The following is a 55,301-nucleotide window of genomic DNA, read 5'->3' as shown; positions in this document are numbered from 1 at the left end:
GGCGGCTCAGGGTGTGCAGCCGGCCGAGCAGCCAGCCCTCGAACACGCCGAAGGCGAAGGCGGCGGCGAGCGGGCCGTACTTGGCGAGGGCGGGACCGGCGAGGAGCGAGAGCCCGTCGAGCTCGGGGGCCGGGCCGGAAGCCGGTGCGGACGCGGGGGCCGGGGCGCCGACGGGTGCGACCGCCGTACCCCCCGCCCCGTCCTCGGCAGCCAGCAGCCCGCCCAGATTCCGCGCGAACTGCTCCAGAATCCGGTCCGACACCGTACCGATGGCGCCCTTGCCGAACTGGGCGAGCTTGCCCCGGATGATCAGGTCCGTCGACAGCTCCAGCCGCGCGCCTTCCGGGGCCTCGGCCACCGTCAGTGTCACCTCCGCCTCCGCATCGCCCCTGCCGTGCGTATCGGCGCCGCGGGCCTGCACCCGCAGCCGCCGCCTTCCGGCATCGGCCTCCAGGAAGCGGACGCTGCCGGCGTAGGCGGCGGTGATCGGGCCGACCCGGACCGTCACCCTGCCCTGCCAGGAGTCGCCGTCCCGGCCGTCCAGCGACGCGCCCGGCATACAGGACGCCACCCGCCGGACGTCGTTCATCAGGGCGAACACCTCGTCCGGGGTGGCGTTCACCGGAACCGTGTGGGTGAGCTGCATCCTCATCGCTCCTTGGCGGCGCGCCGGGCCGTGGCGCAGCCGTCGATCGCCTCGACGATGGACTGGTAGCCGGTGCACCGGCACAGATTGGCCGCCACGACCTCGCGGATCTCCTCCTTGGTCGCGTCCGGCCGCTCGGCGAGAAACCCCTCGGCGAGCATCAGGAATCCGGGCGTGCAAAAGCCGCACTGAAGGCCGTGGTGTTCGGTGAACGCCCTTTGCAGATCGGACAGCCGGCGTTCCTCCGGCCCACCGCCGGCGTCCTCGGCCAGCGATTCGACGGTACGGATCCGGGCGCCCTCCGCCTGCGCCGCGAACATCAGGCAGGCCCGTACCGGACGGTCGTCGACCAGGACCGTGCAGGCCCCGCAGATGCCGTGTTCGCAGCCGACGTGGGTACCGGTCAGCCGCAGATCGTGGCGGAGCACGTCGACGAGGGTGCGGCGCGATTCGGTGATCACCTCGTGCTGTTCGCCGTTCACATCGAGTGTCATCAGCTGGAGGTCCCGCTGCGTCACGGGGTCGGTCATGAGAGGCGCTCCCTGGGCTTCAAGGCGGTATGCACCGCTTCCGGGGTGATCGGGGTGTCGTCGAGCTCGGTGCCGGTGGGACGCAGCGCGTCGTTGACGGCGTTCAGTACGGCCGCGGGGGCGCCGATCGTGCCGCCCTCGCCCGCGCCCTTCGCGCCGGTCCCGGTGAACGCGCAGGGCGTCTCGAGATGGCGGATCGTCACGTCCGGGATCTCCTGGGCGGTGGGCACCTTGTAGTCCATGAAGCTGGTGGCCGACGGCTCGCCCTGCGCGTCGTAGGTCACCCGCTCGAAGAGCGCGCCCGCGATGCCCTGGGCGATGCCGCCCCGGCACTGGCCCTCCACGACCTGGGGGTTGATGGCCACCCCGCAGTCCTCGACGCAGACATAGCGCAGGATCTCCACCTGGCCGGTGCCCTCGTGGAGTTCGACGACGACGCCGTGGGTGGCGTTGGAGAACGTCCCGTCGTTGAAGACGTCGAAGGTGGCGGTCGCGGTGAGCCCCGGCTCCAGGCCCTTGGGCAGCAGATGCGCCTGGAGATAGGCGAGGTCGGCCAGCTCCGGGTAGCTGAGCGCCACCGAGGGTGCGTCGCGGCGGCGTACCTCGCCCCGCCCCAGCTCGGTCTCCTCCCACGGGATGTCCCAGCGGGCCGCGGCCAGCCGCCGCAGCTTCTCGCCGAGCTTGCCCGCGGCCAGCCGTACGGCGCTGCCGCCGACCGTGATCGACCGGCTGGCGAAGGTGCCCCATCCGTAGGTGATGCGGTCCGTATCGCCCTGATGGAGCCGCACCTTGCCGATGTCCAGGCCGAGTTCGTCGGCGACGATCTGCGCCATGGTCGTCTCGTGGCTCTGGCCGTGGCTCATGGTGCCGGTGGTGACGGTCACCGCGCCGCTGGTGTCCATCCGGACCTCGGAGATGTCGAAGCCCGGCACCACCTCCATCTTGCGCTGCGCGAAGGCGGCCGAGCCGTAACCGGTGCGCTCGCTGAAGCAGGCGTAGCCGATGCCGAGATGGCGCCCCTCGGCCGCCGCGGCCGCCCGGCGCTCGTACCAGCCCTCGTCGAGCAGGGTGCGCTCGCACAGATTCAGCGACTCCAGGTAGGAGCCCGGGTCGTAGGTGATGCCGTTGACGCCGGTGTAAGGGAATGTGGTGATGACATTACGGCGGCGGATCTCCACCGCATCCAGGCTCAGCTCTCGGGCCGCGCGCTCGAAGAGCCGCTCCACGACCATCACGTACTGCGGCCGGCTGACGCCCCGGTACGGCGCGGTGGGCGCCTTGTTGGTGGTCACCGCCCGGCCGCGCACCCGGTAGGCGGGGACCGTGTAGACGCCCGGCATCTCGGCGGACGCCATCAGCGGCTCGATGCCGGCGGTGAACGGATAGCAGGAGTAGGCGCCCATGTCGCACACCACTTCCGCGTCCAGGCCCAGGATCCTGCCGTCGGAGGAGAACGCCGCGCGGACGTCGTAGCGCTGCTCGCGGGCGAGGAAGGACGCGGTGAGCGCGTCCTTGCGGTCCTCGATCCACTTCACCGGCCTGCCCAGGCGTCGTGCGGCCGCCGCGGCGGCGATCTCCTCCCGGCCCACCACGCACTTCAGGCCGAACCCGCCGCCCATGTCCGGTACCTGCACGCGCACCGCGCGCTCGTCCAGCCGCAGACAGCGTGCCGCCACCGTCCGTACCTGGTGCGGGACCTGGGTGCAGGTCTGCATCACCAGCTGCTCCTCGCGGTCGTCCCAGTGGGCCACCACGCCCCGCGTCTCCAGCGGCAGCGCGTTCTGCCGGCCGGTGCGGGTACGGACCCGGACGACGCAGTCGGCGGCGGCGAAGATCTCGTCGATGCCGTCGGTGGCGAAGAGCGAGACATCGACGAGGGTGTTGCGCGGCGCCTCGTCGTGCACCAGCGGCGCCCCGTCCGCCAGCGCCGTTTCCTCGCTGGTCACCGGCGGGCGCACGGCACAGCTGACCCGCGCCGCCTCCAGACCGTCCTCGGCGGCATAGGCATCGCGGGCGATGACGATCGCGATCGGCTCGCCGACGTAGCGGACCCGGTCGCGGGCCAGTACCGGCATCGCGGTGGGCACGAACTCCACGCGTGGGCGCCCCAGTTGGGCGGTGATGTCGCCGAGGTCGAGGTCCTCGGCGGTGAAGGCGGCGATCACGCCCGGCACGGAGCGTACGGCCGTGAGGTCGACGGCGGTGAGCACGCCGTGCGCGACGGTGCTCCGTACGAACTGGGCGTGCAGCATGCCCGGCAGCGCGATGTCGTCGACGAACCGGCCGCGCCCGGTCAGCAGCCGGGGATCCTCGCGGCGCGCCACGGAGCGTCCGATCAGCGGACCGCGCTCCTCCATCGGTGGCTTCATCGGTTCCTCGCCTCCTCGCAGGCCCGCCGGACCAGCGTTCTGACCAGGTCTTGCCGGTACGACGCGGACCCGTTGGCGTCGTCCGGAGGATCGACCGCGGCGGCCGCCGCCTCGGCACAGTCGGCGAACGATCCGCCCCCGGCCAGCACCTCCGACGCCTGCGGAACCCGGACCGGCACCGGCGCCACCCCGCCCAGCGCCACCCGGCCGCCCCGGACCGCCCCTCCCTCGACGTCCAGATCGACCGCGGCCGACACGATCGCGAAGTCGCCCCGGCGCTCGGCGAATTCGGTGAGCGCGGCATACGGCGCGGGCCGCGGGAAGACGATCTCGATCAGGATCTCGTCGGGGTCGAGGGCGCTGAGGTACGGACCGAGGAAGAAGTCGGCGGCCGGGATACGGCGCTCACCGCGCGGGCCCCGGGCCACGACCTCGGCGTCCAGCGCGACCGCCAGCAGACACCATTCGGCGGTGGCGTCGGCATGGGCGATGCTGCCGCCGACCGTGCCCCGGGTGCGGATCGGCAGATGGCCGATCCAGCCCATCGCCGCACGCAGCACGGCGAAGCCCGCGCTCAGCCGCGCGTCCGGCGCCGTCTCCACGGTGTGATGCGTGGTGAGCGCGCCGATGTGCAGGGCGCCGTCCGGGCCGGTGCTCAGATGGTCGAGGGCGCGCAGCCCGCCGATGTCGACCAGGTGCCGCGGCCGGGCCAGCCGGAAGTTCATCATCGCGACGAGGCTCTGGCCGCCGGCGATGACCTTGGCGTCGGCGCCGAGCTCGGCCAGCAGCGCCGCGGCGCCCTCGACATCGCGGGCCCGGTGGTAGCGGAACGGGGCGGGTTTCATGGGGCTCCCGTCGTACGGGCGGACGGACGTACCGACGGGGCGGGGTGCGGCAGCGGCGGCGCTTCCGCCGGAGCGGCGCTCTCCTCGTCCAGCGCCCGCCCCTTCGTCTCCGGTGCCGCGACCGCCATCCAGCCCACCGCCAGCACCACGGCCAGCCCCAGCACCCCGAACGTGAGCGGCAGCCCCAGCACCGGCCACATCACCGTGCCGAACAACAGCGGCGCGAACCCGGTGAGCGCCCGGCTGACCGACGAGGCCCAGCCGAAGCCACTGGCCCGCAGCCGCGTCGGGTACAGCTCGGCCACGTACGCATACAGCGCGGGGATGGCCAGCTGCATCAGAAAGCCGAAGGCGCCGATGGCCACGACGGATCCGGTGGGCATCTTCATCACCAGGGCGAACACCACCAGCGCGACGGAGGCGAGCGGTGCCGTGACACCGATCAGCCATTTGCGCCCGATCAGATCCACCAGCGCCGTGGAGACCAGCACCCCGACGATCCCGACGCCGCTCATCACGGTGGTGCCCATGAACGCCGCCGTATCGGCCAGGCCCTGCTCCTTGAGGATGGACGGCATCCAGCTGAGCGCCGCGTAGTAGACGAGCATGACGGTGACGAACAGCAGCCAGGCGGCAGAGGTGATGCGGGGGCTGAACGACCAGATGCGGCCCAGCTGTTCGGTGACCGCGCGCGGGCCCCGGGACCGTACGGCGGCCTCCGGCGCCGGAATCACATAGGGCTCCGGCGCCGCACCCGTACGGGCCACCAGGTCGTCGATGACCGCCCGCGCCTCCGCCTCCCGGCCCTTCTTCGTGAGATAGACCGGCGACTCGGGTACGCCGCGGCGCACCCAGAACAACAGCAGCGCCGGCAGGCTCATCACCGCGAGCATCCACCGCCAGCCGTCCTCCAGCGTCACCATCGCCGTCGACACCAGACCGCACAGCGTCACCCCGACCGGCCACCACACGTCCAGCGCGGTCAGCACCCGACCCCGGTACTTGCGCGGCGAGAACTCGCCGACCAGGGCGTAGTCGACGGGGATGCAGCCGCCCAGCCCCACACCGGCCAGGAACCGCAGCCCCAGGAAGACGGGATACGTCGGCGCGCACGCACCCAGCACCGAGAACACCGCGAAGATCAGCAGCGTGACGCCGAAGGCCTTTTTCCGGCCGATCCGGTCCGCGACCGCGCCCCAGGCCACCGCGCCGACGGCCATCCCCACCAGGTTCGCGGTGGCGACCAGCCCCCGGTCGGCGAGCGAGAGGCGGAAGTGCTCGCCCAGCAGCGGCATCAGAAAGCCGTTCAGGGCGATGTCGTACGCGTCGAAGAGGTAGCCGAGGCCACCGATGAGGAAAATTCTGCCTTGGACGCCCCATTTCCAGGGGAGGTCCTGAACGATCTGATCGCCGGTTTTCACAGCGCCTGATTTCATGGGAACTCCACGGCTCAGCGGGCGAACTGGTAGGAGAACGCGCCCAGATCGGGGTCATTGAGGGGCGTGCCGCGCCACAGCCAGTCGTAGGACAGGTCGGACTCGCCGTCGAAGCGCCGCAGTTTCTCGTCCCGGGCCCGCTGCTCGGGACCGTCGGGGAAGTGGTAGAAGGTCTTGTTCTGCAGGGAGGCGTCCTGCACCATCCCGGCGTGCTTGGCCCGCCGGTCGACGTAACGGCGCAGCGCGACCTCGATGTCCGCGGCGCACACCGACCCCAGCTCCTCGGCCAGCACCGCCGCGTCCTCCATCGCCTGCGAGGCGCCCTGTGCCTGGTAGGGGAGCATGGCGTGGCAGGCGTCGCCGAGCAGCGCGACCCGCCCGTCCATCCACACCGGGTCGCGCCGCCGGTGATGGAGCGCGAAGCAGCTGACGTTCTCCTTGGCCTTCGACAGCATCGCCGGCACCCGGTCGTCCCAGCCGGGGAACGCGTCCACCAGGTCCTGCGCGGTCGAGGTCACGGTCCACTTCTCGGCGACCTCGTCGGTGCAGGGCACACACGCCACGACGTTCAGATACTCGCCGCCGCGGATCATGTAGTGCACCAGGTGCCGTTCCGGCCCGTACCAGATGGTGCTCTGGAAGCGGTCGACCAGCCAGCGCGTCGCCGGGTCGGCGGCGATCAGATCGCCGGGGATCAGCGCCCGGAACGCCATCTCGCCGGAGAACAGCAGGGTGTCCGGCGCGCCCATCAGCTCGCGCACCCGTGAGCGGACCCCGTCGGCCCCGATCAGCACGTCGCAGGAGAAGCGCCGCCCGTCGTCGGTGACGGCCGCCGGGCGCTCGGGGCGGGTGCGGTCCAGCGCGACCACCCGGCTCGCGGTGTGCATCTCGACGACCGGGCCGGGGCCCGCCGGGTCCAGACAGGCCTCCATGATCACGCGGTGCAGATCGGCCCGGTGGTAGTGCCAGTACGGGGCGTTGAACCGGTCCTTGCAGAACTGGCCGAGTGGGGTGAGCCCGATGACGCTGCCGTCCTTCCAGCGCCGCCTGACCTGGTCGAGGGGCTCGGTGTGGATCGCCTCGAGCTGCCGCCGCAGTCCGAGCCCGAGCAGCACCCGGCTGGCGTTCGGCGCGGTCTGGATCCCCGCCCCGACCTCGCCCAGCCGGTCCGCCTGCTCCAGCACGGTGACCCGCAGGCCGCGCTGGCGCAGCGCCAGCGCGGCGGTCAGACCGCCCAGGCCGCCGCCGGCGATGGTGACTTCGTACGACTGGCTGGACACCACTCTTCCTCCAGAAGATTGTGAAAAGCGGGGTGGTCGCCGACCGTTGGCCGGTGGCGGTCGGGTCGTCACAGATCGTCGGCAAGCTGTCCGTCCGTGACGACGTCCACGCCGTCGACCGACACCGAACAGCCGCGCATCGCGATATCGAGGTGCGCGTACGACTCGCGGCCCAGCACCGGATGCGGGCCCGTCGACCACAGGAAATTGCCCGCGAAGGCCCGGGCGTCCATGCCCATCAGCTCGTCCTTGCCGTACAGGGCGGTGGCGAACCAGTCGGCGCTGCGCATCAGCCCCCAGCCCATGTGGGAGAGGCTGCGCGCCCAGGTGTCCTGCGAGTCCTCGAAGAAGGTGGTGAGCAGATCGGCCTCGGCGCCGCCGCTGACCTTCTCGATGTGCCCGCCCGCGATCTGGAGGGTCACCGGCTCGCGCACATACTCCTTGAACGGCAGCAGGATGTCGCCCGGCGCGAGCACGATCTGTCCGTCGGAGACCTCCGGCCAGCACAGCACCATGGTGCTCGGCCAGTGGTCCCAGCGGCCCGGGTCGTCGGCGAAGCCGCACTGGAACTCCGGCTCGGAGCCGCTGAGTTGGACGGTCAGATCGGTCCCGGCGGCGGAGCTGACCCGCATCACCGACGACCGCTGGAGCAGCTCGACGCCGCGCACCACCTCGTCCTTGTCCGATTCCTTGGGGAGGTTGCGGATGAGGACCTCGGGGGCGTCGCAGACGAAGATGATGCGGGTGCCCGCCCGCAGGATCTCCTGCTGGACCGGCGCGTGGATGAAGCCCTCACGCGTCAGATCGACCACCAGATCCGCGGATTTGAGCAGGTCCTGGGCGGTGGTGTCGTGCAGTACGGAGGTCAGGCCGGGACCGGCGCCCGTGTGCGTACTGGGCATCGGCGCCGGGGTGCCGCCGGGCACCGTGGCCGCGATGACATGCGCGCCGCACGCCTTGGCCGCGCCGAAGGCGGCCGCGACATAGTCGCCGCGGCTGTCCGGCTCGGCGAGGACGACGACATGCTCGTCCTCGCGCAGCTTGCACAGCCGGAGCTGGCGGGTGAACGCGTCGAGCAGATCGACGGCGGAAAGATCGAACACGGTGACCTCCAAGGAGGTGTGGGCGGGCTCGGTGAGAGGGTCGCGAAAGGCGGGGGAACGGACCGGCCGCGCGTCGCGGGGACGCACCGCGCAGCCGACGGCGATAGGCCTGCGGACATGCTCTGATCTGCGGTGATGCCCCCGATGCGGAGCACCTGACGGAGATAATCCGAACACGTACTATCTCGGCTTGGCAAGAGGGGCGCGGCGAGTTCCTGCTCCCGGTGGCCGCCGTTCCCTCGATGGGGCGCCGCACGGCAGCGGGCCCCGTTCCCGTACGCGCCGTGCGGCGTTACGGGAACGGGGCCCTGGGGCGCGTCCTACGCGCTCGCCCCTGGAGCGGTCACCGAGCGGCCGGTGGCCTCCGGGCCGTACGGGCGTCCGCGGGGACGTCCGCAGGGCAGGGGGACACCGGCCGGTGCGGTTCGGTGGAGCGTGTCACTTGGGGGGCAGGATGTCTCCGCCGCCCATGCTGCTCTCCTGCTCGGTCTGGCTCTGCAGCTTGCGCGCCTTCTCCTGCAGGCGCTGCCGCTCCTTGGGGTCCTTGGCCTGGTCGGCGGCCTCGGTCAGCTGCTGGGCCTTCTCGCGCATCTGCTGGAGGCGCTCATGTGCTTCGTCCTTGGCGCCCATGATCACTCCTTCGTCGGTAGCGGAATGTCGCCTTACCTCAGCCAACCAGGCTCCGCGACTCCCGGCACCTCGAAGGGTGGCCCTTGGTGACCGGTCCGTCACCCGTCCGCGGACCACCCTCGGCGGCGGGCGAGTTCGGCGCATGCGTCGAGGAAACGGGGGACGGCCGGATGCGGGTGATCCGCCCGCCAGACGGCATCGAGGCGGAGGCCGGGCCGGGGCTCCGCCAGGGGCACCAGCGTGATGCCGCGCGGGAGCTGGTGGGCGAGCGACGCCACCACGAGATTGACCCCGCGCCCGGCGGCGATACCCGCCCAGGCGTTGGAGCCCGAGGCGGTGTCGTCCAGCGCCGGCTCGAAGCCCGCGCCCCGGCAGGCGCCGACCACGGCGTCGTAGTAGCCGGGCGCCATCTCGCGCGGCCACAGCTGGAATGTTTCGTCCCGGAGCCGCACCGGATCCACGGCGGGCAGCCCGGCGAGCGGATGACCGTCGGAGACCGCGAGCATCAACTCCTCGTGCCGGACGGTCCGTTGATCGATGCCCTTCGGATACCCGGTACTCGGCGCGAGGGCGACATCGCACCGCTCCTCCCGCAGCGTCCGGCAGACGTCCGCGGCGAAGATCTCCCGGGTCTCCACCTTCAGCCGCGGAAACTCCTCCGCGAGCAGCGCGGTCAGCGCCGGGAGCGTCTCGTACACCGCGCTGACCGTATAGGCCACCCGCAACCGCCCCACCTCCCCGGCCGCCACGGCCCGCGCATGCTGCGCCGCGCGCCCCGATGAGGCGAGGATCCGCTTGCAGTCGGCCACATACGCCGCACCGGCCGGGGTCAGCTCGACCCGCCGCGAGGTCCGCTCCAACAGCCTGACGCCCAGGGTGTCTTCGAGCGCCTTGACCTGCTGGCTGAGTGCCTGCTGGGCGACGTACACATCCTCCGCGGCGCGAGTGAAACTGCGCCGCTCGGCGACCGCCACGAAGTACCGCATCTGCCGCAGCTCGGGTTCCATACGGCCGCATCGTACGGTCGCCCGGCCGCTCCCGTCGACAACCTGGGCTTGTCGATCGACAACAAGCTGCGCTTGTTGATCAGCGGGGCCGCTCGTAGCGTGGCGGTGGCTGAAAACGCCCGCACAACGCGAGCGTTCGAAGACGTCCGCAACGACTCGGACGCCGCTTCGGCTCTTCAACTGACCCTGGGGGACTGATGATTCTGGTGACGGGTGCGACCGGCACCGTCGGGAGACCGCTGGTGCGCGCACTGCGCGAGCGCGGCGCGACGGTCCGTGCGCTGGTACGTGACGCGGGCAGCGTGCCCGCCGAGTGGGACGACGGCGTGGAAGCGGTGGTCGCGGACCTGAACGACGCCGGGTCGCTGCTCCCGGCCGTGGACGGCGTCGACGCCGTCCACCTCCTCACACCGGTCGACCCGGGCGCCGCCGGGCAAGCACGCAATGTCATCGACGCCGCGGCGAAGACCGGCCGGCCCCGGGTCGTCCTGCAGGCGGCGATCGGCGTGGGGCGGCGCACCAGCCCGGTGCGGTTCTTCGCGGCACACGCCGCGGGTTTCGCCCAGGTCAACGCCGCCGGCCTGCCCTGGACGGTGCTCGCCCCCAACGGCTTCCAGCAGAACTTCCTGGGCCTGGCCGCCTCCCTGCGCGCGGGGATCCTGGCGCTGCCCGCGGGCGATGCCGCCGTCTCGTACGTGGACGCCCGCGATGTCGCCGCGGCCGCCGCCGAGGTGCTCACCACCGAGGGCCACGAGGGCGCGCTCCACGAGCTGACCGGCCCGGAAGCCCTGACGCATGAAGAGATCGCCGGGCTGATCGGCGCGGTACTCGGCCGCGAGGTCGTCTACCGCGCCCGCACTCCCGATCGGGCCCGCACCGCCCTGCTCGACACCGGCCTCGACGAGTGGCGGGCGAGCGGGCTCGTCGAGCTCTACGGCATGTACGCGGCGGGCGAGGCGGCCGCGGTCACCGACGGCATCCCCCGCCTGCTCGGCCGCCCGGCCCGTTCCCTCGCCGCCTTTCTCACCGAACACGCCCCGGCACTGCGCGCCACGCCGACCACTTCCCAGGAGCGCCCCGCATGACCGTCGAGTACATCCGCTACCGCATCGCCGACCCGGAGCGGCGCGCCGCCTTCGAGAAGGCCTACACCGCCGCCGCCGAACAACTCGACGCGGCACCGCAGTGTCTGGGCTACGACCTGGCGCACGGCGTCGAGGAGCCGGACCGCTACATCCTCCGCATCGAATGGACCTCGCTCGAGGACCACCTCCAGGGCTTCCGCGGCGGCCCGCTCTTCGGCCCGTTCCTGGTCTCCGTGCGGCCGTACATCGACGACATCGAGGAGATGAAGCACTACGCGCGCACCGCGGTGGCGTCCGCACCACGGGCCGCGACGCTGTACGAGGCCGTCGGCGGCGCCCCCGCCCTGCACCGGCTCAGCGACACCTTCTACGAGGCGGTCCTCGCCGACCCCGTCCTCGCCCCCGTCTTCGCCCGGTTCACCCCCGAACACCGCGACCACGTCGCCGTCTGGCTCGCCGAGGTCTTCGGCGGACCGGCGCACTTCACCGCCGACCTCGGCGGCCATCAAGGCCTGCTGCGCGGCCACTTGGGCCTCGCCATCACCGACGAGCAGCGCTCCCGCTGGCTGGAACTGATGTCCCGGGCCGTGGACAAGGAGCTGCCGCCCGATCCGGCGCTGCGGCGGCGCGTCATGGAGTACTTCGACTGGGGCACGCGTATCGCCCAGGACATCTCCCGGCGGCCGGCCGGCACCGATCTGGGCGACCCCGGACCGACGCCGCGGTGGGGATGGGAGAAGGACGGCGCGGGGAGCAACGGGGCGTGACGGCCCGCGGCGGCCGGAAGAGCACCCTCCGGCCGCCGCCGCGCACAACCGCCGGACCGGGGGCGGCTCGCGGGCGTAGGGTCGGATTCCGTGACCGTGAACCCGTTCTTCCAGCCGAGTGAACTGCCCTACGAGTTGCCGCCGTTCGCGCGGATCCGGCACGAGCACTATCTGCCGGCCTTCGCACGCGGAATGTCCGAGCAGCTGGCCGAGGTGGGGGCGATCGGCGCCTGCACCGACCCCGTCACCTTCGAGAACACCGTCGAGGCGCTGGAGCGCAGCGGCGCGGTGCTGGGCCGGGTGCACCGGGTGTTCTTCAACAAGACGGCCTCGGACACCGACGACGCCCTCCAGGCGGTGGAGGCGGAGATCGCGCCCCGGCTGGCCGCCCACGAGGACGCGCTGCTGCTCGATCCCGCCCTGTTCGCGCGGCTGGACGCGCTCCACGGGCAACGGCACCACATCGGCCTGGACGCCGAACAGGTGAGGGTGCTGGAACGGCACCACACCGCCCGGGTCCGGGCGGGGGCCCGGCTCGGCCCGGAGCAGCAGCGCCGGCTGCGCGAGCTGAACGCCGAGATCGCCGTACGGTGCGCCGCATTCCGGCGGAACCTGCGCGCGGCCACCGCCGACGCGGCGCTGGTACTGGACCGCGCCGAACAGCTGGCGGGCCTGCCCGAGGACGAGATCGCGGCCGCCGCGGAGCACGCCAAGGCCCTCGGACACGACGGCGAGTTCGTCCTCGGCATGAAGAACTTCACCCAGCAGACGCAGCTCGGTTCGCTCGACGACCCGGCGCTGCGCGAGCGCCTGCTCGCCGCCTCGCTCGGCCGGGGCGGCGACACCAACGGCCCGCTCGCCGTCACCCTCGCCACGCTGCGGGCCGAACGCGCCGCCCTGCTCGGCCACCCGAGCCACGCCGCCTGGCAGGTCGCCGATCAGACCGCCGGCACCACCGACGCGGTCGAACGCCTCTTCCGGCGTCTCATCCCCCCTGCCGTCGCCAATGCCGAGCGCGAAGCCGCGGCGCTGGCCGAGGCGGCGGGCGTCGCCGAGATCGGCCCGGCCGACTGGCAGTACTACGCGGAGCGGATACGCAAGGAGCGGTGCGGTCTCGATGCGGCGGCGCTGCGCCCGTACCTGGAGCTGGAGAGCGTGCTGCGGGACGGCGTCTTCCACGCGGCCGGGCTGGTCTACGGGATCACCTTCACCGAACGCCCCGACCTGGTGGCCTACCATCCGGACGCCCGCGTCTTCGAGGTGCACGAGGCCGACGGCAGCCCGATCGGCCTGTACATCGGCGACTTCCACGCCCGTGCCTCCAAGCGCGGCGGCGCCTGGGAGAAGGAACTGGTGCTCCAGTCGCACCTGCTGGGCCAGCGGCCCGTGGTGGTCAACAACCTGAACATCGCCAAGCCCCCGGCGGGCGAGCCGGTCCTGCTGACCTGGCGCGAGGTCAACACGCTCTTCCACGAGTTCGGGCACGCGCTGCACGGCCTGCTCTCCGATGTGCGGTATCCGCTGCTGTCCGGCACCCAAGTACCGCGTGACTTCGTGGAGTTCCCCTCCCAGGTCAATGAGATGTGGGCCGACTGGCCCGAGGTGCTGGCCCATTACGCCAGGCACCACCTCACCGGTGAGCCCATGCCGCCCGAACTGCCGGACCGGCTGCGCGAGGCGGAGGACTTCGGCGTCGGCTTCCGGATGGTGGAGCACCTGGCCGCGGCCGTGCTCGACTGGGCCTGGCACACCCTCCCCGCCGACGGGGACCTGCCGGACGCGGCCGGCGCCGAGGCGTTCGAGGCCGCCGCGCTGGAGCGTTACGGACTTGCCCTGGCCACCATCCCGCCGCGCTACCGCACCGGCTACTTCGCGCACATCTTCGGCGGCAGCTACGCGGCCGGATACTACGGCTACCGCTGGGCCGAGGTGCTGGACGCGGACACCGTGCGGTGGTTCCGCGAGAACGGCAAGACCGTGCGCGAGAGCGGTGAGATCTTCCGCCGGGAGCTGCTCGGCAAGGGCGGCGCCGTCGATTCCATGGCGGCGTTCCGCGCGGTGGTCGGACGGGACCCGGAGGTCGGACCGCTGCTGGACCGGCACGGCCTGGCGACCGGCTGACCCACCGCGCCCTGCCGGTGCGTCGCTACCGCACGCGTTCCGGCGGCGCTTCCTCTTCCGGTTCGTCGGGCAGTTTCACATCGCTCACCGCGATGTTCACTTCCACGACCTCGAATCCGGTCATCCGCTCCACGGCGGAAATCACGGTTTCCCGTACGGCGTCGGCGACTTCGGGCACGATTTCGCCGTACTCGACGATGATGTCCAGGTCGACCGCCGCCTGTTTCTCGCCGACCTCGACCTTGACGCCGTGGATGGTCGTGGTCGGACCCCCTGGGACGCGCTTGCGCAGGGCCCCGACGGACCGGGAGATTCCGCTGCCCAGCGCATGGACACCGGGTACGTCCTCGGCGGCCAGGTAGGCGATTTTCGCCACCACACCGTCCGCGATGGTCGTCTTTCCGCGCTCCCGGGCGGGAGTGGCCCGCCGGGCGGCCCCGGGACCGCGCTCGTTGGTGTCGGTCATTGCGCATCACCCCTTTGCTCCATTGGGAGCAAGACTTCGTCCACCTCTTCACGCTAGGGCGTCCGGGGGAATCCCGCCTCTGCGGACCGGATACCCGCTGTCATGGCGTATACGGAGCAACTCCTGGTCCTTTTCCGGGACCAGGATGGAGACATCGACCCCGGCGTCCTCGCCGAGATCCCGCAGCGCCATCACACACGCCACCTGGATGCTGCGGTGCTCGTCCGTCACATGCCGGATGAGCAGCTCGACGGCGCCGGGGTCGTCCTCGGCGGCGAGTCGGGTCAGCCCCTCGACGGCGGTGGTTCTGATGGTGATTTCCTCACCGACGGTGGAATAGGGATGCGCGAATTCGGGGGTGCGTTCCGGCGGTATGGGGGTGGTCAATATGGTCTCGAATACGTCCGTCGCGGAAGTCATACGGAGATCTGTCAACAATTGGACGATGCCCCAGCGGTCGGGATAGGCGAACTCCGGCAAGGTCTCCCAGCCGCGTCGCAGCACCGCGGTGACGTCCTCGGCGGGGTATCCGTTCAGCTCGTCGAGCGCCTGCTGATACCCCTCCGCGGCGTATTCGTCCATGTCGTTCATGGCGCCCACGGCACGCATGGCGTCGGTTACCGCCGCGCCGAGGCCGCCGGACTCGGCGGCGAAACTCCATTGCTGTCCGTATTCCATGGCCATGAAGTTGCCGTCCCTTCGAGCGGAGGTGTTCGAGAAGGGGTGGGGGAACTGGCGCGGCCAGTAATGCCGGAACTGGGGTGTCTTTCCACAGACTCCACCCGTCGGCACATTTCCCTCCATGCTTGGCGCCCGCGTCGGTATCCGCAACCGCACGCGGCTCCCGTTCGCCGAAATTCCCCTCACACCCGGCCGTGGGACTTCTGCGCACGCCGCGACAGCGAGTCAATGACCACGGCGATGAGCAGCACACCACCGGTGATCATGAACTGGACGGCCGTCTGGATGCCCATGAGGGCCACGCCGGAGGCGATCGACTGGATGACCAGGACGCCGAGGAGGGCGGACCAGGTCCGGCCCCGGCCGCCGAACATGCTGGTGCCGCCGATGACCGCCGCGGCGATGGCGTCCATCAGGAGGTTTCCCGAGCCCGAGGACTGGCTGGCGGAGGTGACGCGGGAGGCCAGGAACAGGCCGCCGATCGCGGCCATCGTCCCGGAGATCATGAACACCGAGATCCGCACCAGGCCGACATTGAGACCGGTCCGGCGGGCGGCCTCGACGCTGCCCCCGAGGGCGAAGATCATCCGCCCGTACGGCGTGCGGCGGAGGACGTAGTCGAGGCCCACGAGGAAGATCAGGAAGATCAGCAGGGCCAGCGGCAGGCCCTGGAACTGGTTGAGGACATAGGCCGCGGCGAGCGCGACGGCGGCGAGGACGGCCGTCCGCAGGAGGGTCTCGCGCAGCGGGCGGGAGGGGATGCCGGCGGCCCGGCGGCGCATGGTGTCCCGGTACGAGGCGAGGAAGTACCCGGCGGTGCCGAGCGCGGCCAGGCCGTACGCGGCGGCGACATCGGTGAAGTAGTGGCCGGTCAGCATGGCGACCAGGCCCTTGTCGTCGAGGTTGATGGTGCCGCTGGTGCCCAGGATGTAGAGCATCAGGCCGTTCCAGCCCAGCAGGCCCGCAAGGGTGACCACGAAGGCGGGCACCCCGACCTTGGCGAAGAAGAATCCCTGTACGGCTCCGATGGCCGTACCCGCCAGCACCGCCAGGAGCACCGCGAGACCCTCGCCCATGCCCTGGTTCACGTTCAGCACCGCGAACGCGGCCGCCGCGAGGCCGCTCACCGAGCCGACCGAGAGATCGATCTCGCCGAGCAGCAGCACGAAGACGATGCCGATCGCGATCAGGCCGGTGCCGACGATGTCCACGCTGAGGTTGGACAGATTGCGCGGGGAGAGGAAGTTCCTGTTGAGGCTTTCGAAGATCAGCCACACGACGACGAGGCCGAGAACGACGGGGACCGAGCCGAGTTCGCCGCTGCGGAAGCGGCGGGCGAACGACGCGAGGGCCCCCTGTATGCCGTGCTCGGGCGGTCCGCCCCGGCGCCGTCGGGCGGCGGGGGACGGCCTCCCCGCCCCATGGCCGTCGGCGCCCCGGTCTCCCGTGGCGGACGGCTTGTGCTTTCTGAGCGTCCAGGTGCGGCTCACGGCTCCACCTCCCACCCGGGGGTCTTACGGCGGGTGACGGCGTTGTCCGTGGCCCCGGTGATGGAGGAGATGATCTGTTCGTGAGAGGTGCTGGTGACGTCGAAGAACCCGTTGTTCCGGCCCAGTCGCAGCACGGCGACCCAGTCCGCGACGGCCTTGACATCGCCCATGTTGTGGCTGACCAGGAGCACCCCGAGGCCGCGTTCGCGCAGCTTGTCGACCAGATCGAGGACCTGGGCGGTCTGCTCGATGCCCAGCGCCGCCGTGGGCTCGTCGAGCAGGACCATGCGGGGCTCGCCCAGGAGCGAGCGGGAGATCGCCACGGTCTGCCGCTGGCCGCCGGAGAGGGAGGCGACGGGCAGGCGCACATCGGGCATCCGGATGGCGAGCGTGTCGAGCAGGTCCAGGGTGAGGCGCTCCATCTCCACCTCGTCGAGGACACCGGCCCGGTGGATCTCGCGGCCGAGGAAGAGATTGCCGACGACGTCGAGGTTGTCGCACAGCGCGAGGTCCTGGTAGACGGTCGCGATGCCCATGTGCCGGGCGTCGTGCGGCCGGGCGATCTGGACCGTACGGCCCTCCCACGCGATGACGCCCTCGTCGGCCGGGTCGACGCCGGCGATCACCTTGACCAGCGTGGACTTTCCCGCGCCGTTGTCGCCCACCAGCGCGACGACCTGTCCGGCGTGGACGTCCAGTTCGACGTCCGCGAGCGCCTGCACGGCGCCGAACCGTTTGAAGATCCCGCGCAGGGAGAGCAGCGGCGGTGCGGACATGGGTACCCGCCTTACCTGATGAGTCCGGCCTTGGTGCAGGCGGCCGCGAAATCGGGGGTGCAGATCTGATCGACCGTGTACATGCCGTCCTTGACGACGGTGCTCTTGATGTTGTGGACGGTCACCGCGATCGGGGTGAGTAGCACGGTCGGGATGCCGCGGGTCGTGGCGCTGTCGACCGTGCGCGTGGCGATCTTGTCGAGCGGTTTGCCGTGCACCAGGGCGACCGCCATTTCGGCCGCGGCGGCGGCCTCGGGGGCGAACGGCTTGTAGACGGTCATGTACTGCTCGCCGGTGACGATGCGCTGCAGGGCGGAGAGTTCGGCGTCCTGGCCGGTGACCGGCGGCAGCGGATCCATCTTGGCGGCCCGCATGGCGGCGATGATGCCGGAGGCGAGACCGTCGTTGGCGGAGTAGACGCCGTCGATGTTCTCGGCACCGAGCGCCGAGATGGCGCCGGACATATTGATATTGGCGTTCTCCGGCCGCCACCCGGCGGTCTCGTACGCCTTGCCGATCTTCACCTTCCCCTTGAGGACGGCCAGCGCGCCCTTCTGGAACCAGGCGGAATTGGGGTCCGACGCGGCGCCGTTCATCATGACGATCTGGCCGCCGTGCGCCTTGTCACCCATCGCCTTGAGCAGCCCCTCGCCCTGGAGCCGGCCGACCTGGTCGCCGTCGAAGGAGACATAACCCGAGACCGGCCCCTCGGCGAGGCGGTCGTAGGCGACGGTCGGGATGCCCGCCCGGTGGGCGTCCTCGACGGAGGAGCGCATCGACTTGGAGTCGACGGCGTCCAGGATCATCACCTTGACCCGCTTGGTGATCATCGCGTCCACCTGTTGCTGCTGAGTGGCCACATCGTGCTGCGCGCTGGCGAACTGCACCCGGCAGGCGGGGCACAGCTGATGGATCTTCCGCTCGATCAGGGGCTTGTCGAACTGCTGCATACGGGAGGTGTAGTCGGGGAGCAGCAGGGCGATCTGCGCACCGCCGCCCGGGGCGGGCCCGCCGGACCTGCCCACCTCCCGGGCGTTCCCGCAGGCGCCCGCCCCGACGGCCAGGCACAGCCCGGCCAGGACGACGGCGGCCTTGTGCGGGAGAGCAGTCACCTCAGCGGACCTCCTCCGCGTCGCCGCAGCCCAGCCGCTCGCGCGGCGACAGCGCGAGTTCGCTCCACACCTGCTTGCCGCCGCTGAGCGGCACCGAGCCCCAGGACGCCGACATCGCCTCGACGAGCAGCAGACCGCGGCCGCCGGTCGACTCCCAGTCCACGCTCACCGGCTTGACGGGCGTCCGCGGCGAGGCGTCGTTCACCGCGATCCGCAGCCGGTCCCCGGCCAGCGTCAGATCCAGCCGCACCTCGCCCTGCGTATGCGCGATGGCATTGGTGACCAGCTCGGACACCACCAGCAGGGCCACGTCCAACTCCTCCGTCACCCGCCACGTGCGCAGCGTGCGCGCGGTGAAGCGACGCGCGTGCATGACGGCGTCGGGGAGCCGCCAGACGGTCCAGCGGGCCCGGGTCGGACGGCTGCGCATCCCGTCGTAGCGCAGGACCAGCACCGCCACATCGTCGTCGCGCCGCTTGGCGCTGCCGATCAGCTCCTCGGCCACCCGCCCGGCATCGGCCGGGTCCGCCGCGCCGAGCGCCTCGCGCGCCTTGCGCAGCCCGTCCTCCAGGCGGAGGCTCGCCGACTCGGCCAGACCGTCGGTGAGCAGGGCCAGTACGGTGCCGGGGGCCAGCCCGACCTCGGTCAGCGGGAACTCGCCGTCCGCGATCACGCCCAGCGGCGGGCCGCCCTCGACGCGCATCTCCTCGGTGCTGCCGTCGGGGTACCGCAGCAGCGGCGGAAGGTGCCCGGCCCGTACGAACCAGGCGATGCCCTCCTCCATGTCCAGATCGACATAGCAGCAGGTGGCGAACAGGTCCGTCTCCATGCCGACGAGCAGGCGGTTGGTGTGGGCGACCACCACATCGGGCGGGTGGCCCTCCACCGCGTAGGCCCTGATGGCCGTGCGCATCTGGCCCATGATCGTCGCGGCTCCGGCGCTGTGCCCCTGCACATCGCCGATGACGAGCGCGACATGACCGTCGGAGAGCGGGATGACGTCGTACCAGTCGCCGCCCACGTCGAGTCCCACGGTCGCGGGCAGATAGCGGGCGGCGGCCACTCCGCCGGCCAGCTTCGGCAGTTTGCGGGGCAGCAGGCTGCGCTGGAGCATCGTGGTCAGCTCGTGCCGGGCATCCAGCGCATGCGCACGGACCAGGGCCTGCCCCGCCAGAGCGGCGGTCGCGGTCAGCAGCGACCGCTCCTCGGGCCCGAACCGGTGCTCCTCGTCCCAGCCGACCAGGCACACCCCGACCATCCGGCCGTCCGCGGGGAGCGGCAGCACGGCGAGGCCGCCGGGGGCGACGCCTTCCAGGCCGGGTTCGAGCGGGGCCCCCGGCGGCCACAGGGCCACCTGACCGGCCCGTAGCGCGGCCTCCAGGGTGGGCAGCTGGTGGCACGAGGCATCGGGCCATTCGGAACGCCACTCCGAGCGCCACGCCGAGGGCCAGGCGTCGGGATCCGGGGGATCGAGGTCGGTCACCACGAACCGGTCCGCCTCCAGTTCGGCGACCGCCACCCGGGCGGCACCCAGCGGCGCCCGCAGGGCCGCGGCGACCACCCGGCTGACGTCCCGCGTGGTCGTCGTCCCGGCCAGCGAGGCGGACAGCCGCTGCACGATGGCGACCTCGTCGGCCGTGGGCCGCAGATACGCGGCGTCGGCGACCACGCCCAGCATCCGGTCCGGCGTGCCGTCGGCGGCGGCCCGCACCCGGCAGCGCAGGCTCAGCCAGCGCAGTTCGCCGTTCGGCCGGCGGATCCGGAACGACAGAAGCTGGCTCGCGGCGGACACCCGGTCCGGCTCCACCATCGCCATCAGCGCGGGCACATCGTCCGGGACGGTTCGCGCCAGCAGCGTCTCCACCCGCCCGTCGAACTCCTGCGGCGCGATGCCGAACAGCTCCAGCACCTGCGCGTCCGCGTCCATCCGCCCGGTGCCCAGCCCCAGGATGAAGGCGCCGCCCCGGAGCGCGTCCAGCCCCGGCCCCAGCAGCGCCCGCCCCTGCGGCCGCCGCTCCACCGCGCCCCCGGCCCGCCCGATGACCCGCGCCGCCACCGCCTCCAGCCCCGTCGTCACCTGGTCGGCATGCAGCTCCAGCAGACTGCGCCGGTCGGCACCGAAGGCGTCCGCGCCCTTGTCGACGACCACCAGGCAGCCCAGCCGGTCGGTGTCGTCGCCCAGCGGCAGCACGCCCACCGAAGCGTTGGCCGCGCCCTCGTCCGGCCCCAGCCACTGCGGAAGCCCCGTCCGGAAGGCCGTGGCGACCGGGGAGTCGCCGGACCGCGCATAGCGCACCGGCAGCCCGGAGGGGACGCCGGAGCCTCCGACCGCCTCGGCCAGCTGAAGATCGCCGTCCCCTTCGGCCGGCACGTAGACGGCGGTCAGCTCAGCGCCGGAAGAGCCAAGGACCCGCGCGGTCACTGCCTGCACCGCCTCCGTACGCGGGAAGCCGTCGTCGTAAGCCACGGTCGCCGTATCCGCCCTCGGGGCCGGGGCATCCACCCCGGCCCCACCTCATCGGACATTTCGCCATTTATCGCCTCTCCTCCATGGTGCGGCATCCGGGGAGAGGGGAGCGAGTCGAGACGGCGGCCGACGGGAGCCGACGGCAGCGGTACGGGCGGAAGGCCCACCCCTCCGGAACGGTGGCGCGCTCCGCCGGGCCGGTGCGGCCGCGGACCGGAGGAGGGGCCCGCCGAGCTCGGCGCGCCGCCACCGGCGGTCCGCCGCCCAGGCCCTCGCCGAGGCCCGTACCCACCGGCACCTACCGCGGCGGGCGGAGGCGGGGGCGCCCCTCCGCGGTCGGCGGCCGAAGTACCCACCCCGGTAAAGGAGTTCGGGCAGGAAAACCGCGACCGGCGTCGGCTCCCCGGCTCAGCCGGGCACCAGTACGGCGGCCCCTTGTACCCGGTCGGCCGCCAGATCGGCGAGCGCCTCCGGAGCGCGGCTCAACGGATAGGGACTGACCGTGACCCGGATACCGATCCGCGCCGCCGTCTCCAGGAACTCCCGCCCGTCCTGCCGGGTATTGGAGGTCACGCTGCGCAGATTGCGCTCGTAGAAGAGGTGGCGCTGGTAGCTGAGCGCGGGGACATCGGTGAGGTGAATGCCGGCGATGGCGAGGGTGCCCGACCGGTCCAGCGCTTCCAGGGCCACCGGTACGAGGTCGCCGACCGGCGCGAAGAGAATCGCCGAGTCGAGCGGTTCGGGCGGGCGGTCGTAGGCGTCGGCGGCCGAGGACGCGCCCAGAGCGAGGGCGAGTTCACGCGCCTGTGCCGACCGCGTCAGGACGTGGACGGTCGCTCCCTCGGCCAGCGCGACCTGCGCGGCCAGATGCGCCGAAGCCCCGAACCCGTAGATCCCCAGCCGCCCGCCGGACGGCAGCGCGCTGCGGCGCAGCGCCCGGTAGCCGATGATCCCGGCACACAGCAGCGGCGCCAGCTGCGCGGCGCTCCGGTCGTCCGGGAGCGGATAGGCGTAGTCCGCGGGAACGACGGCCACCTCCGCGAACCCGCCGTCCGCGTCCCAGCCGGTGTACCGGGACGCCGGGCAGAGATTCTCGCGGCCCGCCCGGCAGTACGCGCAGACGCCGTCCGTCCCCCGCAGCCAGGCCCCACCGGCCCGGTCACCGACCCCGAAGCGGGTCACCCCCGCGCCGACCGCGACCACCCGCCCGACGATCTCGTGCCCGGGCACGGTCGACGGTCGGTGTGGCGCCAGGTCCCCTTCCGCCAGGTGAAGATCCGTACGGCACACTCCGCACGCCTCCACCCGCAGCAGCAGCTCCCCGGGTCCTGCCCCGGGCACGTCACGCCGCACAGCCGCCAAGGGCCCGGACGCCACCGGGCCGGGTCGCTCGACGACCCAGCCGGACAGTACGTCCGGGACGTCCGGACCGGAACCCGGCGCCATGCCTCCAGCGTCGCGCCACCCGACGATGCGGGCAAACGGTGGCCTTTCGGGGCGCGCGGGGGCACCGCCTCGGCGGCATCAAAGATCCGCCTCCTCGCCGATGTACAACCCGGCGAACGCCCGCGCCGCGGACGGCGATCCCAGCAGCCGACGCAGCCTGGCCGAGGCCGTGCCCGCCCGGAAGCGGTCGCCCGAGGAGGCACCGTGCAGCACGTCCGACAGCCACTGCGAGAACTCCAGGTACTGCCACACGCGCCGCAGGCACGCCGCCGAGTAGCCGGCGAGGCCGCCGTCGTCACCCTGGTAATGCGCGATCAGCGCATCGGCGAGCAGCAGCGCATCGTTGATCGCGAGGTTCATGCCCTTCGCGGCGATCGGCGCGACGAGGTGCGCCGAGTCCCCCGCCAGGTAGAGGCGGCCGTGGGCCATCGGTTCCACCACGTAGTTGTGCATGGCCAGGACCACCTTCTCGGCGAGCGGTCCTTCCGTCAGCGGCCGGGCGCCCGTGGCGGCGAGGCGGGTGTGCAGCGCGTCCCATACCCGCGCATGCGACCAGTTCTCGGCGCTTTCGCCGGGCGCGACCTGAAGGTAATAGCGGGTGACCTCGGGGCTGCGGGCCATATGGGCGCCGAGCCCGCTCTCGTGGATGCCGAAGACCACCCCGTCCGCGGACGGCGGCGCCTCGGCGAGCAGGGCGAGCCAGGCGACGCCGTGGTCGTACCGCGTCATCGCGATCCGGTCGGCGGGTATCGCCGCCCGGCTCACCCCCCGCGCGCCGTCGCAGCCCGCGATGAAGTCGCAGTCGATCAGGTGCCGCGCGCCGGTGACCGGATCGGCGTAGGTCACCGCGGGCCGGTCGCCCGCCACGTCGTGCAGTCGCACATCCTGTACGCCGAACCGGACATCGCCGCCCTGTGCGTCCGCATAGGACGCGACGAGATCGGTGACCAGCAGCGGCTGCGGATAGACGAAATGGCGGCTCCCCGACAGCTCCGCCGTCCGCAGCACCTGCCGTTCCCCGTCGAACCGGAACTCGAACTCCGCCTGGGTCTCGGCCCGTTCCAGCAGCCGGTCGGCGAGTCCGTGCCGGTCCAGCGCCCGCACCGCCCACTCCTCCATGAAGCCGGCGCGCGGCCGCCGCTCGATGAAATCCCTGCTCTCCGCCTCCAGTACCACGCAGTCGACCCCGGCGCCGCGCAGCAGATTCGCCAGGGTGAGCCCGGCGGGACCGGCGCCGATGATCGCGACGCAGGTGCGGGTGAGGGCAGGGGAGGGCGACGACACGTCGAGGGTTTCCCTTCGAACCGGGGACGAAGATCGTACGCAGTATGGCGGTTGACGCGGGCGGCCCGTCCCGGACCCCCGCAGACGCCCGCGGTACACGAAACCGGCATGCCGACGCGAGCACGCCAAGCAGGTTGCGTACCCTGACCTGGCCGTCTCGTCGATGGCCACGAGCTTTCGTCGTACGACAGGAGTACCCGCATGACCGCCCCCGCCCCCGCTGGTCCGGCATCCAGCGCCTCGGTACGTCATCGCCTGCGGGCGTGGATGCTGGAAGGCCTGGCCGATATGGCCAAGCATCAGCAGGGCGCACACCCCCAGCCGGAGCCCACGCACAAGGGGCAACGGTGGTGGCGGGTGATGTGCCTGACGGGCGTGGACTACTTCTCCACCCTCGGATATCAGCCAGGCATCGCGGCCCTCGCGGCGGGCCTGCTGTCGCCGATTGCCACCATCGTCCTGGTCATCGTGACCCTCGCCGGCGCGCTGCCGGTCTACCGGCGGGTGGCCGAGGAGAGCCCGCGCGGCGAGGGGTCGATCGCGATGCTGGAGCGGCTGCTGTCGTTCTGGAAGGGCAAGCTGTTCGTTCTGACCCTGCTGGGCTTCGCCGCCACCGACTTCCTGATCACCATCACCCTGTCGGCGGCCGACGCCTCCACCCACCTGGTGGAGAACCCGCACGTCAACAGCGTCCTGCACAACCAGCAGCTGGTCGTCACCCTGATCCTGGTCGCCCTGCTCGGTGCGGTGTTCCTCAAGGGCTTCCTGGAGGCGATCGGGGTGGCGGTCGTCCTGGTGGGGCTCTACCTCGCGCTGAATGTGGCCGTGGTCGTCGTCGGACTGTGGCATGTGGCCACCGCGCCGCATGTCGTCACCGACTGGTCGCACGCACTGACCACCGAACACGGCAGCCCGGTGGCGATGGTGGGGGTGGCCCTGCTGGTCTTCCCGAAACTCGCGCTGGGACTGTCCGGCTTCGAGACCGGCGTCGCGGTCATGCCGCATGTCGAAGGCGACGAACAGGACACCGAAGAGCGCCCCAGCGGCCGGATCCGCGGAACGAAGAAGCTGCTCACCACCGCCGCCGTGATCATGAGCGTCTTCCTGATCATCACCAGCTTCGTCACGACCCTGCTCATCCCGGAGGACGCCTTCAAGTCCGGCGGGGAGGCCAACGGCCGTGCCCTGGCCTATCTGGCCCACGAGTACCTGGGCTCCGCCTTCGGCACCGTCTACGACGTCTCCACCATCGCCATCCTCTGGTTCGCCGGCGCCTCCGCCATGGCCGGGCTGCTCAACCTGATGCCCCGCTATCTGCCCCGCTACGGCATGGCGCCCCACTGGGCCCGCGCGGTCCGGCCGATGGTCCTGGTCTTCACCCTGGTCGCGTTCCTGGTGACCTGGATCTTCAACGCCGATGTCGACGCCCAGGGCGGCGCCTACGCCACCGGCGTCCTGGTCCTGATCAGCTCCGCCGCGATCGCCGTGACCATTGCCGCCCGGCGCGCCCGTCAGCGGGGCTGGACCATCGGCTTCGCCGTGATCTCCCTGGTCTTCCTCTACACCACCGTGGTCAACGTCATCGAGCGGCCGGACGGTGTGAAGATCGGCGCCTGCTTCATCGCCGGCATCATCCTGCTGTCGTTCCTCTCCCGCGTCGCCCGCGCCTTCGAGCTCCGGGTGACCAGTGTGGTCCTCGACGACGCCGCCGAGCGCTTCATCCACGACGCCGCCCAGCGCGGCATCCGCTTCATCGCGAACGAGCCCGACCAGCGCGACGTGGCCGAATACCGCGACAAGCTCCAGCAGATCCGTACCGACAACGACATCCCGACGGCGGAGGACGTCATCTTCGTCGAGGTCACGGTCGGCGACCCGTCCGAATTCGAGAGCGAGCTACGGGTCCGCGGCGAGCTGCTGCACGGCCGCTACCGCGTGCTCTGCCTCGACAGCTCCACCATCTCCAACGCCCTGGCCGCCCTGCTCCTGCACGTCCGCGACACCACCGGACAGCGGCCGCACATCTACTTCGAGTGGACCGAGGGCAACCCCTTCGCCCAGTTCCTCCGCTTCTTCCTCTTCGGCCAGGGCGAGGTCGCCCCGGTCACCCGCGAGGTCCTGCGCGAGGCCGAACCCGACCGGGACCGCCGGCCCCGCGTCCACGTCGGCTGAGCGACTACCCTCCGAGGCCGTTACGCGCCCGTAGCTCACCGATGTACGCGTCGACCTGCCCACGGTCGTAACCCCGCCGCGTCAACGCGAACGCGGGCGGATCCGTCGGCGGCTCGGCCCCGGACAGCCGCTCGACGTAGGCGTCGACCTGTCCGCGGTCGTAGCCGCGCCGCACTATGGAGAAGCCGAACTCGTGCCCCGGGCCCGGGGCGTTGCGCGAGGAAAACATCCGGTCGTCCCCTCCCTTTCACGTCGTACCGGGGTGAAAGCTACTCCTGCGCACGATGCGGAGTGGCGGGAACCCCGGGAGGGCCGCGAGGAGTTGATACGGCGTGCAGGAACGTCTGGGCAGGATCGCCGCCAAGCTCGCCCTCGTCGCCGGGCTGCCGGGCCGGGCCCACTCCTTCGGAGAGGAGGCGCACCGCTTCCGGCTCGGCCCGCCGCTGCCGGAGTCCCGGGTGACGGAGTTCGAGACCGAGCACGGCATCCGGCTCCCGGAGGGCTACCGGAGCTTCCTCACCACGGTCGGCCATGCGGGCGCCGGCCCGCACTACGGCCTGGTGCCACTGGAGGACTGGGACCTCGCCGTCCTCGACGCCGTCCGGCCCGGCCATCTGCGCGAGCCCTTCCCCCTCTCGCCCTTCGACCCCGCACCGGGCCCGGACTGGTACGACGCCCTGGACGACGAGGACGCCGAGCCCTACCCCGGCGCCCTCACCCTCACCCACCGGGGCTGCAGCCACTACACCCTCCTCGTCGTCTCCGGCCCGGCCCGCGGACGCCTCGTCAATGCCGACCTCGACATGCGGCCGCCCCACTTCTGCCACGACACCGACTTCCTCGGCTGGTACGAGAGATGGCTGGACGAGACCGCCGCCGGGATGGGCACGGCCGGATTCGACCTCTCCCTGCCGTACGGCGAGCCCGAGCTGGCGTCCGTACTCCGCGACGCGGCGGACGCCCATCAACGGCGAGCGGCCGCCTGGACCTTGGGCCGCTACCCGGCACTCGCACCGGCCAGCAGGTCCCTGCTCCGGGCCGCCGCGCTCGGTGACGCCGCCGACGAGGTCCGCCGGGCCGCCGTCATCGCGCTGGGCCGCCGCCCGGTACCCGACGACGAAAGCGCGCTCACCCGCGCGCTGGCGGACGCCTCCGCCGGCACCCGGGCCGCCGCGCTGCGTGCCCTGGCCCGCCGCGGCGGCGCCTGGCACGCCCGGGGCCGCGCCCTGCTGTCCGACACCTGCCCGGAAGTCCGCAGGCTGGCCGTCCGCACCCTCGAAGAGTCCGGCGTGATCACCGCGGAGGACCTCATACCGCTGCTGACCGACCCCGACCGCTCGGTCCGGGACGCCGCCGCCGCGACACTGCAAGGGCCGGCCCGGAAGTGATCGATCGGCTCCGCCCGGCGGCGCCCGACTCCGGTCGCTTCCGCTGTCCGCCCGGAGCACCCTGGAGACGTAACCCGTTAGCCGTGAACTGAGCTGTGAGGTGTCCCATGAGCACGCTCGAAGAGCACATAGACATCGGCGCCCCCCTCGACCTGGCATGGGATGCCCTGCACCAGGTCGAGAGCTATCCAAAGTTCGTGGACGGCGTCCGCGAAGCCCATTTGGAGGGCGAGCGGACGCATCTCGGACTCGATGCGGGCGGCCGGTCCCAGGAGCTGGAGCTGGAGATCAGCGACCGCAAGACGGAAAAGGTGATCACCTGGCAGACCACGACCGGCCCTGACCTGGCGGGCACGGTCTCGCTGCTACCGATCGACCGCGAGCACACCCGCGTCCAGGCGCGGTTCGAGTACGACCCGGGCACCATCAAGGAAGATTTCGGCGGGCCGAAGGGGTTTGCCCAGGCCGCCGCGATCGAACGCGGGCTGCGGGGCGATCTCCAGCAGTTCAAGGAGATGGTGGAACACAAGCGGTGATGTGCGTGCGGCGGTGAGGGCGAACCAGTGGACGGTGGCCAGTTCGGCGGCCGGCGAGCGGGCAAGGGGAGGGGACGAGGCGATGCGGGGCGTCACGGCCCGGCAGGCGCCTCGTCCGTAACGGCCACCAGCGCGGGCCGCAGCAGCCGGCCGCCGACCCGGTAGCCCTGCCGGAGGACCGCCCCGCAGGTGGCGCGCTCGACCCGGCCGGCGGGGGCGTCGGGAGGGAGGTCGGCGGGTGTGTAGGTGAGGGCCTCGTGCAGGCTGGGGTCGAAGGGGGCGCCCGGCGTGCCGAAGGACTCCAGGCCCAGTGCCGCCAGTTCGGTCTCCAGCGCCTCGGCAACGCGCCGGAAGCCGCCGGTCAGCTCGCCCTGCTCGGCGGCCTCGGCGACGGCATCGAGCACGGGCACCAAGCGGCCCAGCACATTGGCCACGGCGATCTCGCCGACCGCCCGGCGATCACGGTGGACCCGCTTGCGGTAGTTGTCGTACTCGGCCTTCAGCCGTTGCAGATCGGCCGTGCGCTCGCGCAGTTCGGCGCGGAGCGCGGCCTCCGGCGACTCCGGCTGCGCGGCGGGGGCGTGGCCGGACGGCGTGCCGCGGTCCGGACCGGCGGTCCCCGACCCATGGACGGTGCGGGACGGGAGCACGGCGGCGCCGCCGTCCGGGTGATCGCGGACGATCGCCAGCGGCGGGTGGGGGAGGCCCCGGACGTTGGTCGGGCGGTTCATCGCGCGCTGCCCTCCTGCTTGTCGTCGTCGACGATCTCGGCGTCCACCACGTCGTCGGCGTCGGTCTGGCCCTGCTCGCCGGCCGGGGCACCCTCGGCGCCACCGGCGGCCTGCGCGGCCTGGGCGTCGGCGTACATGGCCTGGCCCAGCTTCTGCGAGACGGCCGCGACCTTCTCGGTGGCGGTGCGGATCTCGGCCGTGTCCTCGCCCTTGAGCTTCTCCTTCAGCTCACTGACGGCTTCCTCGACCTCGGTCTTCACCTCGGCGGGGACCTTGTCCTCGTTGTCCTTGAGGAACTTCTCCGTCTGGTAGACGAGCTGCTCGCCCTGGTTACGGGACTCGGCGGCCTCACGCCGCCGGCGGTCCTCCTCGGCGTGCTTCTCGGCCTCGCGGACCATCCGGTCGATGTCGTCCTTCGGCAGCGAGGAGCCGCCGGTGACGGTCATCTTCTGCTCCTTGCCCGTGCCCAGGTCCTTGGCCGTGACGTGCATGATGCCGTTGGCGTCGATGTCGAAGGACACCTCGATCTGCGGGAGGCCACGCGGGGCCGGCGGCAGACCGGTCAGCTCGAACATCCCGAGCTTCTTGTTGTACGCCGCGATCTCGCGCTCGCCCTGGAACACCTGGATCTGCACGGACGGCTGGTTGTCCTCGGCCGTCGTGAAGATCTCCGACCGCTTGGTCGGGATCGTGGTGTTGCGCTCGATGAGCTTGGTCATGATGCCGCCCTTGGTCTCGATACCGAGAGACAGCGGGGTGACGTCCAGCAGCAGGACGTCCTTGACCTCGCCCTTGAGGACACCGGCCTGGAGGGTGGCACCGATGGCGACGACCTCGTCCGGGTTGACGCCCTTGTGCGGGTCCTTGCCGGTCAGCTCCCTGACCAGCTCGGTCACCGCGGGCATCCGGGTCGAGCCACCGACCAGAATCACATCGTTGATGGCGGAGAGCTCGATCCCCGCATCCTTGACCGCGTTGTGGAACGGAGCCTTGCAGCGCTCGAGCAGGTCGGCGGTCAGCCGCTCGAACTGCGCGCGCGTCAGCTTTTCGTCCATGTGCAGCGGCCCGTCCGGCGACGCACTCAGATACGGCAGATTGATGGTGGTCTCGGTCGCCGCCGACAGCTCGATCTTCGCCTTCTCGGCGGCCTCCCGCAGCCGCTGGGTGGCCATCTTGTCCTGCTTCAGATCAATGCCGTACGCGTTCTTGAACTGACTGGCCAGATGGTCGACGATCCGCTGGTCCCAGTCGTCCCCACCGAGGTGGGTGTCGCCGTTGGTGGCCTTCACCTCGACGACGCCGTCGCCGATCTCCAGCAGCGAGACGTCGAAGGTGCCGCCACCCAGGTCGAAGACCAGGATCGTCTGGTCGTTCTCCTTGTCCAGGCCGTACGCCAGCGCCGCGGCGGTCGGCTCATTGACGATCCGCAGTACCTTCAGTCCCGCGATCTCGCCCGCCTCCTTGGTGGCGGTGCGCTGCGCGTCGTTGAAGTAGGCCGGGACGGTGACCACGGCATCCGTGACGTCCTCGCCCAGGTACTGCTCGGCGTCGCGCTTGAGCTTCTGCAGCACCCGCGCGGAGATCTCCTGCGCGGTGTAGCGCTTGCCGTCGATGTCGCCGCTCTCCGGGAAACGCCACTGCGTATCGCCCATATGCCGTTTGACCGACCGCGCGGTGCGCTCCACGTTGGTCACGGCCTGCCGCTTGGCGATCTCGCCGACCAGCACATCGCCGCCCTTGGCGAACCCGACCACCGACGGAGTGGTCCGGGCCCCCTCGGCATTGGTGATCACGGTGGGCTCACCGCCCTCCATCACGCTGACCACCGAGTTCGTCGTACCGAGGTCAATACCGACTGCGCGTGCCATGGTCCTCTCCTCACCTTGCGGCCCGCCCGCTCCCGAAGCGGTCGCCGACGCGGCGCAGCGATGGCTGCGCCGTACGGTCCGCTGAACAGGCACCCTCACCCGCTGGTACGGAGAGCAAGCCACCTACACCATCTGCATAAATCGTGCCCACACACCTGTCAGGATGCACCGATTTTGTGGCAAATGGACCGTATGGCTACCGGCTGCCGGGTCGTGTCATCGCCCGCTCGCCCACCGGTAGAGGTGTTCCGGCCGCCCGGTGTCCCCGTATTTGAGGGTCAGGGTGATGTGGCCGCTGCGTTCGAGATGCTTGAGGTAGCGCTGGGCGGTGGAACGGCTGACGCCGGCGCGTTCGGCGACCTCGTGGGCGGAGAGCGGGCGCCCGGCCTGGTCCAGGACGTGCCGGACCAGGTCGACGGTCGCCGACGAGTGGCCCTTGGGGAGCTCGGCGTGCGGGGAGTCGGCGGTACGGAAAGCGCCGAAGATCCGGTCCACCTGTTCCTGCCCGGCCTCGCCGCGCCCGCCGACGCCCGCGACGGTCCGGCGCAGCGCGGCATAGCCCTCGAGCTTGCCGCGCAGTCCGGAGAAGCCGAACGGCTTGACGAGATACTGCAGCGCGCCGCAGCGCATCGCGTCCTGGACGGTGGTCACATCGCGGGCCGCCGTCACCATGATCACGTCGGCGTGGTGGCCGAGCTGGCGCAGCCGCCGCACCAGGGCCAGACCGGTCTCGTCCGGCAGATAGTGGTCGAGCAGCACCAGGTCGACGGGGGTGCGCTCCAGCGTCGCCAGCGCCTGGGCGGCGGTGTGCGCACGACCGACGACGCGGAAGCCGGGGACCTGGGACACATAGGCGGCGTTGATCTCGGCGACGTGGAAGTCGTCGTCCACGACGAGGACGTCGATCATGGTGTCCCTCCCTCGGCCCTCGCCGGTTTGCCGGCTGCCATGGGCCGGACGCCGGGGCCTCCTGGCGTATCGGCGGCGCCCGCTTCCCGGGCCAGCGCCTCGGGCAGTACGACGGTGAAGACCGCCCCGCCGCCCGCGCGGGCGGTCACCCGCGCCATCCCGCCGTACCGCTCGGCGAGCCGGCGCACCAGCGCCAGGCCGATGCCCCGGCCGCGATGGGCGGCCGCCGCCGGGGCGAGCTTGGTGGACCAGCCCTCGGTGAAGATGTCGCCGCGCAGCGCGGGCGGCACGCCGGGCCCGGTGTCCGACACCCGCAGCACCGCCGTGCTGCCTTCGGCGCGCAGCTCCACCTCCACGAACGGTTCGGCCCGGCGGCGCTCGGCGGTGGCGTCCAGCGCGTTGTCGAGGAGATTGCCCAGTACGGTTACCAGGTCGCGCGGGTCGACCACCGCATCGGGCAGCAGCGTCGCGGCCGACACCCGTAGCGACACCCCGCGTTCGGCCGCGATGGCCGCCTTGCCGACGAGCAGCGCGGACAGCAGCGGATCGTGCACCCGCTCGGCGATCTGCTCCGCGGACGCCCGGTGGGCGCTGGCCACCTCGGCGACGAACTCCACCGCCTTCTCGTGCCGGCCCAGTTCCAGCAGCCCACGCAGCGTGTGCAGCTGGTTGGCGTGTTCGTGGTCCTGGGCGCGCAGTGCGTCCAACAGCCCCTGGGTGCCGTCCAGTTCACGGCCGAGCAGCTCCAGCTCGGTACGGTCGCGAAGCGTCACCACCGCCCCTCCGTCCCGCGTCGCCACCCGGTTGGCGATCAGCACCCGCCCGCCGCTGACGGCCAGCAGATCCGCCCCGGCCACCCGCCCGGTCAGCACATCCGTCGTCCGGCCCGGCGGCAGCACCTCGCCCGGCGCCCGCCCCGCCGCCGACGCGTCCAGACCGAGCAGCCGCCCGGCCTCGTCGTTGATCAGCCGGATCCGCCCGTGCCGGTCACAGGCCACCACACCCTCGCGGATGCCGTGCAGCATCGCCTCCCGCTCGTCCAGCAGCGCGGAGATATCGGCGAACGCGACGCCGTGCGTACGGCGCCGCAGCCGGCGGGAGGCGACGAACGCGGCCAGCACACCGGCGGCCAGCGCCGCGCCCGCGTACCGCAGCAGCCCGGGGATGATGCCGAGCAGCCGCCCCCGGACGCTGTCGTAGGCGATCCCGACCGATACGGCGCCCACGATCCGGCCGCCGCCGTTGCGCAACGGCACCTTGGCGCGGGCCGACCGCCCCAGCGTGCCGGTGTCGATCCCCCGCACCTCCTGCCCGGCAAGGGTCCGGCTCGGATCGGTGGACACATGCCTGCCGATCTCGGCGGCATTGGTGTGCGACCAGCGCACCCCGCGGGTGTCCATCACCACGATGTACAGCGCGCCCGTCGCCGTACGGATCCGCTCCGCCGCCGCCTGCACCGGCCCGCGCGCATCCGGCCTGGTGACGACCAGCTGCCGCGCCAGATCCGGATCCGCCGCCGCGGTCTGGGCGATCGACAGCGCCCGCCGCATCGCCTGGTCGTCGAGCTCCGAGCCGAGCGGGGCGAGAAACAGACCGGTGGCGAGCACCATGACGCCCGTGGTGATGGCCACCTGCGCGGTCAGGACCTGCGCGAAGACCCGCCGGGGCCAGTGGATCCGCATCCCCGCCACCCCCTTGCCTTCCCCGTCGCCCCTGTGTCCCGGCCCGCCGCCCCGCCGCGGAACGGACTCGTCCGATTGACGTCGCGATGAGCGAACCGTAAGCGGAGGGGTGAGCGCCTGCCCACCCCTCGGTAACGCTTCCGTCGTTCTAAGGGCTGTTCCGTAATGTCTGGTGGATCAGCGCACGGCGTCAGATGCTCTCCGCTTCGCTCCGTCTCGGCTCTTCATTCGTCCCCCGGAAGCCGAGCTGCATCGCAAGGCGGAGGGACGTCCGGATACTGGGCGTATCCGGATGTTCCGACAACGCGGCGTGGGGGTACCTCCCAGCGTTAGCTGGGGGAGTGCCGTAGCTGTCGTCGTGCGCCCGCCAGGCATTACGGGACAGCCCTTAGCGTGAGCAAAACGAGCACAACAGGTACTGCGCGCAGAAAGGCGGCTTGCGCCCACAAGGCTGCCGCGGTGGCCCGGGTCGCTCCTAGCCTCCCGGCCATGAGCAGCCACCCCAGTCCCGCGATCGAACTGCGGGGAACGAGCAAGACCTTCCGGACCCCGTCCGGCGCACTGCACATCGCCGTCCGGGATCTCGACCTGGTCGTCGAACGCGGCGAATTCGTCGCCGTGGTCGGGCCCACCGGATGCGGCAAATCCACCACGCTGACGCTGATCAGCGGGCTGGAAGAGCCCACGGACGGCGACGTCCTGGTCGCCGGCGAGCCGGTCCGCGGCATCGGCGACAAGATCGGCTTCGTCTTCCAGCAGGACGCGGTCTTCCCCTGGCGCACCGTCCTGTCGAACGTGATGGCCGGCCCCCGGTTCCGCGGCGTACCGAAGCCCGAGGCGAAGGAGCGGGCCCGCGAATGGCTCGCCAGGGTCGGGCTGGCCTCCTTCGAGGACCGCTATCCCCACCAGCTCTCCGGCGGCCAGCGCAAACGCGTCGCCCTCGCCGCGACCTTCGTCAGCGACCCCGAACTGCTGCTCATGGACGAGCCGTTCTCCGCCCTGGACGTCCAGACCCGCGCCCTGATGTCGGACGAACTCCTCGACCTGTGGTCGGGCACCGGCGCCTCCGTCGTCTTCGTGACGCACGACCTGGAGGAGTCCATCGCCCTCGCCGACAAAGTGGTGGTGATGACGGCCGGTCCTGCGACCGTCAAGGAAGTCTTCGCCATCGACCTGCCGCGCCCCCGCCGGGTCGAATCGGTACGTCTGGAGCCGCGGTTCATCGAGATCTACCGGGAGATCTGGTCCTCGCTCGGCGAAGAGGTACGCCTCACCCGCGAGAGGGGCGCCGCCCATGCCGCCTGAGACCGTGGCCCTGGCCAAGTCCGCCGCCGAGGCCGACCCACCGGACCGTACCCAGGCCAGGGCGCGCGCCGCCCGCAAGCACAGACTCCTGGTCCACGGCACCCGGGTGCTGCTCCTGATCGGCCTGATCGGACTCTGGGAGGGGCTGGCCCGAGCCGCCGTCATCGACCCCTTCAACTTCTCGATGCCCTCGAAGATCTGGGAACAGATGAGCCAGTGGGCGCTGCACGGCACCCCGCAGGGCTCGTTGTGGGAGCAGATCTGGTACACGCTCTACGAGGCGCTGCTCGGCTGGGTCATCGGCGTGATCGGCGGCGTGGTGCTGGGCATCGCGCTCGGCCGGATCCGCTTCCTCGCCGATGTGCTCGGCCCGTACATCAAGGTGCTCAACGCCCTGCCGCGGATCGTGCTGGCCCCCATCTTCCTCATCTGGTTCGGCCTCGGCCCGGCCTCCAAGGTCGCCTCCGCCGTCGTACTCGTCTTCTTCCCGGTCTTCTTCAACGCCTTCCAGGGCGCCCGGGAGGTCGACCGCAACCTGGTCGCCAACTCCCGCATCCTGGGCGCCAGCAACCGCCAGGTCACCCTCCAGGTCGTGATCCCCTCCGCCACCTCCTGGATCTTCACCAGCCTGCACGTCAGCTTCGGCTTCGCGCTGATCGGCGCGATCGTCGGCGAGTACATCGGCGCGACCAAGGGCCTGGGCCTGCTGGTCTCCGCCTCGCAGGGCACCTTCAACGCGGCCGGCGTCTACGCGGCCATGGCGATCCTCGCCGTCGTCGCCCTGCTCGCCGAGGGACTGCTGGCCTTCCTCGAACGGCGGCTCTTCCGCTGGAAGCCGGCCGACACCTCCACCGACCGCTGAACCACCCCAGCCCCCTTTCCTCAAGGACGTGATCATGCGCACCCCACTCAAGCTGTCGGCCGCCGCCCTCGCCCTGGCCACCCTCACCGCCTGCGGCGGCTCCCCGGCCGGCGGTTCGGACGCCAAGGACGGCAGCATCAAGATCATGGTGGGCGGCCTCGACAAGGTCATCTACCTGCCCGCGAGACTCACCCAGCAGCTCGGCTACTTCAAGGCCGAAGGCCTGGACGTCACCCTGCTCACCGAACCGGCCGGCGTACAGGCGACCACCTCCCTCGTCTCCGGCGATGTGCAGGGCGTCGTCGGCTTCTACGACCACACCCTCGATCTTCAGGTCAAGGGCAAGCAGGTGGAGTCGGTGGTCCAGCTCGCCCACGCCCCCGGCGAGGTCGAGGTGGTGTCGAACAAGGCGGCGGGCGACCTCACGTCCCCCAAGGACTTCAAGGGCAAGAAGCTCGGCGTCACCGGCCTCGGCTCGTCCACCGACTTCCTGACGAAATACCTCGCGGTGAAGAACGGCGTACCGACCAATGAGTTCACGCCGGTGGCGGTCGGCGCGGGCCAGACCTTCATCTCCGCCCTCCAACAGGGCTCGATCCAGGGCGGAATGACGACCGACCCGACGGTCGCGCAGATCGTGAACAAGAAACTCGGCAAGGTGCTCATCGACATGCGCACCCCCGAAGGCTCCCGGCGGGCGCTCGGCGGCCCGTACCCCTCCTCCAGCCTCTACATGAACACCGACTGGGTGAACGGCCACAAGGAGACGGTCCAGAAGCTGGCCAACGCCTTTGTGAAGACCCTCAAGTGGATGTCCACCCACACCGCCGAGCAGATCGCCGCGAAGATGCCGTCCGACTACGCCCAGGGCGGCAAGCGGCTCTACGCCCAGGCGATCAAGGACACCCTGCCGATGTTCACCAAGGACGGCGTGATGCCGGCCGACGGCCCGGCCACCGTCGAACGCGTCCTCAAGGCCTTCAACCCCAACCTGAAGAACGCCTCGGTGGACTTGACGAAGACCTACACCACGGAGTTCGTCAAGAAGCAGGGCTGAGCGGGCCCGACCCGGGCTGACTCGGGCGGCGGACGGTGACGCATCGCGCGCCCGTCCGCCGTCCGCCGCCCGCCGACCGCCGTCTCCGCGCTCAGTGGCCGAGCGGTTCGACGGAGGGGGCCGCGAGCGGATCCGTGGGCAGGCCGAGAGCCATGCTGCCGACATGGATCAACCGGTCCCGGTACGGAGCCAGGAACGGCGCCGTCACGGGCGTCTCCATCATGCCGACCAGGCAGGACGCCAGCCCGAGATCGGTCGCGGCCAGGCTCATCGTCTGCATCAGGCACCCGGTGTCGCGGTAGATCAGGCTGAGCGCCATGCCCTCGTACTTCCAGCTGGTGCGTCCGGTGCAGGACGCGAGATAGAGCCCGGCCGGGGGCGGGGCGTCCATGAGCGCGAGATCGGTGACGGTTCGCTGCAGCAGGGCCGCAACGCCATCGGTCCAGGGGCAGAGCCGGTGCAGCGTGTGGTGGAACGGGTCGTAGTGGTAGGCCCCGGCCGCCAGCCCCGCCACCTCGCGGGCCAGCAGATAGACCTCGAGACTGTGCCGCCCGCCCCCGGAGGGCGCCGGGCGCTGGGTCTGCTCGTACGCGCGCGGCGGGAGGTGACCGCGTACCCGGACGGTGCGGTCCAGGAACGCACCGATGAGCGGCAGTGGCACCGGTGCCGGGGCGAAGGCGCGGACGCTGCGGCGCTCGGCCAGAACCTGGGCCAGCGGGCGGCTGGGGGCGTCGTGGCCGTCGGGAAGCGCGATGGCGTCCTCGGCCTCGGGGTGGTGCAAGCGGGCGGGCGGCGGTGTGCCGCGCCGGGCATGGGGAACGGGGCCCTTCCCGGCCTGTGCGTGCACGGCGAGTTCGTACGGCGTCCACCCGTCGCCGCCGGGCCCGTTCTCCGCTCCGCCGCCGTCATCCGCTCCGCCGCCGTCGTCCGGTGCGCCGCGCCGCACGATCCCGGCCGCGGCCAGCCGTTCCAGGATCTTGTGCACGTCGTCGGCGTGATCGGCCCCGTCCCAACGATCGTGCAGCTCATCGGCCGTCTGCGGACGGTCGAGCTGATGGAGGAGCCCCACGAGCGCGGGCTTGGCGGAGAATTTCCGCCACCGGCGGCAGTCCACGAGAACGGGGCCGCCGCCCTCTCCCCACTCCAGCAGCAGGTCGGGGTTGCGTCGGTAGAGGTCCGGATGGTCGTCCATGCCGTGGCCGCCGCCTCTCATCGGATCGGTGTGGTCAAAGAAAGGGTCCAAAGGAGGGAGCCAAAGGAAGAGACCGGAGGAAGGGGGTCAAAGGAAGGGGGTCAAAGGAAGGGCAGCGGAAGGGGGTTGAGATCGTCCTCGGTGAGCGGGGTGGCGCGCACGCCCATGTCGACCGGGGCCCGGAGAACGCGGGGGCCGCCGCGCCGGTGGAAGTCGCTGCGCAGGGTGAGCGGGCACAGGCCCGGAATCACGGTCCTGACCACCGAGACGCCGCATTCCGCCACGTCAATGGGGGTGATGTCGACGGTGACGGTCTCGTATCCGCGCGCGGCCAGCCGTCGTACCGCCTCCGCGACCTCGTCCTGGAGCGCGGCGGCCGGCCTGGTGGCAGGCATCGGGCGCAGCGGGCCGTCGTTCCAGAAGGCGAGGTGGTGCTGACGTTCGGGGGCGCAGTAATAGAGGCAGAACTCGCTGAGACTGCTCAACGCGGCGTCCTCCGCCGGGATTTCCTCCTTCTCGAGCCAGATCCCGGCGCCGGTGCGGCACAGACACGCCTCCTCCAGTGCGCCGAGGAGCGCGGCATGCGGGTCGAGGTCGGCGCGGGCGGCGTGGATGACGACGGGCCGCTCGGCGGTGCCCTCGGCGAAGCGGACGGCGACGGCCGGGATGCCCAGGTCGGTCGTCAGGTCCTTGCAGCTGACCGTCGCACCCTCGGCGGTGATGCGGTCGACGATCCGCCGGGCCGGGCCGTCCGGGAGGGCGGCGAGATCGAGGGTGGGCAGCGTGAGCCGGTTCTCCCAGAAGACGATCGTCGAGTCGCGCTCGACGATTTCCATCAGCCCGCCGAGCACGGCGTGGTGATAGCTGCCGCCGGCGGCCAGCCCGGTGGAGATCGGGTCGAACCACGGCTTGTGCGCACGCGGAAAGCGGTACGGCAGGTAGACCGCACAGGCCGGTACGTACCGAGTGCGGCCGGAGGTCAGCGACCGGCCCGCCACCCAGTCGATCTCCACCTCGGGATCGAAGGGGGAGTACCGGGTCTGCTCGGCGTACTCCTTCGTGGAGCCCAGCGGCAGTTCCCGGGGATCGACCGCGGCGTCCCCGAGATCGGCGTACGTGGCGCGCACCAACTGGCCCGCGTCGTACACCCCGGCCGCGTACCGCTCCATGGTCTCGCCCACCGCGCAGACCCGGGCCACGGTCGGATCGCTCTTGACCGCGCCCCCACGCGCCTCGGCCGCCACCGGGGAGAACCAGGTCGTCGTGGTCATCCCGGCGGTGCGCGCATAGGTGGTCCCGCCCGCACCGCTGTCGCCCTCGTCCACCCGCAGCTCCAACACCAGCCCGGTCAGCGGATCGACCGCGCCCCGCATGAGTTCCCAACTCGCCCGCGCATCGACCGTGCTCACCTCGGCGCGCTTGGGCGCGGTGGCGGCGTGCGCGCAGGCCGGGCAGTTGGGCGTGTGGAACAGGGTGTGGCGGGTGCGCTCCAGCGAGGCATGATCGATCTCGGTCAGGACCGAGGTCTCCGGACGGCGCCCCGGGCCGAGAACGGTGAGGACTTCGTGCGCGAGGACCCCCGCGGCGATGGCGGTGGTGGGCCATGCCTCGCTCTCGGCCGCGCCCAGCAGCATGTCCAGCGGCAGGTCGGCCACCGGCTGCCAGGTGTGGTTGGCGCGGAAACGCCGCACGAGACAGACCGGGCAGGCCGTACGGGGCGGGTCGAGGGTGGCGTGGAGCAGCCGCGTCGGCGTGCTCAGATACGTCACCAGGGGAGTGGCGCCCTCGAGCACGCTGCCCGTCCAGCGTTGGAGTTCGTCCTCCGGCAGCCCCAGCGGCAGTACGACAGCGTGCGCGACGGCAGCCTGCTCGCCGGCCACCACTTGGGTCCCCGCCCGGGTCAGCAGGGCCGCGATCTCGGTACGCAGCGGCCCTTCCCCGGCCACGGCAACCGTGAGCCCGCTCCGCTGGTGCCCCTCGCCGTAGAGCGGGTGCGGCCGCTGCCCGTCCCCGGGATGGACCAGATCGCGGGCGCGCAGCCCCTTGACCACGCGCTCCGGCACGGCGTCGAGCGCGACCAGCCCGTTCCCTCCCCTGTCGGTGGCCGGCAACCGGGCCGGGACACGAAGGGTGCCCGTACTCGCGCACACATAGAGATGCTCGCCGCGCGTGACGAGCCGTACGTCACGCCGGGGAGTCAGCGGAGCAGAGCGGGCGGTGGCCGACGGGTCCGGGCTGGTATCCAATTCATTCCGCCTTCGCAGAGCAGTGGCCGGTCGCAGAAATCATGCGAAAGAATCAATTCACAAAGGCCGTGCAGAAAGTCCGTTGAGAAAAGCCGTTCGGAAAAGCCGTACGCGAATGCTGTGCGCAAAGGTCGTGTACAAGGCCCCTACGCAAAGCCCGTTCGGAAGAATTCGATCAGACAACGACGGAAGTGCCTCCCGGCCAGGACGACCGAGCCGGGAGGCAACCGATGTCGCTACTCGGCCGGTTCGGCGTCGTACTCGGTGACAAAACAGAGACAGCTGTGACCCGCGAAAGCCGTTTCCGCCTCCGAAACCGACATCTCCTCGAACAGCTCTTCCTCTTCGAACATGGCGGTGCCCCTTCCTCTTCCATGAACTGTCGCTACCGACGTGCGCCGTTCACACCGAACTCCGGAACGGCGCCTTGGTCCATTTCGGGGGACACGGACATTCCGCGTCAAGGAATGCAGGGGGAATGGCCGGATCGATGATTAATCCTACGAATTCGCGTGCCGTGCCGGATGGCCTGAAGTGTATGGGGCGTGGGCTGCGGCCTATTCCGTTCGCCTGTGCGTGCGGCCGCCGACCCGCGCGCATTCCCTGTGCGCCCGGAGGGAGGAACTATCGGTGTTTCAGGTGCCCTTGTTTTGCCGTGTGTCCTGTGGGGTGTTCCTGCGCGTACCGGAACTTCCTTCTCCGCGGAGGGGGCCGGGTGAAATTCGGCCGCGCCGTGCCTCGTGTTTCTCGGGATTGCCGGGTGCTCGGTCAGCGGACCGGGCTCCTGGTGCGCGGCCGAAAAGTAGGTGGCCATCCGCGCGTGCGCGGCATCCGCCGTAGGCGCGATCGGCGAAATCTTTACCGGTCCGCATCCTCGCGGCCGGCGCCCCGGAAGCCGCTCTCCGCCAAGACGATCTTGCGTTTGACCGGCGGCAGGTGGTTCATGGCGCGCAGCGCCGTGCGCATGCCCATCCGGGCCAGTCCGCCGAGCGGAGCTTCCTTGTGCAGAACCGAGTTGCCGTCCATCTGCGCACGTGACGCGATGACCGCGTCCCAGGCGTACGACGTCATCGTGGTCTCGTACTCATGGACGGCATCGAGCAGCGGCTGAGTGCCTTGGTGGACGCCGATCAGCTTGCGGGCGAGCAGGCGCGCATCGCGCAGGGCGGTGTTGGCGCCCACCCCGCGGCCCGGCGTCATCGTATGGATGGCGTCGCCGATGAGCGTGACGTTACTGGTCTCCCACGGGTCGACGGGTTCGGCGGTACGGATCACCAGGGGGAAGCTGCTGCCCGGGTCGCCGAGCGCGAAGATCCGCCGGAAGTCGGGGTGCCACGAGGCCGTTTTGTCCAGCACCAATTGCTGGATTTCCGCTCCCCGCATCCGAGGGACGTCGTCCGGCAGCCACTTCTCGGACGCGGCGAAACCCCACATGATGTAGTCGCGGCTGTTGTCGTAGAGCATCCCCGGCCAGGCACAGAGGGCCTCGGCGTCGGTGCTGCCGACGCCCCGCTTCGGCCTGCCCGCTTCGTCCCACGGGAAGCGCATGACGTGCAGGATGCACAGGAAGCCTTTGGGCCCGTGCGCCATCGTGACGCCGTCGCGAACCCGCCGCGGCAGCAAGGCGGCGGTCTCGTCGGTGAGCGGGGTCTTGCCGGTGATCCCGATCAGCCCGGTGTCGACCAGTTTGGCGTGCGGCAGATATTGCCCGCGTACGCGCGAGTTCGCCCCGTCGGCGGCAACGAGAAGGTCTCCGGTGACCGAGTCGCCGTCCGCGAAATGCGCCGTGACCTTTCCGTCCGCACCTCGCTCGTAGCGCGTGAACTCCTTGTCGAAGCGGACGATGTCCTCGATGCCGGTGAGCAGCAGCTGTTGCAATGTCATACGGCTCACCGACTCGTCCCGGTCCTCCTCGGCCGGCTGGTCCCTTTCCTTCAGCAACTCCGGACCGGCAGAGAACAGAAACGTCTTCCGGTGCGTCATCTGGTAGCCGTAAAGGGGCCGTTGGGCACAGGTGCGAGAAAGGTGTGGTACGGCTCGGGAGGCAAATTGGAGCGCAGGGCGCGCTTGCCGTCGGCGTCGATCCCGACCCGGTAGCCCTGCAGTCCGTCGCGCCGGGTGCGGTCGCGCTCGTACACCGTGACACGGATACCGGCGCGTCTGAGGCCTTGTGCCAGACACAGACCACCGGTGCCGGCGCCGATAATGACGATATGTAAGGCTCTGGCGTGCATAGGGGTCTCCCTCTCCCGATAGCGAACTACTTCGCGGTGGTGGGCGGCGTGGCGGTCAAGGCGGCCAGCGACTCGTTGGACCACGCGATCTTTCCGGAGCGCAGGTCCTCGATGACCGACTCCACCCACGCCAGCTCGGCCGCGGTGGTCTCCCGCAGGCATTCCAGCTCCAGTGTGAACAGCCGGCCCCATTCGGCCGCCGCCGCGATCTGCGCCGCGAGCCTGGCCAGATCCGTGGCCAGCTTTTCCTGCCGATGCGCCAACTGGGCGGCGACGTCGTGGGGTTCGAGGAGCGGTACGAACGCCATCGCGGCGAGGAACTCCGGGTACTCGCGGGTCGGCGAGGCCAGCGCGTCGAGCATCCACTCCCGCCAGACCTTGCTGCCCTCGTCGGTGAGGGCGTACAGGGTCCGCTCGGGACGGTTGTCCTCGCGGCCGTTCTCGCGCACCTCGATCAGCCCGGAGCGGTGCAGCCAGTCGATGGTGCGGTACAGGCCGGCCCACTGGCCGACATGTGAAAGCGCCCGCGAAGCCGCCGATGAAACCGCCCACGAAGCCGTCGACGCAACCGCCCGCGAAGCTGCGCGCCCCGAACGCAGCGGCGCGGTGGGCTACCGGCAGGCGACTCCGTGCGGAGGGGGAGGGGCGGACCCTCAGATGCGCAGACTCAAGGCCGGATGCGTCCCGTTGAGGTAGTGATCGCCGATATCGCGAAGGCTGTGGGTGGGGGAGCCCTGCGCGGTCAGCACGCGGGCATTGCGCCAGAACCGGTCGAAACCCGGGCCGTCGGCGGGGGAATCGGCGCCGGCCGTGAGTTCCATGATGCGGGTGGTGACGAGCATGACGGATCTGCTGGTGACGGCCTCGGCCGCGGCGACGAGGACGGCGATATCGGCGCGCTCGTCCACCCCGAGGTCCTGTTCCAACAGGAGCCCCCTTGCCAGGGCTTCCGTAGCCGGTTCGACGACCGCTGCGGCGGTGTGGGCGGCGGCGACCAGTTCCCCGTACGCGAGGAGAAGATACGGATCCCTGCCCGGACGGTCCGCGTAGTCGCCGCCGTCCGGCCCCGTGGCCGGCCAGGTGCGCGGTGTGGCACGGCTGAAGTCCCGCGCCTCGGCCAGCGCTCCTTCGGCGATGCCCAGGGCGACGTGGACGAGGGCGAGCCGCAGCGCCAGGGGCGCGAGCGCGGCGAACGGCGAGAGGTCGTGCTCGTCGCGTGGGACGACGCCGAGAACGTGGTCGGGGCGCACCGGCACGCCGTCGAATCCGATGCTGCCGGCCCCCGTCAGGCGCTGTCCGAGGCGGTCGTGTTCCGGGACGGCCGTCACGGCAGGATGGGCCGGGTCCACCAGCACGATCAGGGATTCGCCGGTATCGGTGCGGAGCGCCCCGAGCGCCAGCCGATCGGCGACCGCCACCCCGGAGGCGAAAGCCTTGTGCCCGTTGAGGACGTACCCGCCCGGGGCCGGCGTGAGGGTCAGTTCGGGATCCGCCGCCGCCTCGGCCTCCGTCCCCGGGGTATCTGTGCTGCCGCCCCAGAGCCACTGCTCCTCGGCCGCCGGCGATTCGAGACCTTCGGCGCTCTCCGGAGTGCCGAAGAAGCGAGGGCTCCATGACAGGACGTAGTGACGGGCGAGCAGTTCGCCGATGGAGCTGTCGGCCGCCGAGATCTCCCGGATGACGGCGCAGGCGGTACGCCAGTCGCTCCCCCTGCCCAGCGGGCCGGGCGGCAGCAGCAGGGCCGGCAGGCCCGCCTCGCGCAGCCGCGCGATCTCGTCGAAGGGGGGCTTGCCCGCACGGTCACGGGTGAGCGCGTCGACGGCCAGGTCGTCCGCAAGCTCACGGGTGACGCGTGGCCATATCCCTTCCTCCGCGGAGTGGTCGGGCTCCGGGGAGGCGGGGCGGGTTGCGGACTTCTTTGGCATGGCGCCGGTCACCGTCCTGTCGGGTGGGTGTGCCGGTGAGCGTCGGCCGGAAGCGGCGTGGCGGGACGGTGGTACGGAACGGCGTTCTCACGGCCGCCGCCACCTCCGGTCGACTTCCCTAGTATTCCCACTGGATTAGTAGGGAATAAGAATGCTTCCGGACTCCGGACCGGGCAAGGGGTGTTCGAGGGGTGGACAGTTGAGGGTTGGAATCCGGACGGTGCGCAGGGGGCCGCGATGCGAACGGCGGTCGATTGCGCCTGCCGAGCTCCCCCTTGTAGCCCCTAAGGGTTCGTCCAGGAGGCGGGGTCCTCGGTCAGCGCGGACACCTGGCTGGGCAGCTCGGATGATGCGACATCGGCCAGGGACACGCCGTCGAGGATCTGGCGGACGTTGGCGCGCAGCGCCACCCACAGCGGCAGCAGTGACTCGGCGGGGCCGGTATAGGACAACTCCGGCGGGCGGACGCCGCGTACCGAGACCAACGGCCCGTCCACGACGCGGATGACATCCGCGATGCTGATGGCCTCCGCGGCCTTGGCCAGCCGGTAGCCACCGTTGCCGCCGCGCTGACTGAGGACGAGTCCGCCCCGGCGCATGTCGTTGAGGATGCCCTCGAGGAATTTATGCGGAATGTCCTGGGCGTCGGCGATGGCCTCCGCCTTGAGCGGCCCGGCGTCCCGGGCATCAGCGAGTTGCAGGGCGGCGCGCACCGCATAGTCCGCTCTGGCTGAAATCCGCATGGGGGCATTATCCCGCAGGGGAGAGGGCGAGGCTCTCCGGGCCGGGCCCGCCTTTCTCCGGCGCGATCCGTCCTGCCGCACCGCAGACCGCAACGCCTGCCGGCAGACCGCGACGCCGTACCACTCTTGACGCGGCTCGACGGTGGCTCGACACTCAGGGGCGGGAACCCTAGTGAACGGGTGGGAATTCATGGGGCAGGCAGCGCCGGACACCGACCGCGCGATCCGCGCGGCCCGGCCGCTTCCCCTGCTGACCTCGCGCCGGCACATCGATCTCCTGCGCGTCTGCAGCGCGGCGAGTTCCCTCCGCTGAGGCGCTACGCGGCGGCTCTGCCCCCGTCCCGGCCCCTGTCCCGCCGTCTCGCGGCGAAGCCTCCCCGAGCCAGGGCCTGCGCCGAGGGCGCCCCCATCCCGCCGCTCGCCCCAGGTCCCGCTGTACGGAGCCCCGCCTCGCACCTCAGCCGCACCCCGGCCCGTACCGCCGCCTCCCCAGCCCCTCCGCCCGCTTGCCCGCGAACCGGCCTCGGCCCCAGGGAGTCAGCATGACCGCGACACCTGCCATGACCTCCGCGTCCTCCTCATCGCCCGCATCCCCCACCGCGGTGCCCTCCCTCCGGGGCAGGATCGGCTGCGATGCGCGCAGCGGTCACTACGCCGCGCCCCACCGCTATCGCCTGCACCTCTCGCTGTCCTGTCCGCTCTGTCTGAGAATCGCCATCACCCACAGCCTGCTGAACCTCGGTGACACGCTCCCGGTGACCCTGCTGCCCGCCGTCCCCGACGGTCCGGGCGGTGAATTCTCCGCGCTGCGCCCGCTGTACGAGGCCAGCTCGCACCAGCACCCCGGACCGGCCTCGGCGCCGGCGCTCAGCGACGGATGGACGGGGCGGATCGTCAGCACGCACACCCCCGACATCCTGCGCGATCTGGCCGAGCGGTTCGGCGGCGCGGGACCCGTGCTGTATCCGGACCACGCCCAGAACGACATCGACGCGATCGGGCGACTCTGCGAGCGCGACATCAACGAAGCCGCGCAGAGCGCCGGCCGACTCGGTACCGACAGCACGGAGTACGGGACCGCGCTGGGCACCCTGCTCGATGCGCTGCGCTCGCTGGAAAGCGGACTGGCCGACCGGGAATACGTTCTCGGCGACGAACTCACCTCCGCCGACGTCCAGTTGTGGGTCACTCTCGTGCAGCTCGACACCGTCCACCGCTGGCATCTGGACGCCGCAGCGGTACACCGCATCGCCGACCACCGGCGGTTGTGGTCGTACGCCCGACGCCTGGCGGCCGACCCCGCCTTCGGTGCCCATCTCGATCTGGACGGCATCGCGCACCGTCATCATGCCCGCTGCCAGGGACAGGAGGCCGCCGGGGCGGCGGTGCAGATCGTGGACTGGACGGCGGCTCTCAGGTCCGGGCCTGTCACACCGGTCCACCACTGACCGGACGGGGGTCCGGCGGCAGGCGGCGAGCAGGCAGGCGGTGAGCAGGCGGCGGGCGCCGGTGACGGGGAAGGGGTGCGGGTACGGAGGGAAGGTTCCCGCCGTCACCTATCGGCGCGGACGAGCGCGATAAGCGCGCGTGAGGAGATAGGGGATCGCCAGGTGAGGGATCGGTGCGACCGCAGCCCACACCGGCCGAGCGATTCGTCGGTGAAAGCGCACGGAGGTGACCCATGGGACGGTCGAGTTGTCCACCGTCACGATGTTGCGAGCGGTGACCAGGCCGGAGCGGGGCTGGGAGTGGACAGCGCCTCCGACGCGTCATGCCCCACGGCGAGCGGCCACCGTGTCGAACATGACCCAGCCGTCCACCTCCGCAGTTGACGGGTCGTCCGGCTGCCAGCCCCCGGTCAGGGCCTCGTCGAGCAGGGCTCTGACGGTGCCCGGCTCGTTGAGGTTCAACCAACTGCCCTCCGTGCCAACGGCGCCGGCGTGAAGAATGCCATCGGGGACCAACCGGCCGGCGCCTTCTTGGAAGACGATCAGGAGTCGCCCGCGCGCCCCGAGGCGGCGGATGGAGAGGAATTCGCGGCAGTCCCGATACCGGCCCTGTTCTCCGTGGTGCCGATGTCCCACCGACCAGAGGTACGTCTCCTCGTCGGCCACGAGGCGCCGGGCCTTCTTGCTGCTGCGCACCATCCGTAGAGGGTAGCGCCGTCCTCGCGTCCGACCCCGGTTGCACAACGGCCGGGCAGTCTCATGAGCGTTCGACGGCGATCGGCGTCGGCGATGGACGCGAGCAGCGGTCACGACCCCGGCATCCCCGGGCGCCGGTCGGTGTCCCACCTGTGGAACGGCACGCACCCACGGTGACGACCGCCCGCCGAAGAGCGCCTTCTGTTCCGCCATGGCGGCGCCTGCTGCGCGGCTCGTTCCGCCACGCAGCAGCATCGCCCGGTTCCCCAGCGTCACCCTGAGCCCGTTCGGGATGCGTAGGTCAGAAGCGGGACCACTCTTGAAATATGGGAGAACGATCCCCAAGGCGTAGCCGGTCCGCGTCGTCGGTCACCCGACGGCGCGCAACATGCGTGGAATACGGCGTTGGGCCCGCGGCACGCCACGCCGCCGAACCGACAAAGAGCCTGTTCAGACGGCCGGATTGGTTTCGCGCATCGAGAGCGAAGGCGGACGCCGGGACGTTCCGGCGTGACCAGGAGCGGCCGCTCGACCGCTGCACGGCGCAGACCGGCCGTATCCCGATGATGAGGTGATGCACGTATGAATGACGGCACCAAGGTCCTGCTCGCCGCCGCCCTGGCCGGCGGCTACGTTCTGGGCCGTACGAAAAAGGGCCGGTTTGCCCTTAGCGCGGCTTCTTACCTCGCCGGGCGCGAATTCGGACTTCAACCGCGCCAGCTTGCGGCGGAAGGGATCCGCAGGCTCGCTGAGATACCTCAGGTCACGGAGTTGATCGAGCAGCTGCGTGGAGAAGTCCTGGACGCCGGCCGACAGGCTGTCGCGGCCGCCGCCAACCGTCAGTTGACGACGCTTGCCGACACGCTTCATGACCGTACTCTCCAGCTCGGGAGCGGCGGGGAAGCGTCAGACGAAGAGGGCGAAGAAGGCGAAGAGGGGGACGAGGGCGAAGAGTACGAGGAGGAAGAGGAAGAGGAAGAGCCGGAGGCGGAGTACGAAGAGGGCGAAGAGCCTGAGGAGGAGTACGAGCAGGAATACGAAGAGGAACCGGAAGAGGAACCGGAAGAGGAGCCGGAAGAGGAGCCGGAAGAGGAGGAGGAAGAGGAGGAAGAAGAAGGGGAAGAGGAGGAGCCGGAAGAGGAAGAAGAGCCGGAGGAAGAGGAGCCGGAAGAGGAAGAGGCCGAGGAAGAGCCGAGGAAGCGACCCCGTCGTCGTGCCTCGCGGGAATCGGCAAAGGCCGCTCCGGCAAGGCGGGCTGGTAAGAAGGCGGCAGCAAAGAAGTCCGCTCCCCGAGAGAAGGCCGCGAAGAAGTCGGCCCCTGCCAAGAAGACCGCGACCAAGAGGCCCTCGCCCAAGGAGCGGGCTCCCGCCAAGAAGGCAGGCGCCAAGAAGACGGCGGCGAAGAAGGCTCCGGCGAAGAAGGCCCCCGCGAAGAAGGCGGCCCCGGCCAAGAAGGCCCCGGCGAAGAAGGCCCCCGCGAAGAAGGCGGCCCCCGCCAAGAAGGCCCCGGCGAAGAAGGCCCCCGCCAAGAAGGCCCCCGCCAGGACGTCAACGGCGAAGAAGGCCACGGCGAAGAAGGCCCCCGCCAAGAAAGCCACGGCCAGGACGTCAACGGCCAAGAAGGCGCCGGCCAAGAAGGCCGCAGGCAAGAAAACCGCAGCCAAGAAGGCCCCAGGTAAGAAGACGGCCGCTCAGAAGAAGACGACGTCGTCCAAGAAGTCGGCAGCCTCGTCGAAGAGGACTGCCAAGAAGACATCATCGCGCGCCGAGCGCCGGAGGTAGCCGGTCATGGCTAAGACGGGACGGGAAAACGGTGCTGGAGACTCGGGCGCCGACCGACTGCGTGACGAGCTCGGGAACTACGTGAGTGCCTGGGTGGGGAATCTGGCCGAGAAGGCCGGTGACAAGCTGGTGGATGTGACGGACCAGCTCACCGATGTCGCCGACGGTGGGGGATCGTTGCCGAAAATCGGCGCCAAAATTCTCCAGGGCGACTCTCCGATCAAGGCTGCGCTCACCGGAAAGATGAAGGACGTCAAGGACAACGTCCTGGACAAGGCCAAGAACATTCTGGGTGGCGGGAAGGGAGGAAAGGCGGGAGATACGAAGGTCACCAACATCATCGAGGTCATCGATGTCGGTGTGCCGGTGCGTACCGCCTACGATCACTGGACGCAGTACGAGAAGTTCAGCAGCTTCACCAAGGGCGTGCGCAACGTATCGCAGAGCGACGAGTCGACCAGTGACTGGAAGGCCAAGGTCGGCCCGTCGACCAGGAGTTGGAAGGCGACGGTTCAGGAACAGGTGCCCGACGAGCGCATCGTCTGGACGTCGGAGGGCGCCAAGGGCACGACGCGCGGGGCCGTGAGTTTCCACGAATTGGCGCCCAGTCTCACCCGTATCGTTCTGGTCGTCGAGTACTACGCCTCCGGTTTCTTCGAGAAGACCGGGAATCTGTGGAGAGCTCAGGGGCGTCGACTCAGGCTGGACTTCAAACACTTCCAGCGCTATGTCACCCTCACCGAAGAAGAGCCGGACGGCTGGCGTGGGGAAATTCGTGACGGCGAGGTGGTACGGACCCACGAAGAGGCCATCGAGGACGAAGAGGCCGAGGGCGGCGACAGCGAGTACTACGACGAGGAAGACGAAGAAGACGAGGATGCTGACGCGGAAGGTGAGGAGGGAGACGGAGAGGACGAAGAGTGGGAAGAGGCCGACGAAGAGGCCGACGAAGAGGGCGAGGAAGACGCTGAGGACGAAGAGGAGGAATGAGGGCACCGGACGTGCCTACCGCGCACGATTCGCCCTGCACCTCACGGTCGAAATCGGCCGCATCAACATGTCCGGCGACGCCATGTGTTCACGCGTTGACCCGATGTGGCTCGACGGCCAGGGCAAGGGATGTCGGCCAGGGCCGTGCATGTCATGGCGAAACCCGCGGCGATGGCCGCGACGCCTCGCCACCGCGACTCGGTGCCACGAAGGGCTTACGACGAGGTACCGGGATCAGGGGTGCGCCCGCTTAGCCCGAGATGTCTCGCTATCTGCCGTATACCATGTAAGGGCGCCTCCCGAAGTTGGCGCGGGCAGCATGTCGTCTCCGATGCCGGAGAGAGAACATGGCCGCAGGTGAAGAGGACGGGACAGAGCCGCTCCGGCGACCGTCCAGCAAGAAGACCGTCAAGAAGACTGCCAAGAAGACCGCCGAGAGATCTCGCGTTGCCCGATCCGGCAGCAGCCGCAGCGAGAGCGGGCCGAAGCGGGTGGCCCGCCGCGTCTCGGCGCCGCGGGCCATGCGGTACGCGGCCGAGCAGCTCCAGGAGTTGTTGGGGCGAGCCCCCGAGTCCGTCTCTGCGGTGCAGCCGACTGCCGACGGCTGGCAGGCCGACGTGGAAGTCCTGGAGCTGGCACGCGTCCCCGAGACCACCAGCGTGATGGCGAGCTATCGGGTGACGCTGGACGAGGAGGGCGAACTGGTGGCGTACGAGCGCACCCGCCGCTACACCCGAGGGCAGATCGACCGACGCCCCTAAGGGCTCCGGGAAGACAGCCAAGGGCTCCGGGAAGACACCGAAGCACCGTTCGCTCGGCGAACGAGACGGCCGCCCCGCCGAGGCAGGGGCGAGCCGGTGAAAGGAGGCACCGTGACTGTGGTGCCGCAAGGCGGAGGAACCGTCTCCAGAGGCGGCGGGGCCGGCTCCGGAAATCTCTACGACATTCTCGATCTGATTCTGGACCGTGGCCTGGTCATCGACGTCTTTGTGCGGGTGTCGCTGGTGGGCATCGAGCTTCTCAAGATCGACGCCCGCATCGTCGTGGCGAGCGTCGACACCTACCTGCGCTTCGCCGAGGCCTGCAACCGCCTCGACCTGGAGTCGGGAGACAAGGCACCCGCGACGTTGCCCGACATCGTCGGCGAGGTCACCGAGGGCGGGGCCCAGGGCAAGACCAAGGGTGTCCTGCAGGGGGCCGCGGAGACGGTGACCGACGCTCTCAAGGGAGCACGCGGCGACGAAGGGGACGAGGAGGGGGACGAGGAGGAGCCCGCGGGTCGGCACAGGGAGCACGCGGAGAAGCGGGAGCGGCCGGCTCGTCGGCCGGCCCGGCGCCGGAAGGAATGAGCCATGGCCGTGTATGTCTACTCGGTCGTCGCGGCCGGCCACCCGCAGCGCCTGGACGGCGTAGACGGGGTAGGAGACCCGCCCGCCGCCCTTCGTACGGTGCGCAACGGGAAGCTGTCCGCGATCGTCAGCGATGCACCGGAGGGCCTGCGGCCCAAACGGCGGGATCTCGCCGCTCACCAGACCGTCCAGGAGCGGCTGATGGCCGATGGAACGGTCCTGCCGCTGCAGTTCGGCTTCGTCACCTCCGATGACGATGCCGTACAAGCGGTGCTGGAGGAGCGTGCGGAGCTGTTCACCGAGCGATTGCAGACGTTGGAGGGATGCGCCGAATACCACCTCAAGGCGGCCCAGCAGGAGGAGGCGCTGCTGCGCGAGATCCTGCGGGAGTCGGAGGAGGCGCGACGGCTCAACGAGGAGATCAGGAACGGCAGCCACAGCCCGGAGCTGCCGCTCGCCCTCGGTGAACTGGTCGCACAGGAAGTCGAGGTACGCAACGACCGGCGCGCCGCCGGAGTCGTCGACGCACTGCGCGCATTCGCCCGGGAGGAGCGCTTGTCGCAGGCCACCGGTGACGACTTCGTGAACGTGTCCTTCCTGGTGGACCGGGACGACGAAACCCGGTTCCTCGACGCGGAGCGGCGGCTCGCCGAAGGGCTGGGCGGGGGCTTCGACCTCCGGCTCCGCGGCCCGCTGCCCCCCTACAGCTTCGTCTGAGGAAGCCCGAGGAGTACGTCATGGGTCTGCTCACACAGATCGTCACCTTTCCGTTGGCGCCGGTACGCGGCGTGACCTGGGTCGTGGAGCGCGTTCTCGAGGCCGCGGAGAACGAGTACTACGACCCGGCTCCGGTCGAGCGGGAACTGGCCGAGCTCGAGCGGGCGCTCTTGGCGGGAGAGATCGACGAGGACACGTTCGACCGGCGCGAGGACGAACTGCTGGACCGGCTGGACGAGATCCGGGCCCATGCTCGGGGCACCGACACCTGAACGGCGACGCCGAGAAGACGGCGGAAGTGAGGTGAAAGGGCCGTGACCGAACCCGTCGCCCGGCGGATGGGCGACTATCCGTCCAGGGCCGCTGCGCCGTACGGCCAGGGCTCCTCCGCCAATCTCGCCGACATCCTCGAACGCGTCCTGGACAAGGGCATCGTCATTGCCGGCGACATCCAGATCAACCTCCTCGACATCGAACTGCTCACCATCAAGCTGCGGCTGCTGATTGCGTCGGTGGACAAGGCGAAGGAAATGGGAATCGACTGGTGGGAACGCGATCCCGCGCTGTCCTCCCGCGCCGACGGCCACCATTCGCTCGCCGAGGAGAACAAACGGCTACGCGCCGAGATCGCCGCCCTGCGCGAACGCAGCGAGGGCGAACTGCCGTCGGCCGAGGACGAGGACGAGGCCGAGGACGAGGCCGAGGAGAGCCGCCCGGCCGACACCCGCCGCACCGCACGTACGGCACGCACCTCACGCGGCGAACGGGCGGCGCCGAGTCCCCGCGGCAAGAGGCGGGACGAGCGATGACCGCCTCCCTCATCTACGTGTACGGCGTGGCGCGGGACGCCGACGGAGCGCCGGCCGAGGCGCTGGCCGGGCTTCGGGGCGTGGCGGACGCGCCGGTGCACCTGGTGCGCGCGGGAGACGACGACGAAGTGGTGGCCGCCGTGAGCCCGGTGCCCGCGCAGGACTTCCAGGAGGCCGCGCTGACAGCGCACCTGGAAGACCTGGACTGGCTGGAGTCGGTCGCCCGCGCGCATCACCGCGTGATCGAGGCGCTGGCCGCCCGCACCACCGTACTTCCGCTCCGGCTGGCGACGGTCTACCTGGACGACGACCGGATACGGGACATGCTCGAGGCCCGCCGGGAGGCGTTCGCCGAGCGCCTGACCGACCTGGCCGGGCACGAGGAGTGGGGCGTCAAGATCTCCGTCGAAGCGCCCCCGGCTGCGCGGCACCCGCCCGAGCCGTCCGCGAAACCGGACCCCGCCGCGGCCTCTGCCGCGGACCCGGAGCTGAGCCCCGGCCGGGCCTACCTCAGCCGGCGCAGGGCGCAGCGGCATGCCCGCGACGAGGCCCACCGGGACGCCGAACGGGCCGCCGAGCGCGTCGAGGCCGCCGCGCGCGCCCACGCGGTCGACCGGGTCCGGCACCGGCCGCAGCAAGGCGAACTCGCCCGCGGGCCCGGGGAGAACGTCATCAACGACGCCTACCTCGTACCGCTGCGGCACGCGGAGAGCTTCCGCACCGACGTCATGCGGGCCGCGGACGGGCTGTCCGGCGTATGCGTCGAGGTCACCGGGCCCTGGGCCCCGTACTCGTTCTCCGCGGACGGGCGGACCGAGCCGTCGAAGCGGGCCGCGCCGTGAGCGCGGCGGACCGACTGCCGACGGGGGAGCGGCCGCTGCCGGACCGGCAGATAGCCCTGATCGATCTGCTCGACCGACTGCTCGCCGGGGGCGTGGTCGTCACCGGCGATGTCGTCCTTTCCATCGCCGACATCGATCTCGTACGCATCTCCCTGCGCGCGCTCATCGCCTCCATCAGCGAACAGACCCCCGCGCCGTGGCCCGACCCTGTCACCCCGGCGACGGGACGGCCCGGACCATGACCACCGACGGCAACCGCCCGGTCACCCGCTTCCATGATGTCGCCGACGCAGCGGCCCGCGCCTATCGCCGATTGCCCGCGTCGGCGCAGGACGCCGCCCCTCCGGCTCGCGCGGAAGCGCGCACCGCTGCGCAGAGAATCAACACCGACCCCGACACCGTGGAGAGGGACCTGTTCAAACTCGTCCTCACCCTCGTCGAGCTGGTCCGCCAGCTCATGGAACGCCAGGCCCTGCACCGGGTCGATGCCGGAGACCTCACCGAGGAGCAGGAGGAACGCCTGGGCGCCACGCTCATGATCCTTCACGACCGCATGATCGAACTCTGCGCCCGGTACGACCTTTCGCTCCAGGACCTCAATCTGGATCTCGGCCCGCTGGGGACGCTGCTGCCGCCGTCCGACTGAGCGATTTCGCGTGAAGTGCGATAATTCAACAGGGAATGGGTGGTCCAGGAGCTGCGCCCGGAACACCGGCCGAAACGCATCCCGTCGGCTCGGCCGAGTCGCTGAAGGAGCACGACATGGGTATCGGGAAGAAGGCCAGGAACATCGGCGAGATCACCGAGGGAAAAACCAAGGAAACCACGGGGAAGGTCTTCGGTGACAACAGCCTGGAGATGAAGGGCAAGGCCGAAAAGATCAAGGGCAAGGTGAAGCACGTAGTGGAACGGGCCCGGGACACCCTCAAGCACTGACCGCCCCGCCCCGGCTGACCGTCGGCATCGCCCCACTAGTCCGTACCGACGCCGCGCGATGCCGCCCTGCCGCCGCGTACAGAGGCAACAGCGGCCCAACGGGGCGGCCGCCCGGACAACCCCCGGACGGCCGCCCCGTTTCGCCGCACCGGTGCCACGGCGGGCTCACGAGCGCCTTCGCCGGGCCGAGGGATCGCGCTGGGTGGCGACGGTCTTCTGCACCTTGCGCAGGAAGCGCTGCCCCGTTTCCCCCTCCGGGTCCGTGAAGGCCTCCCGCGCCGCGACCGTCTCCGCATTCAGCCCGACCGAAGAACAACTGCCCCAGGAGAACGGCCCGTTCGTCGACCCTGAGCGGCCCCCGGTGCCGGGTCGCCGGTGTCCCATACCTAGTATCTCGCTCGACGAGACACGTGTTCGGCGACAGTGCTGCCCTGGGGGACTCCGGTGACCGACGACCTGACGCGCTTCCTCGCGGCCTACGACGCCGTCCTCGCCCGCTGGCCCGTGCCCGTCGACCGGATGGACCTCCTGTCGGTGTACGGGACGACCAGGGTCACCGCGTGCGGCCCCGAAAACGGGGAACCGTTGGTGCTGCTGCACGGCGGCGGCGCCACCTCCATGGTCTGGTACGCCAACGTCGCCGACCTGGCCCGTACCCGGCGCGTCTACGCCATCGACCGGATCGGCGAGGCGGGACGCAGCCTGCGCGGTGACCGCCCGATACGGTCCGTCGACGAACTGCTCGACTGGCTGGACGGCGTGCTCGACGGCCTGGGCCTGGGGCGCACCGATCTGTGCGGACACTCGTACGGCGGCTGGATCGCCCTGACCTACGCGCTCCGCGCACCACAGCGCGTGCGTCGGCTCGTCCTCCTCGACGCCACCAACTGCTTCGCCGGCTTCCGGTTCGGGTACCTGCTGCGCGCCCTTCCCCTGCTCCTCCGGCCCACGGCGGAGCGGGCCCTCGCCTTCCTCGCCTGGGAGACCGGCGACGCCGAGGCCGACCCCGCCTGGCGGGAACTGCACGGTCTCGCCGCCGAGTTCCCGCAGGCCAGGATCATCGGGGGCCGGCGCCCGCGGCCCGGGCAGCTGCGCGGTTCGACCGTGCCCACCCTGGTCCTGCTCGCCGGGGACAGCCGGGCGCATGACAGCCGACGCGTCGAAGCGGCCGCGCGCCGGCACCTGCCACACGCCGAGACCGCCGTACTCCCCGGCCTCTCACACCACGGCATCCCCTTCGACCACGCCGCCGCACTCGACCGCACGATCCTGGAGTTCCTGGAGAAGCCGTGACGCGCGCGATGGTGCGCCCCTCGCGTGCCCGCTCCGGCCCGCCCGTCC

At 70.9% G+C, this 55,301-nt stretch carries 56 protein-coding genes (1 of these 56 running past the window's edge); 24 read left to right on the top strand and 32 right to left on the bottom strand.

Features of this window, described 5'->3' with window-relative positions; all coding sequences use genetic code 11:
- The 9 genes from ACIGWZ_RS16970 to ACIGWZ_RS16930 all read right to left on the bottom strand — a co-directional run.
- On the bottom strand, positions 1 to 646 hold the 5' portion of the coding sequence (locus ACIGWZ_RS16970) for an SRPBCC family protein (RefSeq protein ID WP_400065219.1). The gene continues 26 nt to the left of window position 1, outside the view; the window shows 646 of its 672 coding nt (coding positions 1-646); the start codon lies at positions 644 to 646; its stop codon lies off the left edge, out of view.
- A 2-nt stretch (positions 647 to 648) separates the two neighbouring features.
- The gene (locus ACIGWZ_RS16965) at positions 649 to 1,176 is read right to left on the bottom strand and encodes a (2Fe-2S)-binding protein (RefSeq protein ID WP_400065217.1); all 528 of its coding nucleotides are present in this window, start codon (positions 1,174 to 1,176) and stop codon (positions 649 to 651) included.
- A complete protein-coding gene (locus ACIGWZ_RS16960) occupies positions 1,173 to 3,545 on the bottom strand; it encodes a xanthine dehydrogenase family protein molybdopterin-binding subunit (RefSeq protein WP_400065216.1) in 2,373 nt (790 codons plus the stop codon). Before ACIGWZ_RS16960 ends, ACIGWZ_RS16965 begins: the two co-directional genes overlap by 4 nt.
- Positions 3,542 to 4,390 carry an FAD binding domain-containing protein gene (locus ACIGWZ_RS16955; protein ID WP_400065214.1) on the bottom strand — a complete coding sequence of 283 codons (849 nt, stop codon included), beginning with the start codon at positions 4,388 to 4,390 and terminating at the stop codon, positions 3,542 to 3,544. Before ACIGWZ_RS16955 ends, ACIGWZ_RS16960 begins: the two co-directional genes overlap by 4 nt.
- Positions 4,387 to 5,811, bottom strand: a complete 1,425-nt coding sequence (locus tag ACIGWZ_RS16950) for an MFS transporter (protein WP_400065421.1) — start codon at positions 5,809 to 5,811, stop codon at positions 4,387 to 4,389. The genes ACIGWZ_RS16955 and ACIGWZ_RS16950 overlap by 4 nt, the downstream gene beginning before the upstream one ends.
- Before the next feature lie 29 nt (positions 5,812 to 5,840).
- Positions 5,841 to 7,109: an FAD-dependent monooxygenase gene (locus ACIGWZ_RS16945; protein WP_400065212.1), complete on the bottom strand. Its 1,269-nt coding sequence runs from the start codon at positions 7,107 to 7,109 to the stop codon at positions 5,841 to 5,843.
- A 65-nt stretch (positions 7,110 to 7,174) separates the two neighbouring features.
- A complete protein-coding gene (locus ACIGWZ_RS16940) occupies positions 7,175 to 8,209 on the bottom strand; it encodes a hypothetical protein (RefSeq protein WP_400065211.1) in 1,035 nt (344 codons plus the stop codon).
- Positions 8,210 to 8,647: 438 nt separating this feature from the next.
- Positions 8,648 to 8,839, bottom strand: a complete 192-nt coding sequence (locus ACIGWZ_RS16935; RefSeq protein ID WP_400065209.1) for a DUF6381 family protein — start codon at positions 8,837 to 8,839, stop codon at positions 8,648 to 8,650.
- A 98-nt stretch (positions 8,840 to 8,937) separates the two neighbouring features.
- Complete coding sequence (locus ACIGWZ_RS16930; protein ID WP_400065206.1) at positions 8,938 to 9,846, bottom strand: LysR family transcriptional regulator; 909 nt, start codon at positions 9,844 to 9,846, stop codon at positions 8,938 to 8,940.
- 48 nt (positions 9,847 to 9,894) lie between these two features.
- On the opposite strand from ACIGWZ_RS16930, the gene ACIGWZ_RS16925 reads away from it, so the two are divergent.
- From ACIGWZ_RS16925 to ACIGWZ_RS16910, 4 genes are all read left to right on the top strand, one after another.
- Positions 9,895 to 10,044: a hypothetical protein gene (locus ACIGWZ_RS16925; protein ID WP_400065204.1), complete on the top strand. Its 150-nt coding sequence runs from the start codon at positions 9,895 to 9,897 to the stop codon at positions 10,042 to 10,044.
- A complete protein-coding gene (locus ACIGWZ_RS16920) occupies positions 10,044 to 10,931 on the top strand; it encodes an NmrA family NAD(P)-binding protein (RefSeq protein WP_400065202.1) in 888 nt (295 codons plus the stop codon). The genes ACIGWZ_RS16925 and ACIGWZ_RS16920 overlap by 1 nt, the downstream gene beginning before the upstream one ends.
- A complete protein-coding gene (locus tag ACIGWZ_RS16915) occupies positions 10,928 to 11,698 on the top strand; it encodes a group II truncated hemoglobin (protein WP_400065200.1) in 771 nt (256 codons plus the stop codon). Before ACIGWZ_RS16920 ends, ACIGWZ_RS16915 begins: the two co-directional genes overlap by 4 nt.
- 90 nt (positions 11,699 to 11,788) lie before the next feature.
- Positions 11,789 to 13,819, top strand: coding sequence for a M3 family metallopeptidase (locus ACIGWZ_RS16910; protein WP_400065198.1), 2,031 nt, complete (start codon positions 11,789 to 11,791; stop codon positions 13,817 to 13,819).
- Positions 13,820 to 13,844: 25 nt separating this feature from the next.
- Here the strand turns inward: ACIGWZ_RS16910 and ACIGWZ_RS16905 are convergent, their stop codons facing one another.
- The 8 genes from ACIGWZ_RS16905 to ACIGWZ_RS16870 form a co-directional block, all read right to left on the bottom strand.
- Positions 13,845 to 14,285, bottom strand: a complete 441-nt coding sequence (locus ACIGWZ_RS16905) for an Asp23/Gls24 family envelope stress response protein (RefSeq protein ID WP_400065197.1) — start codon at positions 14,283 to 14,285, stop codon at positions 13,845 to 13,847.
- Positions 14,286 to 14,333: 48 nt separating this feature from the next.
- Entirely contained in the window at positions 14,334 to 14,969 is a 636-nt protein-coding gene (locus tag ACIGWZ_RS16900) for a hypothetical protein (RefSeq protein WP_400065195.1), read from the bottom strand.
- 179 nt (positions 14,970 to 15,148) lie between these two features.
- A complete protein-coding gene (locus tag ACIGWZ_RS16895) occupies positions 15,149 to 16,456 on the bottom strand; it encodes a sugar ABC transporter permease (protein WP_400065193.1) in 1,308 nt (435 codons plus the stop codon).
- Entirely contained in the window at positions 16,453 to 17,232 is a 780-nt protein-coding gene (locus ACIGWZ_RS16890) for an ATP-binding cassette domain-containing protein (RefSeq protein ID WP_400065191.1), read from the bottom strand. Before ACIGWZ_RS16890 ends, ACIGWZ_RS16895 begins: the two co-directional genes overlap by 4 nt.
- An 11-nt stretch (positions 17,233 to 17,243) precedes the next feature.
- On the bottom strand, positions 17,244 to 18,344 hold the full coding sequence (locus ACIGWZ_RS16885) for a substrate-binding domain-containing protein (RefSeq protein WP_400065189.1): 1,101 nt from the start codon (positions 18,342 to 18,344) through the stop codon (positions 17,244 to 17,246).
- A 1-nt stretch (position 18,345) separates the two neighbouring features.
- Positions 18,346 to 20,766, bottom strand: coding sequence for a SpoIIE family protein phosphatase (locus ACIGWZ_RS16880; RefSeq protein WP_400065419.1), 2,421 nt, complete (start codon positions 20,764 to 20,766; stop codon positions 18,346 to 18,348).
- A gap of 453 nt (positions 20,767 to 21,219) precedes the next feature.
- The gene (locus tag ACIGWZ_RS16875; RefSeq protein ID WP_400065187.1) at positions 21,220 to 22,257 is read right to left on the bottom strand and encodes a zinc-binding alcohol dehydrogenase family protein; all 1,038 of its coding nucleotides are present in this window, start codon (positions 22,255 to 22,257) and stop codon (positions 21,220 to 21,222) included.
- A 78-nt stretch (positions 22,258 to 22,335) separates the two neighbouring features.
- Entirely contained in the window at positions 22,336 to 23,541 is a 1,206-nt protein-coding gene (locus ACIGWZ_RS16870) for a 4-hydroxybenzoate 3-monooxygenase (RefSeq protein ID WP_400065185.1), read from the bottom strand.
- Between the two features lie 201 nt (positions 23,542 to 23,742).
- On the opposite strand from ACIGWZ_RS16870, the gene ACIGWZ_RS16865 reads away from it, so the two are divergent.
- Positions 23,743 to 25,713 (top strand): amino acid transporter, encoded by a 1,971-nt coding sequence (locus tag ACIGWZ_RS16865; protein ID WP_400065183.1) that lies wholly within the window; start codon positions 23,743 to 23,745, stop codon positions 25,711 to 25,713.
- A 4-nt stretch (positions 25,714 to 25,717) separates the two neighbouring features.
- Here ACIGWZ_RS16865 and ACIGWZ_RS16860 read toward each other — a convergent pair whose 3' ends face one another.
- Positions 25,718 to 25,942: a DivIVA domain-containing protein gene (locus ACIGWZ_RS16860; protein WP_400065181.1), complete on the bottom strand. Its 225-nt coding sequence runs from the start codon at positions 25,940 to 25,942 to the stop codon at positions 25,718 to 25,720.
- A gap of 103 nt (positions 25,943 to 26,045) precedes the next feature.
- On the opposite strand from ACIGWZ_RS16860, the gene ACIGWZ_RS16855 reads away from it, so the two are divergent.
- Together ACIGWZ_RS16855 and ACIGWZ_RS16850 are read left to right on the top strand one after the other, a co-directional pair.
- Positions 26,046 to 27,101, top strand: a complete 1,056-nt coding sequence (locus ACIGWZ_RS16855; protein WP_400065180.1) for a HEAT repeat domain-containing protein — start codon at positions 26,046 to 26,048, stop codon at positions 27,099 to 27,101.
- A gap of 107 nt (positions 27,102 to 27,208) precedes the next feature.
- Positions 27,209 to 27,637, top strand: coding sequence for an SRPBCC family protein (locus tag ACIGWZ_RS16850; RefSeq protein WP_400065177.1), 429 nt, complete (start codon positions 27,209 to 27,211; stop codon positions 27,635 to 27,637).
- Between the two features lie 92 nt (positions 27,638 to 27,729).
- Here the strand turns inward: ACIGWZ_RS16850 and grpE are convergent, their stop codons facing one another.
- The 4 genes from grpE to ACIGWZ_RS16830 form a co-directional block, all read right to left on the bottom strand.
- Positions 27,730 to 28,368 (bottom strand): nucleotide exchange factor GrpE, encoded by a 639-nt coding sequence (grpE, locus tag ACIGWZ_RS16845; protein ID WP_400065175.1) that lies wholly within the window; start codon positions 28,366 to 28,368, stop codon positions 27,730 to 27,732.
- Positions 28,365 to 30,236 (bottom strand): molecular chaperone DnaK, encoded by a 1,872-nt coding sequence (gene dnaK / locus ACIGWZ_RS16840; RefSeq protein WP_400065173.1) that lies wholly within the window; start codon positions 30,234 to 30,236, stop codon positions 28,365 to 28,367. The genes grpE and dnaK overlap by 4 nt, the downstream gene beginning before the upstream one ends.
- Before the next feature lie 216 nt (positions 30,237 to 30,452).
- Positions 30,453 to 31,145: a response regulator gene (locus ACIGWZ_RS16835; protein WP_400065171.1), complete on the bottom strand. Its 693-nt coding sequence runs from the start codon at positions 31,143 to 31,145 to the stop codon at positions 30,453 to 30,455.
- Complete coding sequence (locus ACIGWZ_RS16830; protein WP_400065169.1) at positions 31,142 to 32,827, bottom strand: ATP-binding protein; 1,686 nt, start codon at positions 32,825 to 32,827, stop codon at positions 31,142 to 31,144. The genes ACIGWZ_RS16835 and ACIGWZ_RS16830 overlap by 4 nt, the downstream gene beginning before the upstream one ends.
- 489 nt (positions 32,828 to 33,316) lie before the next feature.
- Between ACIGWZ_RS16830 and ACIGWZ_RS16825 the strand changes: the two genes are divergently transcribed.
- The 3 genes from ACIGWZ_RS16825 to ACIGWZ_RS16815 are packed head-to-tail and all read left to right on the top strand — an operon-like array spanning position 33,317 to position 36,051.
- The gene (locus ACIGWZ_RS16825) at positions 33,317 to 34,132 is read left to right on the top strand and encodes an ABC transporter ATP-binding protein (protein WP_400065167.1); all 816 of its coding nucleotides are present in this window, start codon (positions 33,317 to 33,319) and stop codon (positions 34,130 to 34,132) included.
- Positions 34,122 to 34,994, top strand: a complete 873-nt coding sequence (locus tag ACIGWZ_RS16820) for an ABC transporter permease (RefSeq protein ID WP_400065165.1) — start codon at positions 34,122 to 34,124, stop codon at positions 34,992 to 34,994. Before ACIGWZ_RS16825 ends, ACIGWZ_RS16820 begins: the two co-directional genes overlap by 11 nt.
- Positions 34,995 to 35,028: 34 nt before the next feature.
- The gene (locus ACIGWZ_RS16815) at positions 35,029 to 36,051 is read left to right on the top strand and encodes an ABC transporter substrate-binding protein (RefSeq protein ID WP_400065163.1); all 1,023 of its coding nucleotides are present in this window, start codon (positions 35,029 to 35,031) and stop codon (positions 36,049 to 36,051) included.
- A 91-nt stretch (positions 36,052 to 36,142) separates the two neighbouring features.
- Here ACIGWZ_RS16815 and ACIGWZ_RS16810 read toward each other — a convergent pair whose 3' ends face one another.
- The 8 genes from ACIGWZ_RS16810 to ACIGWZ_RS16775 form a co-directional block, all read right to left on the bottom strand.
- A complete protein-coding gene (locus tag ACIGWZ_RS16810; RefSeq protein ID WP_400065161.1) occupies positions 36,143 to 37,243 on the bottom strand; it encodes a SagB family peptide dehydrogenase in 1,101 nt (366 codons plus the stop codon).
- 101 nt (positions 37,244 to 37,344) lie between these two features.
- Complete coding sequence (locus ACIGWZ_RS16805) at positions 37,345 to 39,489, bottom strand: YcaO-like family protein (protein WP_400065159.1); 2,145 nt, start codon at positions 39,487 to 39,489, stop codon at positions 37,345 to 37,347.
- Positions 39,490 to 39,725: 236 nt separating this feature from the next.
- Positions 39,726 to 39,842, bottom strand: a complete 117-nt coding sequence (locus ACIGWZ_RS16800; RefSeq protein ID WP_400065157.1) for an azolemycin family RiPP peptide — start codon at positions 39,840 to 39,842, stop codon at positions 39,726 to 39,728.
- 505 nt (positions 39,843 to 40,347) lie between these two features.
- Positions 40,348 to 41,472 carry an FAD-dependent oxidoreductase gene (locus ACIGWZ_RS16795; protein WP_400065155.1) on the bottom strand — a complete coding sequence of 375 codons (1,125 nt, stop codon included), beginning with the start codon at positions 41,470 to 41,472 and terminating at the stop codon, positions 40,348 to 40,350.
- Positions 41,469 to 41,723, bottom strand: a complete 255-nt coding sequence (locus ACIGWZ_RS16790) for an FAD-dependent oxidoreductase (protein ID WP_400065153.1) — start codon at positions 41,721 to 41,723, stop codon at positions 41,469 to 41,471. The genes ACIGWZ_RS16795 and ACIGWZ_RS16790 overlap by 4 nt, the downstream gene beginning before the upstream one ends.
- Positions 41,724 to 41,749: 26 nt before the next feature.
- Positions 41,750 to 42,172, bottom strand: a complete 423-nt coding sequence (locus ACIGWZ_RS16785) for a hypothetical protein (protein ID WP_400065151.1) — start codon at positions 42,170 to 42,172, stop codon at positions 41,750 to 41,752.
- A 204-nt stretch (positions 42,173 to 42,376) separates the two neighbouring features.
- Positions 42,377 to 43,648, bottom strand: coding sequence for an acyl-CoA dehydrogenase family protein (locus tag ACIGWZ_RS16780; protein ID WP_400065149.1), 1,272 nt, complete (start codon positions 43,646 to 43,648; stop codon positions 42,377 to 42,379).
- Positions 43,649 to 43,932: 284 nt separating this feature from the next.
- Positions 43,933 to 44,391, bottom strand: coding sequence for an RrF2 family transcriptional regulator (locus ACIGWZ_RS16775; RefSeq protein WP_400065148.1), 459 nt, complete (start codon positions 44,389 to 44,391; stop codon positions 43,933 to 43,935).
- Positions 44,392 to 44,581: 190 nt separating this feature from the next.
- On the opposite strand from ACIGWZ_RS16775, the gene ACIGWZ_RS16770 reads away from it, so the two are divergent.
- Together ACIGWZ_RS16770 and ACIGWZ_RS16765 are read left to right on the top strand one after the other, a co-directional pair.
- Entirely contained in the window at positions 44,582 to 44,704 is a 123-nt protein-coding gene (locus ACIGWZ_RS16770) for a putative leader peptide (RefSeq protein ID WP_400065146.1), read from the top strand.
- A 247-nt stretch (positions 44,705 to 44,951) separates the two neighbouring features.
- Positions 44,952 to 45,839 (top strand): glutathione S-transferase C-terminal domain-containing protein, encoded by an 888-nt coding sequence (locus ACIGWZ_RS16765; protein ID WP_400065417.1) that lies wholly within the window; start codon positions 44,952 to 44,954, stop codon positions 45,837 to 45,839.
- Positions 45,840 to 46,160: 321 nt separating this feature from the next.
- Here the strand turns inward: ACIGWZ_RS16765 and ACIGWZ_RS16760 are convergent, their stop codons facing one another.
- Complete coding sequence (locus ACIGWZ_RS16760; protein WP_400065144.1) at positions 46,161 to 46,538, bottom strand: hypothetical protein; 378 nt, start codon at positions 46,536 to 46,538, stop codon at positions 46,161 to 46,163.
- A 579-nt stretch (positions 46,539 to 47,117) separates the two neighbouring features.
- Here ACIGWZ_RS16760 and ACIGWZ_RS16755 point away from each other — a divergent pair.
- The 11 genes from ACIGWZ_RS16755 to ACIGWZ_RS16705 all read left to right on the top strand — a co-directional run bounded on the left by ACIGWZ_RS16755 (position 47,118) and on the right by ACIGWZ_RS16705 (position 53,960).
- The gene (locus ACIGWZ_RS16755) at positions 47,118 to 48,317 is read left to right on the top strand and encodes a histone H1-like repetitive region-containing protein (RefSeq protein WP_400065142.1); all 1,200 of its coding nucleotides are present in this window, start codon (positions 47,118 to 47,120) and stop codon (positions 48,315 to 48,317) included.
- 6 nt (positions 48,318 to 48,323) lie between these two features.
- Positions 48,324 to 49,307 (top strand): SRPBCC family protein, encoded by a 984-nt coding sequence (locus ACIGWZ_RS16750; RefSeq protein WP_400065140.1) that lies wholly within the window; start codon positions 48,324 to 48,326, stop codon positions 49,305 to 49,307.
- Between the two features lie 347 nt (positions 49,308 to 49,654).
- The gene (locus tag ACIGWZ_RS16745; protein WP_400065138.1) at positions 49,655 to 50,068 is read left to right on the top strand and encodes a gas vesicle protein; all 414 of its coding nucleotides are present in this window, start codon (positions 49,655 to 49,657) and stop codon (positions 50,066 to 50,068) included.
- A gap of 111 nt (positions 50,069 to 50,179) precedes the next feature.
- Entirely contained in the window at positions 50,180 to 50,656 is a 477-nt protein-coding gene (locus ACIGWZ_RS16740) for a gas vesicle structural protein GvpA (RefSeq protein ID WP_400065136.1), read from the top strand.
- Positions 50,657 to 50,659: 3 nt separating this feature from the next.
- On the top strand, positions 50,660 to 51,373 hold the full coding sequence (locus ACIGWZ_RS16735; RefSeq protein WP_400065134.1) for a GvpL/GvpF family gas vesicle protein: 714 nt from the start codon (positions 50,660 to 50,662) through the stop codon (positions 51,371 to 51,373).
- A gap of 20 nt (positions 51,374 to 51,393) precedes the next feature.
- Positions 51,394 to 51,645, top strand: coding sequence for a gas vesicle protein GvpG (locus ACIGWZ_RS16730; RefSeq protein WP_400065132.1), 252 nt, complete (start codon positions 51,394 to 51,396; stop codon positions 51,643 to 51,645).
- A 66-nt stretch (positions 51,646 to 51,711) separates the two neighbouring features.
- On the top strand, positions 51,712 to 52,182 hold the full coding sequence (locus ACIGWZ_RS16725; protein ID WP_400065415.1) for a gas vesicle protein: 471 nt from the start codon (positions 51,712 to 51,714) through the stop codon (positions 52,180 to 52,182).
- The gene (locus tag ACIGWZ_RS16720) at positions 52,179 to 53,024 is read left to right on the top strand and encodes a GvpL/GvpF family gas vesicle protein (RefSeq protein ID WP_400065131.1); all 846 of its coding nucleotides are present in this window, start codon (positions 52,179 to 52,181) and stop codon (positions 53,022 to 53,024) included. Before ACIGWZ_RS16725 ends, ACIGWZ_RS16720 begins: the two co-directional genes overlap by 4 nt.
- Positions 53,021 to 53,266, top strand: a complete 246-nt coding sequence (gene gvpJ, locus ACIGWZ_RS16715) for a gas vesicle protein GvpJ (protein ID WP_400065129.1) — start codon at positions 53,021 to 53,023, stop codon at positions 53,264 to 53,266. Before ACIGWZ_RS16720 ends, gvpJ begins: the two co-directional genes overlap by 4 nt.
- Positions 53,263 to 53,670: a gas vesicle protein K gene (locus tag ACIGWZ_RS16710; RefSeq protein WP_400065127.1), complete on the top strand. Its 408-nt coding sequence runs from the start codon at positions 53,263 to 53,265 to the stop codon at positions 53,668 to 53,670. The genes gvpJ and ACIGWZ_RS16710 overlap by 4 nt, the downstream gene beginning before the upstream one ends.
- Positions 53,671 to 53,786: 116 nt before the next feature.
- A complete protein-coding gene (locus ACIGWZ_RS16705) occupies positions 53,787 to 53,960 on the top strand; it encodes a CsbD family protein (protein ID WP_400065126.1) in 174 nt (57 codons plus the stop codon).
- 165 nt (positions 53,961 to 54,125) lie between these two features.
- On the opposite strand, the gene ACIGWZ_RS16700 is transcribed toward ACIGWZ_RS16705, so the two are convergent.
- On the bottom strand, positions 54,126 to 54,344 hold the full coding sequence (locus tag ACIGWZ_RS16700; RefSeq protein WP_400065124.1) for a hypothetical protein: 219 nt from the start codon (positions 54,342 to 54,344) through the stop codon (positions 54,126 to 54,128).
- Between the two features lie 60 nt (positions 54,345 to 54,404).
- On the opposite strand from ACIGWZ_RS16700, the gene ACIGWZ_RS16695 reads away from it, so the two are divergent.
- Positions 54,405 to 55,253 carry an alpha/beta fold hydrolase gene (locus ACIGWZ_RS16695; RefSeq protein ID WP_400065122.1) on the top strand — a complete coding sequence of 283 codons (849 nt, stop codon included), beginning with the start codon at positions 54,405 to 54,407 and terminating at the stop codon, positions 55,251 to 55,253.
- Positions 55,254 to 55,301 lie beyond the last annotated feature (48 nt).

The organism is Streptomyces sp. NPDC053427 (assembly GCF_044544985.1).
Lineage (GTDB): Bacteria > Actinomycetota > Actinomycetes > Streptomycetales > Streptomycetaceae > Streptomyces.
This window is presented reverse-complemented; position numbering and strand designations above follow the sequence as displayed.

Bases quoted from the DNA above. Each gene is read 5' to 3' on its own strand.
- ACIGWZ_RS16745 (WP_400065138.1), top strand. From the start codon at position 49,655: ATGGCCGCAGGTGAAGAGGACGGGACAGAGCCGCTCCGGCGACCGTCC.
- ACIGWZ_RS16800 (WP_400065157.1), bottom strand. From the start codon at position 39,842: ATGTTCGAAGAGGAAGAGCTGTTCGAGGAGATGTCGGTTTCGGAGGCG.
- ACIGWZ_RS16935 (WP_400065209.1), bottom strand. From the start codon at position 8,839: ATGGGCGCCAAGGACGAAGCACATGAGCGCCTCCAGCAGATGCGCGAG.
- ACIGWZ_RS16955 (WP_400065214.1), bottom strand. From the start codon at position 4,390: ATGAAACCCGCCCCGTTCCGCTACCACCGGGCCCGCGATGTCGAGGGC.
- ACIGWZ_RS16865 (WP_400065183.1), top strand. From the start codon at position 23,743: ATGACCGCCCCCGCCCCCGCTGGTCCGGCATCCAGCGCCTCGGTACGT.
- ACIGWZ_RS16810 (WP_400065161.1), bottom strand. From the start codon at position 37,243: ATGGACGACCATCCGGACCTCTACCGACGCAACCCCGACCTGCTGCTG.
- ACIGWZ_RS16750 (WP_400065140.1), top strand. From the start codon at position 48,324: ATGGCTAAGACGGGACGGGAAAACGGTGCTGGAGACTCGGGCGCCGAC.
- dnaK (WP_400065173.1), bottom strand. From the start codon at position 30,236: ATGGCACGCGCAGTCGGTATTGACCTCGGTACGACGAACTCGGTGGTC.
- ACIGWZ_RS16960 (WP_400065216.1), bottom strand. From the start codon at position 3,545: ATGAAGCCACCGATGGAGGAGCGCGGTCCGCTGATCGGACGCTCCGTG.
- ACIGWZ_RS16825 (WP_400065167.1), top strand. From the start codon at position 33,317: ATGAGCAGCCACCCCAGTCCCGCGATCGAACTGCGGGGAACGAGCAAG.
- ACIGWZ_RS16700 (WP_400065124.1), bottom strand. From the start codon at position 54,344: ATGGGACACCGGCGACCCGGCACCGGGGGCCGCTCAGGGTCGACGAAC.
- ACIGWZ_RS16900 (WP_400065195.1), bottom strand. From the start codon at position 14,969: ATGGCCATGGAATACGGACAGCAATGGAGTTTCGCCGCCGAGTCCGGC.
- ACIGWZ_RS16720 (WP_400065131.1), top strand. From the start codon at position 52,179: ATGACCGCCTCCCTCATCTACGTGTACGGCGTGGCGCGGGACGCCGAC.
- ACIGWZ_RS16820 (WP_400065165.1), top strand. From the start codon at position 34,122: ATGCCGCCTGAGACCGTGGCCCTGGCCAAGTCCGCCGCCGAGGCCGAC.
- ACIGWZ_RS16790 (WP_400065153.1), bottom strand. From the start codon at position 41,723: ATGCACGCCAGAGCCTTACATATCGTCATTATCGGCGCCGGCACCGGT.
- ACIGWZ_RS16915 (WP_400065200.1), top strand. From the start codon at position 10,928: ATGACCGTCGAGTACATCCGCTACCGCATCGCCGACCCGGAGCGGCGC.
- ACIGWZ_RS16710 (WP_400065127.1), top strand. From the start codon at position 53,263: ATGACCACCGACGGCAACCGCCCGGTCACCCGCTTCCATGATGTCGCC.
- ACIGWZ_RS16775 (WP_400065148.1), bottom strand. From the start codon at position 44,391: ATGCGGATTTCAGCCAGAGCGGACTATGCGGTGCGCGCCGCCCTGCAA.
- ACIGWZ_RS16830 (WP_400065169.1), bottom strand. From the start codon at position 32,827: ATGCGGATCCACTGGCCCCGGCGGGTCTTCGCGCAGGTCCTGACCGCG.
- ACIGWZ_RS16875 (WP_400065187.1), bottom strand. From the start codon at position 22,257: ATGGCGCCGGGTTCCGGTCCGGACGTCCCGGACGTACTGTCCGGCTGG.
- ACIGWZ_RS16765 (WP_400065417.1), top strand. From the start codon at position 44,952: ATGACCTCCGCGTCCTCCTCATCGCCCGCATCCCCCACCGCGGTGCCC.
- ACIGWZ_RS16850 (WP_400065177.1), top strand. From the start codon at position 27,209: ATGAGCACGCTCGAAGAGCACATAGACATCGGCGCCCCCCTCGACCTG.
- ACIGWZ_RS16930 (WP_400065206.1), bottom strand. From the start codon at position 9,846: ATGGAACCCGAGCTGCGGCAGATGCGGTACTTCGTGGCGGTCGCCGAG.
- ACIGWZ_RS16730 (WP_400065132.1), top strand. From the start codon at position 51,394: ATGGGTCTGCTCACACAGATCGTCACCTTTCCGTTGGCGCCGGTACGC.
- ACIGWZ_RS16735 (WP_400065134.1), top strand. From the start codon at position 50,660: ATGGCCGTGTATGTCTACTCGGTCGTCGCGGCCGGCCACCCGCAGCGC.
- ACIGWZ_RS16760 (WP_400065144.1), bottom strand. From the start codon at position 46,538: ATGGTGCGCAGCAGCAAGAAGGCCCGGCGCCTCGTGGCCGACGAGGAG.
- ACIGWZ_RS16725 (WP_400065415.1), top strand. From the start codon at position 51,712: ATGGGCGACTATCCGTCCAGGGCCGCTGCGCCGTACGGCCAGGGCTCC.
- ACIGWZ_RS16755 (WP_400065142.1), top strand. From the start codon at position 47,118: ATGAATGACGGCACCAAGGTCCTGCTCGCCGCCGCCCTGGCCGGCGGC.
- ACIGWZ_RS16835 (WP_400065171.1), bottom strand. From the start codon at position 31,145: ATGATCGACGTCCTCGTCGTGGACGACGACTTCCACGTCGCCGAGATC.
- ACIGWZ_RS16770 (WP_400065146.1), top strand. From the start codon at position 44,582: ATGGGGCAGGCAGCGCCGGACACCGACCGCGCGATCCGCGCGGCCCGG.
- ACIGWZ_RS16860 (WP_400065181.1), bottom strand. From the start codon at position 25,942: ATGTTTTCCTCGCGCAACGCCCCGGGCCCGGGGCACGAGTTCGGCTTC.
- ACIGWZ_RS16795 (WP_400065155.1), bottom strand. From the start codon at position 41,472: ATGACGCACCGGAAGACGTTTCTGTTCTCTGCCGGTCCGGAGTTGCTG.
- ACIGWZ_RS16965 (WP_400065217.1), bottom strand. From the start codon at position 1,176: ATGACCGACCCCGTGACGCAGCGGGACCTCCAGCTGATGACACTCGAT.
- ACIGWZ_RS16780 (WP_400065149.1), bottom strand. From the start codon at position 43,648: ATGCCAAAGAAGTCCGCAACCCGCCCCGCCTCCCCGGAGCCCGACCAC.
- ACIGWZ_RS16890 (WP_400065191.1), bottom strand. From the start codon at position 17,232: ATGTCCGCACCGCCGCTGCTCTCCCTGCGCGGGATCTTCAAACGGTTC.
- ACIGWZ_RS16705 (WP_400065126.1), top strand. From the start codon at position 53,787: ATGGGTATCGGGAAGAAGGCCAGGAACATCGGCGAGATCACCGAGGGA.
- ACIGWZ_RS16905 (WP_400065197.1), bottom strand. From the start codon at position 14,285: ATGACCGACACCAACGAGCGCGGTCCCGGGGCCGCCCGGCGGGCCACT.
- ACIGWZ_RS16920 (WP_400065202.1), top strand. From the start codon at position 10,044: ATGATTCTGGTGACGGGTGCGACCGGCACCGTCGGGAGACCGCTGGTG.
- ACIGWZ_RS16815 (WP_400065163.1), top strand. From the start codon at position 35,029: ATGCGCACCCCACTCAAGCTGTCGGCCGCCGCCCTCGCCCTGGCCACC.
- grpE (WP_400065175.1), bottom strand. From the start codon at position 28,368: ATGAACCGCCCGACCAACGTCCGGGGCCTCCCCCACCCGCCGCTGGCG.